Raw genomic sequence first — 57671 nt, forward strand, 5'->3', positions numbered from 1 at the left:
AGAATTATTAAAACTTGAGTGATGTGTTTTCTTTTTTAACATGATTCTATTCAGCGAGATCAGCTTGAAATGATTACTTTAGACCAACTGGTTCCAGCTTGTAAGTACACAACAACAAATAAAAAGGGCTATCGTGAGTACAAATCCTACAGTGTACAGAAAATAAAGACCACCAGATAGTGGTGACACGCCATATTCGGCAAGAATATATGGAATCATCTGCGTCATCAAGAAGCCAAATCCACTAAAAAATCAAAAAGGTTTCGGAATGGACTCATTCCGAAACCTTTTTGTCTACAAACTGAAACCGAGATCTTCATCTCGGTCGTCTTTCAATTATGCACGTGATACGTATGATCCTTCATTTGTATTGATCAATAGTTTGTCACCTTGGTTGATGAAGAATGGAACTTGAACCGAAAGGCCCGTCTCAAGTACGGCTGACTTCGTGCCGCCTGAAGATGTATCGCCTTTAATTCCCGGCTCCGTTTCCGCCACTTCAAGTTCCACTGTGTTTGGAAGCTCGACCCCAAGTGTTTCCGCTTGGAAAGTCATGATATGCACTTCCATATTTTCCTTAAGGAATTTAAGTTCACGTTCAATGCTTGATGCAGGCAGCTCGATTTGGTCATATGTTTCGTTATCCATGAATACATGGCTATCCCCACTTGCATAAAGGTACTGCATCTTGCGGTTTTCGATATGTGCTTTAGCAACTTTTTCACCAGCACGGAATGTTTTCTCTTGGATTGAACCCGTACGAAGGTTACGAAGTTTAGAACGTACAAAAGCTGCACCTTTACCAGGTTTAACGTGTTGGAACTCGATAACCTGCCAAATTCCATTATCTACTTCAATCGTAACACCCGTGCGAAAATCGTTTACAGAAATCATAAATTTGTCCTCCTACATGTACATGTTTACAGAATGATTAACTCTTTAGTTGAATGAGTAAGTGCTTCGTTACCATCATGTGTAACGATTGTATCATCTTCAATCCGCACTCCGCCTACCCCCGGTAAGTAAATGCCCGGTTCAACGGTTACGGCCATACCTGGTTCTAAAATGATATCAGACCTAAAGGATAATGCTGGACCTTCATGAACTTCAAGACCGATACCATGTCCAGTCGAATGTCCAAAATACTGCCCGTATCCCTTTTCTTCAATTAGATTTCGAGTTAGTGCATCCGCTTCCTTGCCAGTCATACCAGGTTTGATCCCAGCCATTCCTCGCAGTTGAGCTTCTAAAACAATGTCATAAATATTAATAAGTTCTTCACTTGGCTTGCCAACCGCTAATGTCCGAGTGATGTCAGACACATACCCATTATAGTATGCCCCGTAATCCAATGTGACGAAATCGCCTTTTTCAATGATTTTATCCGTAGCCACTCCATGCGGAAGTGCGGACCTTAAGCCGGATGCTACAATAATATCAAAGGAAGAAGAAGTTGCCCCTTGTTTCCTCATAAAGAACTCAAGTTCATTGGATACATCCAGTTCCGAGATCCCTGGACGCAGGAAATCGAGAATATGTGTAAACGCAGCATCAGCAATAGCAGCCGCTTCCTTTAATATCTTAATCTCTGAAGAAGTCTTTATCAAGCGTAAATTCTCAATAACCCCCGACACCGGCAAAAGTTGTCCATCAATGGCCGCTTCGTATGCCTTATATGTAGCATAAGTCAGGTGTTCTTGTTCAAAGCCCAGCTTGCCGATATTCATCGCTTTAGCCTGCTTGCCGACTTCTTCGATGATGGTTCCTTTATGTTGAACGACCTCATAGTCCGGGGCCTGCTTGCCCGCTTGTTCCACGTATCTGAAATCAGTGATGAATTTAGCTTCTTTTTGGGAAATAAGTACAACGCCTGCACTTCCCGTAAAGTTGGTCATGAATCGACGGTTATATGTACTGGTAATCAAAAAACCATCAATGCCCGCCTTTTCCATTGAGGCTCTTAAGCGCATTAGTTTATTCATTTAATTTCTCCCCTTTGCAATCTTTGTGATCGCCTGCAACGCCAATTCATATCCGTGTATCCCCAAGCCGACAATCTGTCCCGCCGTTACCGGTGCGGTCACTGATTCATGCCGAAAGCTTTCACGGGCATGTATGTTCGAAATATGCACTTCCACCACTGGAACATCAATTCCGGCTATTGCATCACGAATCGCATAGCTATAATGAGTAAAAGCTCCAGGATTAATGATAATCCCGTCGATCCCATGATCCTCTGACCAATGGAGCTTGTCGATAATCGCTCCTTCATGGTTCGTTTGAAAAGAAGTCAATTCCACTTCTAACCCTTGTGCTTGCTGCATTAATTGCGCTTCCACATCCGCAAGCGTCGAGGATCCATAATGCGCAGGTTCACGCTTCCCCAAGCGATTTAAATTCGGTCCATTGATTAGTAAGATTTTTGTCATCATCAAACACCTGCTCATGTTAAAAGAATGCCTTTCCATGAACATTCTATCATAATTACAAATTGTCTTACTACTTTTTTACAACCAAGAAGCAATCAGCTTTCCGATTGCTTCTCGGCTTTGTTTTTTTGACGGATATATTCCTGTTGATCGTATGAAATAGAAAATCCTACAAAAAGACCGTATATAATAAAAATGCATACACTAGTTATAACCGTATTTGCTGACATTTTAGAAAAGGTTGGCAAATCGACGAACATCGGTTTCAGGATAAATACCAGCAAAGCCCAGCAAACCACCCCCAAAATAATACCCGGAAAAATACTCTTCATCCTTTTAAAAAGACTATAGTATATAAAAGCGATCCCCACGGATAGAATTCCGAACAAAATTATGGTCATCACCGTACCGAGCCAATGATCGATCCAGGTCATATTGGACCACGAGGTAAGTATGAATTTTGGGCTAAAATCCATAAAGTTAATATAATGGGCTATGATTCCGATAAAACTGGCTAAAGCCCCCCCAACAAAACCGACAGCAAGTACATTGTAGATTAACATGCTTTGATATTCCTGTTGAATTTGTCCTTTTTCATTAGAAGACATATCAATCACCTCCGCTACGTAGTATGCCCTTTGTTAAATAGAACTATTTTTTTTTATTCTTAGGAAGGAGAATCACTAGAGGTTTTGGGATTTATTCTGTATGATTAAATCATAAATAATCTGCTTTTTTCAGAGGAAAATACCCATCCTCTGTTGAAGTTTATAATGTACACGGGATACTAGCTTCCTGTGATTCAACATTCATAAAGTAATTGCAGGGTTAAAGCTTCCATTCAATTTTGGAGGAGCGCCTTTACCCTTGTGATGCTTGATAATAAACATGTTAGCACCCTTGAGAGAGCTACGTGAATAACTATTAGGTTGGTGTAGAAATGTCTGAGGTTCAAAAACCCGTTTACGGAGGGCAGGCTGTTGTGGAAGGCGTCATGTTCGGCGGCAAACATCACACAGTCACTGCGGTACGCCGCAAAGATTCGTCGATTGTATATTATCATCTGCCTCGTGAATCGAAACCTGTTGTCAACAGCTTAAAAAGAGTACCGTTTCTACGGGGTATCGTATCACTGGTTCAGTCAAGTGCCACCGGCTCGAAACATCTGAACTTTTCAACTGAACAGTATGAAGAGGAAGATGGGGAAAAACAGGAAGAAAAGAAAAACGAAACGAAAGAATCTTCTAAAATGGGTGTATGGCTTGGAGTTGCCGTAATTGGCGTACTTTCCTTCCTATTCGGGAAGCTGCTTTTCACTTTGATTCCAGTCTTTCTTGCAGAGTTGACAAGACCAATCTTCAGCGGCCATATGGCCCAGGTTTTAATGGAAAGCTTGTTCAAGTTGATATTATTGCTGGTATACATTTACGTAGTATCCATGACGCCATTGATCAAGCGGGTCTTTCAGTATCACGGAGCAGAGCATAAAGTGATCAATTGCTTTGAAAGCGGAAAAGAATTGACCGTAGCGAATGTGCAGGCAAGTTCACGCCTTCATTATCGCTGTGGCAGCAGCTTTATTTTATTTACAGTCATAGTAGGCATGTTCGTCTATATGTTGGTTCCGACCGACCCATTATGGCTCCGTGTCGTGGATCGCGTTTTGCTTATCCCCGTCGTGCTTGGCATAGCCTTCGAGGTATTGCAGTTGACCAACAAAGTAAGGGATATTCCCATTCTGCGTTACCTTGGCTATCCCGGCCTTTGGCTTCAGTTATTGACAACCAAAGCCCCGACAGATGATCAAGTCGAAGTCGCATTAGCCTCATTTCAAGAACTGTTAAGGATGGAAAAAGAGACCAAAAAAGGTTTAGAATCGGATGTAATTGTGTAAAACATCTATACACATTTTGATTATGAAAAATCATATACTAAACTAAGGGAATGACCTTCATTTTTTTCAAATATTTTACATGAAGAATGTTTAAAATAAGCTAAAAATGCTTATGATGCTCTTAAGGAGGTGTCTTTGTTGAAACGTTTCATATCTTTCATGATATACGGAATCATCGCCCTCGGAGTCCTCGGACTATTGAGCCGACTATTTAATGACCCGATTGGCTTTTTTAGAAACATTCTCATAATAGCCATTGTCGCAGGGATTATTTATATGATTTATACCGGATTAACAAAGGGAAAACCAGTTAAGAAAGAGCAGCAAGCATTCCGAAAGGCTGCCCGCCAGTCGAAAAAAAGGCTAAAAAACCGAACTTCGAAAAAAGATAATGTGGCTAGCTTCTCTGCAGCAAAATCATCCAAGAAAATAAAATGGAGAAAGAAAACGGATAGTCACTTAACCGTTATCGAAGGGAAAAAGAATAAAAAGAAAAATCGGGCTTCTTTTTAAGAGCCCGATTTTTTTATTTATTATCAATAAGTCCATTTTTTAAGAAATTCTTTCGTGCACTGCCTGCCCCGTTTCATCAAATCACCCTTTTGTTCATCATTCAGATTGAAATCCATCGCAGAAACTCCCTTCATCGGAATAAATACAATATTATGGACGTGTTTCTTGGAGATATATCGTGCATCATGGGCATCTTTCATCGTTTTGAATAGTGCGGAGAACAATTCAACCGCATTATCCACCTCATGCGGTTTCCATATCTCATCGACACTCAGCCGCAAGCCTATGACCGGCCGTTCCTTCCTTACATGATCTGAATTGAATAACCACATAGGAAAATTGCTCAAAACACCTCCATCAACAAAAAGGAACTTGCTTTTTCCGACATCGAGTTTGACTGGTTCAAAGAAATAAGGAATGCTACAACTCATTCTTACTGCCTTTGCAACTGGAAAAGTGATTGGATCAATGCCATAGTTCGGCAGATCATCAGGCAGAACCACCAATTTCCCATTTGTGATGTCAGAGGTTATGATACGAAGGGATTTCGGTCGTACATCCTTAAAGGTGACTACATTCCTTTCGGCAAGTTTGCTGGCAATCCAACCTTCCAATGCGTCGCCTTTATAAAGGCCAAGTTTCCAGTATACAAGGAGCCATTTGGCAAGCGGGATAGGCAAAAGACCACGCCTTTTATCCAGCAGGCCGCTTAAATCTATATCAAGAAATAGCTTTTCCATTTCTTTTCCGGTGTACCCAGCTGCCACGAAAGCTGCAATTATGGATCCTGCACTTGTACCTGCTGTACGATGGAATACAAATCCCCGTTCTTCTAATTCCTGCAGGGCTCCCACTAAACCATAGCCTTTAATCCCGCCTCCGGAAAAAACGCCGTCAATAATCATAGCTGCCCTCCCCTAATCCGGTCTTTACATTTCTAAGCAGGATTAGAGGGATTTATGACAGTTTTAAATAGAAAATTACCTTCATCAGGTAAAATACTGAATTTCCGCTTTCGGGAAAAATTCCGCGATATACCCACGAATGGTCGTTTCCAGTTCTGCGGCTTCTTCGGTTTGGTAAACATATTTACCAATGCCATATCTGCCCCATTTATATTTACGCTTCGTTTCGTCCAGTTCCAATTTTGTTTTCGGGTAGTTTTTTTGAATCACTTTTTTTGCTGGACCAGTGAACCGATGCTGGATTAATTCAAAAGTCAAATCCGGTATATCCACCCCTTTTAACGCCTCGCTTAATCGTTCGAATAATTCGTGATAGCCATCCTTCCATGCTTCATGACGATATATGGGAGCTACGATAAAACCCAGAGGATATCCGGCACCTGCCACTTTTCGTGCCGCTTCCATCCTTTCCTCGAAGCTCGATGTGCCTGGCTCGAAATTCTTTATCACAAAACGCGAATTTATACTGAACCGAAATCTCGTTTTTCCATTATGTTCAGCATCCAACAGATGGTCGACATGATGAAATTTAGTTACGAACCTTAAAACCCCATATTCACTTTTGCCAAAATATTCTATGGCCCTTTTTAAAGAATGTGTCAAATGGTCAATTCCGACAATGTCCGATGTACAAGCTGCCTCAAAACGTGTGATTTCAGGCTTTCTCTCATTTATATATTTTTCGGCTGCCTCGAAAATCTCGTCAAGATTCACATATGTCCTAATATATGGTTTCGATCCGAGTGTCGTCTGTAAATAGCAATAGTGACAGTGCCCCATACACCCTGTAGCAAGAGGGATGGCATATTCAGCAGATGGTTTTGAGGAATCGAATTTCAATGTTTTTCTTATTCCTACCACAAGCGTCGATTTGGCGACGCGATATTTTTGCAAATCGTTTTCCCCAGGAAGGTCCCTAATTTGGTTATGGGATGTGGTCTCCCGGATTTCAATGTTCAAATCTTCGAATTTCTTCTTCAATTCCCGGCCAAGAGGGTATTCCAGTGCCCTGGGCTCTATATACACTAATTGTGGCATAAATGGTTTCATTCCGTTCTCCATTCTGTTCATACTTTTAATCGAACTACACAATCTAATTCATAAGGATAGTTTTTCTTAATTCTGTTATCATCATGATTGTTTTTACTTGGAAATTCAAAATGAAGGAGGTGCCATATGGCTAATAAAAAACGAGATTTCTTGACAAATGGAACGGGGAAACAAGCGATCACCGTCCAAACAGATAATAAATATCCAAATCCAAGGAATATACCTGGAGACTCAGTCGATGAATTTTCGGTATTGAAAGATGGAAACCAATATCTAGCCGAGAAGGAAATAGGGCAGCAAAATGAAAATGGTTGATTGAACGCAAAAAGAAGACCGAATTTACGATGATTCGGTCTTCTCTATTGGTTTGTAATTGAACAGACGGTAACTAACAAACATTTAAGACACTAAAAAAAGCCGTTAAGATAGGCTTTGCAGCATACTTAACGGCTTCCCTTACATCAGCTTATAGCCCGCATTTTAATTGTGCTCCGCAATTCGTGCAAGTATTGCATCCGCCCATTTCCTGGACTTCGCCTTTACGGCACACCGGACAAGTGTTGCCCACTTCCGACCCAATCGTAACGTTAGTCGAACGCAGTTCATTTATCGTATCGACCAATACGACTTTTTTCTTTACTTCCACATCTGTCAATTCATCCATTTCAAGCTGCTCGTCCATTTGGTTTTCTTCCGCTTTGAGCGTAAGAACCTGACTGTCACGGCTGCCATCCACATATACAGTACCGCCTTTTGCTCCGCCTTTGTATAGACGTTCATATACTTTTTCAACTTGTTCGACAGTATATCCTTTTGGAGCATTTACCGTTTTACTGATCGAGCTGTCAATCCAGCGTTGAATGATGCATTGAACATCAGCATGTGCTTCTGGAGCTAATTCCATAGCGGAAATGAACCATTTTGGAAGCTCTTCTGTATCGGCTTCTGGATGACGGTCCAAGTATTCCTGTACAATGTCAGCCTTAACTTCAATGAATTTACCAAGACGGCCGCTGCGGAAATACGTGAAGGAGAAATATGGTTCAAGACCTGTTGATACCCCGACCATAGTTCCTGTGCTTCCTGTAGGAGCAACTGTCAATAAATGAGAGTTACGGATGCCATGTGCAGCAACACTTTCCCTGATATCTTCAGGCATTTTTTCCATAAATCCGGTTTGTGTGAAACGTGTTCTAAGCTCATCGGTTTCTTTGTCCGTTGACCCGATCAGGAACGGGAAACTGCCTTTTTCTTTAGCAAGTTCCACGGAAGCCCTGTAAGCTGTCGTCGCAATCGTTTCAAACACCTTGTCAACCAGGATATTTCCTTCTTCAGAGCCATATTCCGTCTCACAGTAGATCAAAAGGTCATGCAGACCCATTACACCAAGTCCAACCCGTCGCTCGCCCAGTGCCTGTTTTTTGTTTTCTTCCAAGAAATAAGGAGTTGCGTCAATGACATTGTCCTGCATACGCACACCGACTTCGACAGTCTGCTTAAGTTTCTCGAAATTAACGGTTTTGCTTTCTTTATCAGCCATCTCAGCAAGATTGACTGCCGCAAGGTTACATACTGAATATGGGGCCAATGGCTGTTCTCCACAAGGGTTCGTCGCTACGACCTGTTGACCGTATGCTTTGGCATTCGTCATTTCATTAGCATTATCGATAAAGAAAATACCTGGTTCAGCAGAATACGTTGCACAAATATTTATTAAATTCCAAAGCTCTTTAGCGCGGATTTTACGGTAAACACGGACTTTGTGACCCATTTTCTCCCATTCGCGAACATCGCCGACATTATGCCATTCTTCATTGTAAATGGCCATTTCTTCGGCATTATAGCTTTCAACATCAGGAAAACGCAATTCGTATTCCGCATCTTGTTCCGCCGCTTCCATGAATTCCTTAGTCAGGCAAATCGAGATGTTGGCTCCAGTCAGAAAATCAGAATTATGGACACTGTATGTTCCCCCTGTACGGAGCTTTTCCTCTGCATCCCTAATGATTTTCTCGCTGAATCCACCTTGGCCAGGAATCTCCTTATAATTGATGATCCCTTGATACATAGCCGTTTCCTGTTCCGTGTGCGGCGTGAATTTCAATTTATCCGTCGCATATTTCTTGATCGCTTCGTCTTTAGTATTTTCCACTAGGTATCGCAGAATCCTTGGGTTTTGCATTTTAGAAATGATGAACTCTGCAATATCAGGATGCCAATCAGCAAGCATGATCATTTGCGCGCCGCGTCTGCTACCGCCCTGTTCAACAAGATGCGTCAGTTTCGCAATATCGTCAAGCCACGACACAGAACCCGAGGATTTTCCGTTTACGCCTTTTGCCAGAGTGTTTCTTGGACGCAGTGTCGACCCGTTCGTTCCCACTCCGCCGCCGCGGCTCATGATTTCCATCACTTGTTTCCTATGTTCTGAAATACCTTCACGTGAATCCGGTACGAATGGCATTACATAACAGTTGAAATAAGTAACATCCGTATTGGAACCTGCACCATATAATACTCGTCCTGCCGGGACGAAATTAAGGTTCTTTAATTCTTCATAGAATTTATTGAACCATTCCGTTCTTTTTTCTTCCGTGGTTTCCACTGATGCCAATCCCGTTGCATTACGTTTCGCAATTTGTTCATAGTATATTTCAAGCGGCTTTTCGATAATATCCAAAGGACGGTTTACAATTCCAGTCTCCATTTCTTCCGGATTATCCAGAACGCCACGGAACTCTTCATCCACCAAAACCTTCGCTTTTTTGGTTTCCCAATCTATTTCAACGATGTAACCGAGACCCCTTGCCGGGAATTTCGGATCTTCCTTAATCGTCAACACGACGAAATCGCCTGCCGAGAGTGTGATTTTTTCAGTATCCTTAAAAGAATAGCGGTCAAGCATGACTAGACGGGACACTCCCTTATGCGCCATTTTCATATCAGCAGTTACAGGGTGAACCTGGGGAAATAAAGAAATATCCTTATTCAACCTTTCTAGATCAACCTTTAAAGCTTCTTTTATTACAACCGACATAATTCCCTCTCCTTTATATGTTTCAAGATCCGTTCTTGCTGCCGCAAAAATCCTTATGTAACCTTACATGTCCGTTTCGCTTAACAAGTACCCTAAATTTATCATAGCGAAACTCAAAAATCAACATATAGTGTCGCATTAAATATTTCAACTACTATATATTGTGTTTCTTTTGAATAACTTTTAATTTTGTCAAACGATAAATCAATTAATATAGTTAGCAAAAGGGAGGAAAATGTCGATTTACAATAATTTTTCATCAGATTTCAATTAATTTGGACCTTGCTTTTTCCCCATCCCTTTTAGGGCTTATCCCTGCAAGGGATGCGTTATTTGGTCAAACAAATCTGAAAAAACTTTTTTATTATCCACTCTAATTATGCTTCCTCTATCTCATGAAATTCCAATCATCGCTTTCATATTTGCTTTCTGCAATGGACTTCACTTCCAGCAATTGCTTTTCGGTGAGGACGTATGGCTCTAAATCGACCGAAAGTCCTTCGGCAAAACCTTTTTCAAAAGCTTCTTTCGCTTCAGGGATGGTAATCTTTCTCCCTGCAATATCATTTATGGCCACAGCTTTGTTTTTTAGGTTTTTTTGCATTCTCTCTTTAACCCTGTCATTTGAGAATTTAAATACGCTAAAAAGCTTATCATCATCAAGTTCAAGCAAAATGGATCCGTGCTGAAGGATGACGCCTTTTTGCCTGGTTTGAGCGCTGCCAGCGACCTTCCTGCCCTCAACGACCAGTTCATACCAGCTTGGAGCATCAAAGCAAACCGAAGACCTGGGCGATTTTAAAGCCGCTTTTTCCTGATCGGTTCGAGGCACGGCAAAATAAGCTTCCAATCCCAGATTCCTGAATCCCATTAATATTCCTTCAGAAATGACACGATATGCTTCAGTAACGGTAGTCGGCATTCCCGGATAGGATTCTGGAACGATTACGCTATAAGTCAATTCATGCTCGTGCAGGACCGCTCGTCCTCCTGTTGGCCTGCGTACAAAACCAAGGCCCTGCCTTTTGACCTCTTCGATATCAATTTCCGCTTCCGCCTTTTGAAAATAACCGATCGACAATGTAGCTGGATCCCAGCCGTAAAAGCGTATGATTGGCGGAATTTCCCCTTTGCTTTGCCAGTTTAACAGAGCTTCGTCCAGTGCCATATTAAAAGCCGGTGAACAATACCCCGAATCTATAAAACCCCATTTATCTTTAGCCATCCTTACCCCTCGTTTCGATAGACTGTTTTTCAATACCCCACAAAAAACTCACATGTAGTAGTTTAACAGACTTTAACACTCTAAAAAAGAAAGTACCATCAAGTCCATGAAGAATTTGATGAAAATTCTTTTTGATTATTGGGTAAAGCAATTATATAATAAAGATTGTCTGTATTCGTTAAGGTAGAAGGGAGTTTTTATGTTTGGAAATATTATATACACTGCTCATCATCTTAGGAGTGGTTATTGCGTATTCACTTTTTAATTGGTACCGCCAGCGTAAAATCGTTAAAACACTAACACAGGACGAATTTATCGCTAACTACAGAAAAGTGCAGCTAATCGATGTGCGGGAACCGAATGATTTCGATAATGGCCATATCTTAGGCGCAAGAAACATCCCTATGACTCAAATGAAAACACGCTTGGTCGAAATTAGGCCGGACAAGCCTGTATATTTGTACGCTCAAAGCGAAATCATCAGCGGCAGAGCTGCAGCCATGCTATACAAAAAGGGCTACAGGGAACTTTTTCACCTAAAGGGCGGTTTCAAAATGTGGACTGGGAAAATCAAAGCAAAGAAATAAGACCCCATCTCCGCATGGGCTCTTTTTAATTCAATAGCTCAAGGAAAAGAAAGTTAACTGCTGGACTTTAATGAAATCTTACATAAACATGAAAAATCCCCGCCGGCAGGCAGGGATTTTTTTCGTATAAGCTATCAATCTAGGCTTGATAACGCAGAACAGGTTTTCTTGCAGCAAGAGTTTCATCAAGCCGCTTTATAACGGTTGTATGCGGAGCTTCCTGAACGATTTCCGGGGTTTCTTCCGCTTCCTTGGCAATCTGGATCATCGCATCGATGAACGCATCCAGCGTTTCTTTTGACTCGGTTTCAGTCGGTTCTATCATCATTCCTTCCTCCACGTTCAACGGGAAGTAAATGGTTGGAGGATGATACCCGAAATCCAGTAATCTTTTGGCTATATCAAGAGTCCTAACCCCCAATTTCTTTTGCCGGCGTCCGCTTAATACGAATTCGTGCTTACAATGACGATTATATGGTAAGTCAAAATAAGGTTCCAACTTGCGCATCATATAATTGGCATTGATGACCGCATTTTCGGTGACGGCTTTAAGGCCATCAGGCCCCATTGAACGAATGTACGTATATGCCCTCACGTTAATCCCGAAATTACCATAATAAGGTTTTACCCTGCCAATGGATTGCGGACGATCATAATCAAGAGCGAATTGCTCACCTTGTTTAATTATAAGTGGTTTAGGCAAGTAAGGAATCAAGTCCGACTTCACACCTACAGGACCAGAACCCGGACCGCCGCCGCCATGCGGACCCGTGAATGTTTTATGGAGATTTAAGTGAACCACATCAAAGCCCATGTCACCCGGGCGTGCTTTTGAAAGGACTGCATTCAGATTGGCTCCGTCATAATAAAGCTTCCCACCTGCATCATGGACAAGTTGTGCCATTTCCAAGATGTTTTCTTCAAATAATCCCAATGTATTGGGGTTCGTCAGCATCAAGGCCGCCGTATCAGGTCCGACAACACGCTTTAAATCTTCAAGGTCGACTAATCCATTTTCATCGGATTTCACTGTAATCGTTTCAAGTCCGGCAACAGTGGCAGAGGCAGGATTCGTACCGTGTGCAGAATCAGGTACAATCACTTTCGTCCGTTCTGTATCGCCATTCGCTTCGTGAAAAGCGCGAATCATCATCAACCCTGTCCACTCACCATGTGCACCTGCTGCAGGCTGTAATGTCACTTGGTCCATCCCGGTGATTTCAGTTAAGTGTTCCTGCAAATCAAATAAGAGTCCCAATGCTCCCTGAACGGTAGCCGGATCTTGATATGGATGGATATGGGCAAAGCCGTTGAAACGTGCCACGTTTTCATTTATTTTCGGATTATATTTCATCGTGCATGAACCCAGCGGATAAAAACCCGAATCCACCCCATGATTCCGTTTGGAGAGTGCTGTATAGTGACGCATGATATCCAGTTCGGACACCTCAGGCAGTTCTGCCTCTTCTTCACGGATGTAGTCGGCAGGAAGAATTTCTTCGAGCGGAATAGTTGCAACATCCATTTCTGGCAGACTGTACCCGATTCGACCGGAAGTACTGATTTCAAAAATGAGTGATTGATCTTGATTATTCATGTTGATCCCCCAATTCCTGCGCAAGTGCATCAATTTCTTCTTTTGTTCTAAGTTCAGTTACCGCAACCAGCATATGGTCTTTCAGCTCAGGATAAACCGTCCCTAAATCAAAGCCGCCGATCATCCCTTTTTCAAAAAGGCTTTTATTGATTTCTGAAAACGAAGCAGGCAGTTTAATGATAAATTCATTGAACGAAGGACCGTCGAATATCACTTCCACCCCTACTGCCATAATTGCTTTTTTCGCATAATGTGCTTTTTGAATATTTTGCACGGCCATTTCCTTGACACCCTTTTTCCCAAGGGCGGTCATTGCAACAGAAGCTGCCAACGCATTCAAAGCTTGATTGGAACAAATGTTGGATGTGGCTTTGTCACGGCGAATGTGCTGTTCACGAGCTTGTAGCGTTAGTACAAATCCCCTTTTACCATTTTCATCCACGGTTTGACCGACGAGTCGGCCCGGAACTTTCCGAACAAGTTTATTAGTAACCGCAAAATATCCACAATGAGGTCCACCGAATGCCGCTGGAATGCCGAATGGCTGAGCATCCCCCGTTACGATATCTGCACCGAGTGCACCAGGGGATGTCAAAGCTCCCAATGCAAGCGGATTACTGGAAACGATAAACATGGATTTGACGCCATGAATGATTTCTTCCATTTCCTTCAATGGCTCGATCCGGCCAAAAAAGTTCGGATATTGCACGATCACTCCTGCAATGTCCTCATTCGCCAATTCCTTTAAAGCAGCTAAGTCCGTCACACCGTCTTTATAAGGAATTTCGATCACTTCCACGCGTTGCCCTTTCGCATATGTCTTCACGACTTCTCTTGATTCAGGATGAACGGTTCCTGAAATGAGAATCTTCTTGCGGCGTGTCTGTCCTGAAGCAAGCATGGCTGCTTCAGCCAGCGCTGTCCCGCCGTCATACATGGAGGAGTTAGCCACATCCATGCCCGTCAATTCACATATCATCGTTTGATATTCAAAGATTGCTTGAAGCTCTCCCTGTGAAATTTCAGGCTGATAGGGTGTATAAGCCGTGTAAAATTCAGAACGGGATAGAACATGATCGACGATGACCGGTGCATAATGGTCATAGACACCCGCACCAAGGAAGGAGGCATAGTTTTTAAGATCCGCATTCTTGGCAGCAAGCCTTGATAATTCTTTCATTAATGCTGGTTCCGATTTAGCAGGCTTGATATCGTATTCTCCTTGAAAACGAACGCTCTCAGGGATATCATTGAAAAGTTCTTCAGCAGTGGATACCCCTATCGCTTTCAGCATTTCTTGTTTATCTTGCTCTGTCATGGGTAAATAACGATGTTTCATCTAATGACCATTCCCCTCTATTTACGTGGTTTTTTATAAAAAGGTGTTTGTATTATAACGGCTTTCAAACGTTTGGAACGGATCTCCACTTCGACTTCCGCATCCAGCACTGAAAATTCCTTATCGATAAGTACCAAACCCACGTTTTTCTTCAACGTTGGTGATTGGGTACCGGTCGTGACCTCGCCAATGACTTTATCACCGCTGTAGACCTTATACCCATGACGTGGAATGCCACGGTCTATCATTTCAATTCCCACAAGCTTGCGAGGAGCTCCTTTCTCCTTTTGCTCAGCAAGAACGGCTTTCCCGAAAAAATCAACTTCCTTATCGACTTTTACTGCAAAACCAATCCCGGCTTCTATCGGGGTGATGTCTGCTGAAAGCTCCTGCCCATACAACGGCAGTTTCGCTTCAAAACGCAGGGTATCACGAGCACCTAAACCAATCGGCTGAACTCCCTCTTCGTTTCCGGCATCCATAATCGCCTTCCAAAGGGCTGGACCATTTTCACTGTCACTATATATCTCAAAGCCATCCTCACCAGTGTATCCAGTACGGGATACCATCGTGGAGATACCGTTAATCATGACATTTTCCTTGAACTTGAAAAATCCAATTTCACTTAAAGCAGTATTTCCCGATAGTTTTTGTAAAATCTTCTCTGCAGCTGGCCCTTGAAGTGCCAGCTGTGTATAGTCACTAGATACATTCTTGATTTGGACATCTTCCGATAAATGAGCTTGCAGCCAATTGAAATCTTTTTCTGTGTTCGCTGCATTGACCACGAGCAGATAGTCATCCTCAGACCTTTTATACACGATTAGATCATCAACCGTGCCTCCGTTTTCATAACACATGGCGGAATATTGGGCACCGCCCTGTTTCAGCTTTGATATATCATTAGTCAGCATCTTTTGTAAAAAGGAAAGGCTCCCAGGACCCTTAACATCGACTTCACCCATATGGGAAACATCGAATAACCCCGCTTTTGTACGTACGGCTTCATGTTCGTCCTTTATACCCGAAAATTGGACAGGAAGTTCCCAGCCGCCAAAATCAATCGTTTTACCTCCGTATTCACGATAAACCTCAAATAGTGGTGTTCTTTTTAAATCGGTCAAAAAATGACCCCCTTCAGATTTTTTTAAATTAATTGGCTTCATTATCAAAAGCTTCTTGTCATTACGCATCAGATATATCCTGATTCATGATGTGAAAAAAGCACAAAAAAGGACAGAGAAAGCCCGTTTGAGCTTTTTCTCTGTCCTGAAACCTGAAAGTTTACCTATGTAATAGGTTTTCCCCTTTGGTGGCCGTCCCAAAACGGGCGGCGCTCTCCAGAGTTGCGTCCAATAAGAGTTCTTTTGCCTGAGAGATTCACTGCTAAGTTTGCTCCTTCGGCGCTACATCCGTAGTCTCTCCCCTTATCTTCACCCGCATATAAATGGTCTACCAATGAAAGGAAGCGAATAAGCCACCAAACATCGGTAAAACCCCTGAGCATCGTGGAATGCATTCTCTGCCAATTCTCCTGAAACCTCAGAAACCGTTTGATTGGTCTCCTTCAGTAATCTTGGATAAATTAGAAGTCTATAGCCCATACTAAGAAAACGCGAACTGCAAAATCGATGTACAAAGATTCTTTGTAGCGTTGGGAAATTGGAATTTTCTAAATATACTTATATCCTACCCTAAGAAACTTATCTCTGCAATATCTTTTGAAGAGAAATATTTTTCTTACTTCACATATGAAATGTTCGGGTTTTGACCTTTTATTAAGGAAAATATGATTTAAGAGGGAGTTATTTCTATGAAAATCAATATATCCTTTAATTCTGAATGGAATGACGAGTTTCTGCAAAAGATGGAAAATGACGGTCCATGGGGAAACTGGGAGCTTTATAAGCTCGCGGTTCAAATGGAGGAAAATCTTATCATCCCTGATTTTGAAGGTTTACAGGCGCCCAAGCACCTTCCGCAGTTAACCCCGCTTCCCCATCAATTGGAAGCAGCCAAGCAAGTGGTGGAAAAGATGAATGGAAAGGCCATTTTAGCTGATGAGGTAGGGCTCGGAAAAACAATTGAAGCTGGATTGATCCTAAAAGAGTATATGATTAGGGGCCTTGTAAAAAAAGTTTTGATCCTTGTTCCGGCTTCCCTTGTCACACAATGGGCTTTTGAATTGAATACCAAGTTTCATATACCGGCAGTCGTTCAGAGAAAAAGCTATGTTTGGGACTCCTGTGATGTGGTCATTTCATCCATTGATACAGCGAAACGAGCTCCACATCGAGATATCATTTTCAAGCAGGAATACGACTTCATCATTATTGATGAAGCTCATAAACTTAAAAATAATAAGACGAAGAACTATGAATTCGTCCAAAATCTGAAAAAGAAATTTTGTTTACTCCTGACAGCCACTCCGATTCAAAATAAAGTCGAGGAAATTTTCCACCTCGTTTCGTTATTGAAACCAGGCCACTTGGGAAATGCCTCACTTTTTTCAGAAAAGTATAAAGGGAAAGGCCGGAACATTATTGAAGATGAACACCTAAAGGAACTTGTCAACACTGTCATGATTCGAAACCGGCGGGCCGATACTGGCATTGAATGGACAAAACGGCATGTGGAGACCATCACCATTGAATTTTCTCCAACGGAACAAGCATTGTACGATGCTGTTTCCAAATTCAAACCTATTTCGGATGGTTCTAAAGGAAGCGCCTTTTCGGCTCTCACTCTCCAAAGGGAAGCATGCAGCAGCAGAGAGGCGGTCTTTTATACATTAAAGAATATGAAAAATAAATATGATCAGCCTTCCCCTGACTTTTTGGCAAAGCTTGATGATTTATTTTCTAAAGTGAATGAAACGGTTCAGAACTCAAAGGCTGAAAAAGCTTTGGAACTGATCAAGAAAATTGATGATAAAGTCATTATCTTTACCGAATACCGGGCGACTCAGCTATATCTACAATGGTACCTACAGCAGAATGGAATTTCTTCAGTTCCTTTCCGAGGCGGTTTTAAGCGCGGAAAGAAAGACTGGATGCGAGAATTATTCCAAAAAAATATACAGGTATTGATTGCAACAGAAGCTGGCGGGGAAGGGATAAACCTTCAGTTTTGCCATCACTTGATTAATTTTGACCTGCCATGGAACCCGATGAGGCTCGAACAGAGAATCGGACGGATACACCGCCTTGGTCAGGAAGAAGATGTGATGATTTATAACTTTGCCACGAAAAATACAGTGGAAGAACATATTCTAAAGTTACTATATGAAAAAATAAATTTATTCGAGAAAGTAATCGGCGAATTGGATGATATTCTAACCAAACTGGATATTAACAACATTGAAGAATATTTGATTGATGTAGTCGGCGAATCCAAAACAGAGGGCGAAATGAAAATCAAGATGGATAATTTTTCATCGTTAATCCAATTCGCCCAATCAATGAAGGAAGGTGAGGTTCATGCAGCAACGGGAAATTCATGATTTTTTAATAACTTACTTTAAAGCCAATGATTGTGAAATACTGGATAATGCACCAACCCACCTTACAGTCCAATTGACGATTGATATGGATAAAGAATTAATGAACAGACCCTTTTATTGGCATTATCTAGAAAAAACAGGCGGCGTTCCAAACCCAGCACAGATGACTTTCATTACCGATCCAGAACTAGCTCCATCCGATTTAAAGGGAGAAATGATTCATTTTGGCTCCCCTCGCCTTCACCAGATTATTCAATCTACCAAAAAGCTGGCAGGATATACTAGACTTTTTGAGGATACCCCTCCATCAAAAGGGGGAAATAATCCTTTGTTTCCTTGGCTGACCCTGAATGTGAAAATATCCTATCAATGCGATCGTAAAAAGGATACCTTCATGTCGATCGGTTTGAATTTAATCTCAGGTGAGATCATGGAAAGGTTTCACCATCGGGTTTTACCGATAAAGGTCACCCCCAAAATACCGGATTACTCCTTTACGCTTTCACCGCTCATAATGCCCAAGAGCGGATTGGCAAGACTGGATACATACATTAGGACCAGTTTCGAGGATGATGACCATTCCTGGGCAGAGGAAGCAATGCTTCGCTGGCAGAATGACTTGAATTTATTGGAGCATTTTTACAAGGATATGGAAGAAAAAAGTGAGAGCTATTTTACCGAAAAAGATGCCTTAAAAGCTCAATATGAACCCAACATCCGAATATCCATCATCAACGGAGGGTTATTTTACCTTTCTGATAGGGCATTGGGATAAGTAAGAACAATAAAAAAACAGATGCCCTAAATTCAGGACATCTGTTTTATTTTTTGATATTTTTCCTTACGAACATCGACAAAGCAAAAGGGACAATGCCAAACCAATGGGACATACCATGATTTTTATCCTCTTTTCTGTGACGGCGCTTTTCTTTTCGTTCTTTTTTCGTCAGATTAAAATACTCGACAAGCTGCTGAGTCAGATATTTAATATAAGCGTTTGTAGACATATAAAATAATCACCCTATGAAAAGTATGCCCCGTTTACGCAGCTTTTATTCCTTTGCTTGTTCCCTGAACACGTGTACCTGACTTAAAGGAATGTTGATTTTGCGTATTAAACAGCCTGCTTTTCCAACCATTCTTTCACTTTCCCAGCTTCTTTATCGTATTGAATGATGACCCTTCCCTCGCGGTCATTTTTAGTCGTGGAAGAGAACTCGATATAGACATAAGGACCTTCTTCTTTCATTACGGAATACCGCACCACACCATTAGGGTATGAAATTTCCCCCTGGATGATTTTTGGGATCTCTTCGCCCCACTCTGCCGTCACATCCTTGATCGCTAAATGGACAAGATGGTCGGCCACAAGCGATTCTTCCACTTCTTTATAAAATTTTTTATCAATGATAAACTGATCGATCATTAGTATTGTGAACATGATGAAAACACTCGCTACAATCATGACCATCGGGAAAACGACTCCTTTTTGATTATTCATCGACTTTCGTGACATTCCTAAAGAAAGGATGAAATCTTCGACTGAAAGTAGTCCCTGCTTTATCCGTTATATTTATAACAATGACACTGCCATCCTTCTCAACCCGGAATTTCGAAATGTTCTGTAAGATGACCTCATGCCCCATACCATTCACTCGTCTTCGGACCTTATCTTCATATTGTTCAAACGATGATAATTGTTCATCTGAAAGCATCAAATATAATTTATTTCCCATTACATCCTGAGCTTTGGAACTCCGGACCTCCTGCTTCATTTGCATGGTAAAGACCTCCCACTCTTTAGGATGCAATTTATCAACGGACCCCATCTGGGTGTGAATGATTGAAAAAAGCTGTAGAACAAAAAGGGACGTCGTCATTAATATCATTAAAGAAAAAAGCATTTCGATCATCGTAAAGCCATCATTTTTTCGCAGCATCACAAATGGATTCAAGATTACCCGATTCATCTTCATAACGTACACACCCTTCAATCATCCCCGGGAAATCCCCATTGTCCTTCCAAACCAATTCATAGGATCTTCTTTTGTAAATGATTTCCTGACCAATTGCTTGTATTTCCCCATCCATGAACGCCGTCAATCTTTCATATAATAAATGGTGGGCTTCTGTCCTTACGGCAATATCTTTCCGATGCGTCATTAACTCTTCAAGAATCGGTAAAATGGCAAGTACCAGGAAAATACAAATGGAAAATGCGGCCATCAGCTCAAGGTAAACGTAACCTTTACAATTTCTCAATCCTGAACCTCCCTTTACCGATATTGAGGACCAATTTGTACATTCCTTTTGACGTGTCAATCATAATCGTTCCGGCTTTTGAAGCATTTCCATACTGATTAAAATGGAAGCTAAACCCCAAAGTGCCACTTAAAAACTGAATATCCTTTGGTATGCTCCTCTCTAGAACGATTCCTTCCTTATAAGATGACACGGTATAAACCTTTTTGGCATTATTAATATGAAGGTAGATCAAGCTCTCATGACTGATGGCATACTGCTGTGCATAGAAGATATCTTCATGGAATTGAGAAAGAAATAGCCTATTTTCCATGCCTTTAGTGAAGCTAGGATATAGATTAGGACCGATGGAAATCAGTAGTACAAAAATAACGAGGACAATAAGGGTTTCAGATAATGTATACCCCCCATTGGACTGCCGTATATTCACTTCTCTCCTACTCAACGACCGTTATCTTTCCTTTACTATCCAAACTAATATCATCCCCATTAGGACAGGATGTCTGTTTGAGATAGCCTTGACTTTCCAATTCACCGATACTTCCGGGCAGTTTAGCATTATCAATCTCATAAGCCTGTACCTGTGCTTGGGCCATCTTCACGAATGCTTCACAACCTTTGGACTGAATCGTAGATTGGTTCTTTGTGATATTGGGGATTGTTATAATCAAAAGGATGGAAATTACCAGTAAAACAATAAGCATTTCAATTAGTGTAAACCCACGTTCATTCATCACGTTCTTCAACATATCCATCATGCTCCTGAACCACCTGAATACTAGATGGCTTCGAGCATTTTCACCTCCGGAATACAATAATAAAATCCTATATACTTTCGAGCAGTGAGAACATCGGCAGCAAAACCGCCAAATAAATGGACACGATCAACAGACCTATCAGTGAAAACATGAGAGGCTGAATGATTTTTAAGATTGCATTCATTCTCTCTTCAATTTTCTCCAGTATAAAACGACTGTAATGAAGTAGCTCCGCATCAAGTCTGCCATATTTTTGACCATTTGCAGCGACCACCGGCAAATTACCATCAAAATATGGAAGCTCCCGAAAAATCAATTCAAGTGATCTGCCCTCAATCAGATCATCCTTAATGATATTGCATAGTTTTTGGTAAAAGGGCTGCTGTTGGTTTATCGAGAATAATTTAATGCTATCGTTAATCGATAGCCCTCCGGAGAGTAAGCCACTTAATTGGCTTGCAAAAAAATAAGTTTCGTATAATTTGATGAAGTTCCCGAATATCGGAATTCTCATCAAAATCCTCCGCTGCCTTAATGGGCACAATCCGTTAAACCAAAATCGTTTGAGTACATACAAGAATAGGAGCAATCCGAGTAAAAAGAAGGGGAGTGCTGGAAGAATGAATGTGGAAGCTGATATTAATCTCAAGAGTGTATGCTGATCGACATCCATCGTGAAATAGATTGTCTGGAATTTAGGAAGGAGAACACTCTGAAGAATATAAAAAACAATACCTACAAAAAAGACTAAGAACACAGGATACACCATTAACTTTTTTACTTTATCCATATCCTCGGTTCTTTTCTTCCAATATCGCCCTCCTTCTATCAACGCCCGTTCCAGGTCGCCGTATTGTTCTCCATAAAATATATAACTTACAAGCTGCGGATGAAAATTCAGATGGGTCAGCACCAAGTGCAGCGGGAAACCGTTCCTTAAATCGGCTTTAGCCTGAGTGAAGTCTTCCGCTTTCTTCTTTGATTCCTGAAATTCAAGAAAATGCAGAGCCTCCGCCAAGGGATAACCATGCTTCAATAATTCACCTAGCTTCGAAATAAAAACCGCCTGCTCTTTTACCCTCCATTTACTTTTTGGTTTCATGGTATACCAGCCGTTCATATTCCTCTGAATCCACATAGCCCATCGCAACCGCTTTTCCAATTTCATCCTTCAATTGGCGGTAGCTGACCGTTGCCATTCCTTTTTCATCTCCCATTATCCTGAGAACCTCAGCCAGGCTTTTTCCATGGAGCAATTCATATACACTGGCCCTTTTATTCCTGGCAGTCATCTTGCAAGCAAAAGTACAGTCCCCTTTACATGGAAGACATCGCAATTCAACCAGCCGCTGTGCTGTCACGCCAATCAAGCTCTGTTCAACCTCAAGCAAGCTGACACCAAATTCCAGTAACCTGGAGATGGCGCCCTTGGCATCCCTTGTATGCATGGTTGTAAGTATCAAATGACCGGTTAATGCGGCACGCACTGCAATTTTGGCAGTTTCTGCATCCCTGACTTCCCCAACCATGATCACGTCGGGGTCATGCCTCAGGACGGCTTTTAGACCGACAGAATACGTAATACCCGCCTTTTCATTGATTTGGACTTGCAGTACCTTTTCGGATACATTTTCAATGGGATCTTCAAGTGTAATGATATTTCGATTGATCATTTCGTAGGCATGGTGAAGCAGGGAATATAATGTCGTGGTTTTTCCACTGCCAGTCGGACCGGTAAATATGAGCATGCCATGGGAATGCTTCAGGAGTGCAATCAATTTTTGGACGGTATTTGGAAATAAGGATAACTGTTCGAGAGGAAGGATATTCTGTTGGGGTATTAAGCGGATGACCAAACTTTCGAGATGGGCAGTGGGTAAAGTGGAAAGGCGGAGCCCGACAACCTGGTTAGCCAAATTAATGGTGAGGGCACCACTCTGGGGCCTCCTTTTCTCCCCTATATCCATCGAGGCAAGGAACTTCAAATGAGCGATCAGCCTTTCAGCTTCAAAGAATGATAATGTTTCCTGGGGTACAAGCTTATTGTCTATCCTGAATTGGATGAGAGGTCCCTCCCTCCGAAAAAAAATGTGGATATCCGATGCAGATTCCTGAATGGCACGGGTTAATATTTTTTCTGCGGTCTTTTCAATCGATATCAATTCATTCATCACCTCCTATATTTCTTGTTGTAAGGATTCGACAATCCACGACAAATTCCTGCTCCAGAATAAAAAAAATTCCCGAAAAGAACTTCGAGAATCATCTTACATGCTCACTTTCAATTCAAGCCTTTGGGAAACCAAATTTCTTAAAGCGTCTACATTATGACCTATCACCAGCTTTTCCCCGTCCATGAGGATGGGTCTTCTTAATAACTTCGGTTCTTTTGTTAATAATTGGATGACATCAGAAAGCATCATTTCGTCAATATTAACTTGTAAGTCTTTGTAAGCTTCACTTCTTGTTGCCAAGACTTCATCAAGTCCTTCCGTTGTCAATTCAAGTATTCTTTTTAACTCTGCTGCAGTTGGAGTTTCTCTGAATAAATGCCGTTCATCGAAGGAAACATGATTGGCCCTTAACCATTTTTTTGTTTTTCGGCAAGATGTACAACTTGGGTACGAAAAGAAAGTTAACTGTGCCATACTAATCACTCCCCGTTCACATTTTGTATACAATTATAATATATATAATGATTGTACAATATTTGTACAACCGATGTATATTTTTTTGCATTATAAAACAGTTTAAATTGTGAACTTTTTTTAAACTAAAGGGAGTTAGCGCTTTCTATTATTCCATTTTTTTCTGCCTGCATTATAATGAACATAGGTAAACTATGGAATACAGGAGGGTGTAATGGAACAAACGTTAAAAATAACAAACGTGTTAGCAGATCCCACCAGATATTATATATATCAGCATATTGTGAAAAACCATGGCGATGTTTCGGTACAGCAAATTGCCGATTCTTTTAACATCCATCCAAATGTTGCACGTTTACATTTGTCAAAACTTGAAGATATCGAAATGTTGACCTCGGATGCCCGAAGGACGGGTAAAGGTGGTCGCCCGAGCCGGCTTTATCGATTATCCGATAAAGTCATTCAGCTTCATTTTCCATATAGGAACTATCAGCTGCTTTCCAGGATTGCAATTCAGACGATGATGACATTAGGGGAACATGGAAAACAGGCTCTTTATGAAACGGGAAAAGGCTACGGGGAGGAACTGATAAAGCAGCAACTAGCCCTGAACTCGAAGTCGATCGATCGAATTGCTTTTGAGGAAAAAGTCAGCATGCTTAAAAATGCGGCTACCATCGCAGGGTTATCTCCTGAAATACAAGCAAGCGAAGAAGAAAATAAAATATACTTTCGTATCTTCAATTGCCCGTTTAAGGAAGTTACTGAAGTGGAGCCAGGGACAATCTGCTCCATGCACAATTCATTTTTAGAAGGTATGTTCGAAGCCTTGTTTGATAATGTCAATATTGTGGAATTAGAAAACATGATGTCCAATTGTACAGCATGCTCATACCAGGCTTCGGTTCTCACATAGAAACAAAAGGCATCCTTTACATTACCTTACAATTTCATTTATAATTATTTAGAATGTACACGACTAGACATAAGGAGGGATTCGGATGGAACGCATGTTCAGAGTATGTGGATTTTGGACAGGAATTATGGCAATTTTCTTTTATCTTGGCCATATGCATCAAACGTCTTTGCTTTTCTTTGCACAAACGATCTTTTTTGTTCTTTTAAGTTATTTGAAATTATCTGAGCGCATGTATATTTATGTTTTCGGCGCCTATCTTACCGTTTTCTTTGCAGGATTTTCCTACTGGAGCGTATTTATGATGACTCCTGGTACTGCGCATTAAGAACAAGCAATATTACATAACCCATGAATTTTGATTCATGGGTTTTTACTTGTCACCATTCAGGAAAGATCCTTACATCGTCTGCTAAATTCTTCGATTGAAGCAACACTTTGAAATGTTCACTAAATCCCCCTGGAACGATTAGCCCGCGAATTGCACGATTACGCTTCGCCGTTTTCGAGAATGGATCAGTTCCTTGATGGTCCCTCAATTCCTCTAATATTCCTGCCTTAAGCAAGAATTCATTTTGAAGAAAAAGCCCATGATTGGAAAGATCCTTTCTTTTTCCAATCTCGATTAATGTGTCAAAATGGATATGTGTCGTCAGATCCATATCACCAGGATACATAAGTGGATCTTTAATCATTTGGTGCTCATAATAGCCCCTCAAGCTCCCTTGAAGATGAGCTGGCTCCTTCCATTCCCTTTCGGTATAGCCATAATCAATTGTAAGGAGTATACCCGATTCGATACAGGAAACGATCTTCTCATATTCACGGACCATTTTTAACGGAACTTCATATCGTTGTCTTTCATTTAAGGTGATAGTTCGTTCTGTAAGGTAAGATAGAATGTCAGGGTTGTCCAAAGGTTCCCTCATCTCTACAAAATCTCCTTCCTTTTCAGTGACGAAAACCTCTACGAGGGCTCCCTTATACTTTTCGATCACATGTACAGGCAACGCGTCGAAAAGTTCATTTGAAAAGAGGATACCATTTACCTTCGTCCATTTTTCCAAACTGGCAGCGGAAACTGCCTGTTTGAACATCCCTATACGTTCTTGCTGAAGCCTTCTATGAAATGGACTTTCATCCACAAGGATATAAGTCAAAGAGTCCCATATCTGCGGTTCCAATTCCTTCATGGAAACGAGGATATCATAAGCGAGCTTACCATCACCTGCGCCGACCTCGATGATTTTTGGTGAAACTCCGCAGCTTTTTATTAAATAAACGAACCATCTGGCCAAAGATCTCCCAAATGCATCCCCAACATTGCCAGACGTATAAAAATCCCCTCTGGAGCCAATCTTCTTTTTTTCGCGTACATAGTAGCCTATATTTGGCGCATATAAAACAGCTTCCATATAGTCATGATAGGAAATTCTTTTTTGGGGGCTTCCTGCAATCAATTCCTTTAAGTGATTTTTCAACACAATGCCTCCGTCTCCATGATCTTCAAACATATGAAAATTAAATGGTCCTTTTCTTTACAAAACACATAAGTTCACAAAATGTTCAATTTTTTCATCTTACAGTCATAAGCGTGCCATCATTACATAATGAATGTTTTCGACAAATCTTAGTTCAGAGCTGAATCAAAGTCATGCACACAAGGCAAGGCCCCTGTTTTTATATTCAGTATAGTTCTGGAAATGACCCATTTCAATATTTTTACATAATTAAGAGCTAAAAAAAACAGGTGCCATACGGCACCTGCAAAGGTCATTATCTCAAAAAGGGATTAGTATTCTTTTCATCCAGAATGGTCGTGACAGGCCCATGACCAGGAAATACGATCGTATCATCAGAAAGTGACAGCAGCTTCGTTTCAATGCTATTTAACAGCACTGCCTCGCTTCCGCCTATTAAATCGGTTCTGCCTACGCTTCCTTGGAACAAGACGTCCCCTGAAAATAGGAGCCGTTGCTCCTTGGCATAATACGAAACGCTCCCTGGTGAGTGTCCGGGAGTTTCGAATACTTCGAAAGTGAATCCCCCAATAGTAAGTTCTTGCTCATTTGCCAGGAAGTGATCGGCAGGCTTCATGCGCATTGGATTTTCAGGGAACCAGTTTTGAGAACCATTCAATGCGGGATCAAGTAGCCACTTGGCCTCTTTTTCATGAATATATGCAGGTATCCCATAATGTTCCCGAATAGCATCAAGAGCACCGATATGGTCAAAATGTGCATGTGTCAATAAAATCGCCAAAGGCTTTAAATTTTTTGTTTGTATGTACTGTATGATTTTCTGCGGCTCTTCACCCGGATCGAAAATGATGCAATCCTGTCCATCGGAAACTACATAACAATTCGTTTGCAGCGGGCCTAGAGGTATTTGTGTCCATTTCATTTCCATCAGCTCCAATATGATTTTCTATCTTCATCTTACACTAATTAGGCTGCTAATGTTAATCCAGTTTACTCAAGTCATAGAAGTGTCACCTATTAAACCTCGACAAATAATTGAAAAAATATTAAGATATTAACAAATGCAATCTTTTCTACATATTTTTGGTAGTTGCTTTATTCTCTGGGTATATTATTAGGGATTAAGTATTCATTACGAAAAGGGGGTTTTGACATGATATTAATGGTAGTTTTCGGTCTTGTGGCTATATTAGGAGTAGTAGCTGTGTTTACCTCATTAAAAAAGAGAAACTTCTTAGGATTTATTTTTGCTGCCGGCAGTGCAGTCGTGTTTGGCTGGTTCACTGTCATGACTGTCATCAACAGCGGTTTTCCAGTTGCCCATTGAAGAAAAAAGCTCGCCATCCGGCGAGCTTTTGTTTTAGGTCATCATGTTTGTTTGAACAATCTTTGTATTTGATGGGTTTTCATATCAATGATTTTCTCAAATTGATATCCATATAAGCAGAAGTTGCCATCAAGCGAACAGCTTAATGGTTCATTTTCCATGTCCTTCATCAATTCTTCTTGTGTGCCTTTTTCCCAATTAAATTTAGTTAAGGTAAACCTTCCCTTATATTGGTCCGCATCTTTTGATTCATTAGGAATAAACGTTATCAATTCCTTGTCTTTTTCAATGAAATCATAGGATGGAATCACCCAATCTGAAAAGCTTTTCAATAGTGGTACGGAAAAAGAATGGATCGGCTTGTTTGATGGATCATAAAATGCATATGTACCCCGATCTTGATTTTCTGTCTCCACTTGAATCGTCATCAGCACTTGTTTCATTTTTTTAAAGTGAATGACATCGAGCATAAGGCTGTCCGTTCCATCCCCATTAAGCGCTTTTCTTTCTAGGGGTGCCGTCAAAGCAGGTTCTTCCCTGTCCCAATCGAGAAACATCAAATCTTTTTCACTTGCCCATTGAGCAAAGGGCTGTGGAAAGTCCAGAGTTTCCATTGTTTGTTCATCTGGATTCAACACATAACTGTTGTATGTCCAATCTTCATAAAAACTCGATAAAAACAACCGGCCATCTTTAAATGAATTCCACTCATAAGCTAATTCATAGGCTGGAATCGCCACGGAATACAGTGGATTTCCCGTTTTATCGAGTATTGTGATGGATGCTTTACCCGAAGAGGTGAAGGACGATAACAAAACATGCGTACCAGACGGACTGATCGATACTTCAGAAAACTCAAAAGCCGGCTGATAGAAAACGGAAGTATCATTCGTTTCCAAATTCCATGCCATCAGCTGGGATAATTCATTACCATCCCGCTTCACAGAATATAAAATGGTTTTGGAATCCAGCCATCCTACAATGGCTTCGATTTTATCCGTTTCTGCAGTCGGGACCTTTAAATTGCTTACTGAAGTTTCAAGGTTTGATTGGGAGTGTTCTTTTTCCGTATCATTTACGGGTTTACTAAGGTCCTTGGAAGGCTCACAAGCCGAGATAAGAAGGATAGTGGAGATAAATAATGGGATGATACACAACATCTTACAAATGGAAAGCCGCATACAAAATGCTGCTTTGGATACTTTAATCTCCACACACCTCCCTCTTCAAAACTAAAACGCCTGGCATATGTGAGCGAGACATTAGAAAGAGAGTAAGGATTAACCAATCGAATCCTTACGACTTTCATTATAAAGTAAAAAAGAGAAAATGTGGCGAATAATGATCTTATATTTTTTTGGAAGTATATCCCTTAGAGGGAAATGTATCACATATAAAGGCCTGCCACCAATATCTTGACGGTATCTTCATATATACCCGGCAAATGGGATAGCGGAAGCGGATTGATGCCCTTTCCCAATTCGATTGTGAAACCGCCGCGTTTGAATTCCTGAATGAACCAATCTTTATACCCGGCATGGCTGTCAACGTATTGTACGGACCGATATCCGCTGCGTTCCTCAAACTCCCTTGCAACATTCGCTGCCTCTTCAGGTTCATGTCCCTCATATCCCCAATAGAATTCTTTTCCCTGGGTGTGAAGTGCAAGCACTCTTTCGAAATTCCGCCTCATTGCCAGCTCCTTCATGGCCAATGCTTCTGGTTCTGATAACGCGGACTCTCCTGGAAAATCTCTTGGAGCAGGGGCTTTTGGAATCTTTCTACGCTTTTCAATCTCCCAATTGGCAGGATATTGATTATTCAGGTCTACACCGCGGATATTGGCTTTCCAAGCATAAAAGGCAGGGTTGCCATTGTTTATTTTTAAAACATCGACCTTCCCCTCTGCCGCCTCCTCCCCCTTCAGGACAAGCTCGACTCCATCCGGATTCACCATTGGAACAATCGAAATGGTCATATCCCGATAGAAGGGCATACAATCCATTCCGCAAAGTGTACAATCATTTGTTACTGCCAGCAGAAAATCATTCAGCCATTTCATCAAAACCGCCGAAGTGATCCATTCATTAGCATGGAATGAACCGTTATAATGTATGATCTTATCGCCTTGACCGATCCTTACCTCAAGGAGTTCTTTTCCCAACACACTCCTCCCGATCGATTCAACCTTAATAAAGGGGTAATGAAAAGATAGAGTATCCAGATCGTCAAGAAGTGATTGATAATCATAGGGCTTGTCGGTGACAATCATGGGATTCATGACCCGGACGGGCACGGAAAAAGGTTTTTGTCCACCTTGATTCAATAATGATACCCCATCGATGGGCAGGTGATATTGTAATGCGATTTCGGCAAAATCGATATCTAACCGGGACTCTTCCTGAACAATGTATCCAGGTATCTGTACTTCCATGCCATTTGGCAAAACCCCGCCAGTAATGGCGGGATTGGCATCCTCTATCAAAACCCGGGGAATTTGGAACAATTGACTGTAATATGCCAAATCATCCCCGCTTCTGCTCACGACTTTCATTCAGCCTCCGCCCCTTTCATTGTTTTATCTTTATGAAGCGAAAGACAGAAAGATGTTCAGGAAGTCTCACGTGTTCCAATAATTGTAATGGGTACTGATTTTCCTGAAGAAACAAAAAAAACCTGGATTGCGCCAGGTATCAGTAGACAAACTCGATGAAAATCACCTACAGTTTGTTTGTACAATTTGAACGTCGATTTCCTCTTCAGGCACTCGCTTTCCGCGTCCAAGGGAGCCGCGCACCTTACATTCCAATCAACTTTGTTTTAACTTTTAGATAGGACACTATTGTCTACAGTCTTTTTGTTTTAGTATTTAAACTGATGTAACTTGAGTCTATTCAGCGATATCGGCTTGAAATGATTACTTTAGATCAACTGATGCCATCGAACGATTTGTAGTCGGCACGATTGTAACACGAGATATGATAGGAATATCCTAAAAGTCTATAGCGGAAAAGTTGATTGGAAGAGTTGGAAAACCGAAAGCTGTTGTCGCACGTGCAGCTTATAAAACACCTGCAATTACCGAGTTACTTATTATCGTGAGTATCAATCACCGAAACATAATTGCGCAACGAGTTCTTTTTTTAGCACAAAGATCATCAAAAGTAGTGACACGTCATAATGGGCAAGAATAAGTGGAAGTATCACGAGAGGTCAACTGTTTCTCCATACCTGCTTCAATTCCAATAAAGAATCAAAAGGTCCCATCTCGGAACCCTTTTGTGTACAAATTGAAACCTGGATTGCGCCAGGTTTCTTTTTTCAACGTTGCTCATAAAATCGGAGCAAATCCCCGTAAATGATTTTGTCGGAGTAATCAAGCTCCTGTTTCGCCTTTTCCAAATACTTCTCACAGGAACCCTTTTCAGTCGCCCTCCCAGTCTTTTTATCATAGCAGGTATCCATCGTATAGAGATAATCCTTCGTGATGAAACTGCTATCGCGAAGAACGGTGAATTCTAATTTCTCTTCAGAAAATAGATCTTTGCCGAATTCGATATAATCATCATTTTCAATCCCCAATAAATGAAGAAGTGTCGGCCTTACATCAATTTGGCCGGAAACGGTGGAAATCGTTTTTCCCTTCTGACCGGGGATATGTATGATGAGCGGGACACGCTGAAGCTGGATGGATTCGAAAGGTGTGATTTCCTTCCCAAGGAACTGGCTCATGGCAGAGTTGTGATTTTCCGAAATTCCATAATGGTCCCCATATAGCACAATTATGGAATCCTCATATAATCCATCACGTTTCAAATCGCCGATAAATCGTTCCAAGGCTTCGTCCGTATAACGTACGGTCGGAAAATATTGATTCAATGTTTTGGAATTTGAATCGTACGGCTCCAATGTCCGGTCTTCCTCATTCAAAGTGAATGGAAAATGATTGGTTAACGTTATGAACTTGGCATAAAAAGGCTCAGGCATCCTCTTCAGGTGAGAGATTGATTGTTTGAAGAACGATTTATCATTCAAACCCCAATTGATGGAATTCCCTTCAGAGACTTTGTATTCATCACTGTCATAAAACCGCTGGTACCCTAGGGAATCGTACATTATGTCACGATTCCAAAAGCTTTTATTATTGGCATGCAAGGAAGCCGTATAGTAACCTTCTTCCGATAAGATTTCGGGGGTGGCTTTGTATTCATTTTGGGCATGAGTGAAAAATACTGCACCTCTGCCTAAAGGATATAGGGAATTCTCAATAATGAATTCTGAATCGGATGTTTTTCCCTGGCCAGTTTGGTGATAAAAGTTATTGAAATAATAGCTCTCTTTAATGAATTCGTTCAGAAAAGGAGTGATTTCTTCACCGTTGACAGTTTTATTGATGACAAAGCTTTGTGTGGATTCCAATGATACAAGGATCACATTTTTGCCTTTTGCCAGCCCATAAAGATCATCATTAACCTCTTTTTGATTGGCACGGACATAATTTTCAATTTCCGACAATTCACTGCCATCCGCAAGGGCACGTTGAGCTGATGATTTCGTCTGTAATATTGCATCATAGAGGTGATAATGGTACGTACCGATATTCTTAACGAGGATTTCGCGGTCAAACGTTCTTGTCAGTAGTTCAGGACGCGCCGCTTCAGCTAAAGCTAAGTTAAAAAATGTCACTCCTAAAGCGATTAACATGAAGAATTTACGATCCTTTGGATTATATCGACATTCATGGAATGTTTTTGGTTTGTATTTCAGCAGCAGCAGCAAGAAAAGGATATCGGCAAAATACAATAGGTCACTCGGATTGATCAATTCATGTACACTGCTTCCAAGATCGTTCATATTGCTCGTTTGAAAAAGAACGGGAATCGTTAAAAAGTCATTGAAAAAGCGAAAAAAAACAAGGTTGGCAAAGAGGATGAAGGTGATGGAAAAACTCATGATCAATAAATATGCTGTCCTTCTATTTTCTTTTAAAAATATGTGCACGCCAAGAGTAAGCAAAAGGAAACTGAAAGGATTGATGAATAGTATGAACTCCTGGAGCCAATTATCAATATCTATCTCAAAACTTGTCTTATAAGCAATATATGTTTTAAGCCAAAGTGAAATGAATACGACCCAAAACAATGAATATCCCTGTTTTTTGAAGACCCTTTTCAATCTTGGTCCCTCCTCATCGAAGAAGCGCTGGAGCCATGGTCCTGAGCGCCTCAATCATGGGTCATGGTTCTCCCCTCTATTTAAATGCAGGAACGATTGCCCCACCCATCAAAGCGGGGAAATTTTTTCAAAAATCCATCTTTTTTTCTTATACCCCTGTTAGCACAGGGCAGCAAGGCATCACGTATTCATTTGGCTTTTAATGAGCCAGGCTCCACCTATAACCCCTGCATCATTGCCTAGTGTGGCCAGGCTGATTTTCGTTGATTTACTAACCCGTTTGAATGCATACTTTTCGAAGGCAGCACGGACAGGATCAAGCAAAATGTCTCCCGCTTGTGAAACTCCCCCGCCAATGACGATTTTATCTGGATTCATGACATTCCCAACATGTGATAGTGCCAGCCCCAAGTAATTGCCCACCTTATCCACCACAGCTTTGGACATAGGATCACCTGCTGCAGCGCATTGGAATAACAGTTTGGAAGTAACCGTATTTCCCTCGTCGACTTTCTGCTGAAGCAATGACTTTTCATCGGCGGTATTCAAGGCTTCTAAAGCCATACGGACGATTCCCGTTGCCGAAGCAACCGTTTCCAGACAACCAGTCTTGCCACAATTGCATGGTGCCCCTCCGTCCGTTACGACCGTTATATGCCCTATTTCTCCAGCAGCCCCACTGGTACCATGGACGATTTGCCCATTATGGATGATCCCGCCGCCTACACCCGTTCCCAGAGTGACACAAACGAGGTCTTTGGCTCCATTACCGGCACCTTTCCACATTTCTCCCAAAGCTGCCATATTGGCATCATTATCGATCACAGCTGGAAGAGATGTCTCCACTTCCAGTAAATCTTTTAAGGGGTAGTCCTTCCAGCCTAAATTGACGGCTTCATATATGGAACCGTTAACAAATTTCACGGGGCCTGGAGCACCCATTCCTATCCCTACTATCTTACTCTTCGGTTCATTAAGTTCAACGAGCTTCGCATCAATTGCTTTTGCTATATTAATCGTAATGAATTTTCCCTTTTCGGAGATGTCCGTGCTGATTTCCCATTTATGAATGATCTCTCCGTATAAATTGATCAGAGCCAGTTTGGTAGTTGTACCGCCTAAATCCACACCCATCAGCCATTTTTCCATCATTCTCACCTTTTTTATCAATTTTTTTTCTGTTTTTCCCTTTCAAGAGACAATTGCTGTCTAATTAAAAGGATCGCCATTTGATAATCTTTCGTATCCATCATCTGCATACGGTGGATTTCCCTTATTTCGGCCTCCATCATTTCAAGCTCGGCTAAGCGATCACCAATATAGATAAATGTACCGAATCTTTTCAAGTATTGTTGAAGATCATAATATGTTTTCATAGTAAACCTCTTTACTCTTTTCTTTAGGAAAGTATATCGAATCAGCCTTTTGGTAACAAGCGACCAATTCCCCCTTTGATAATTTCCCCCATCCCCCTCATACATGTCCAACTGTATTCATATGATGAAATATCAAGAATGTGGACTCTTTCGATTTGGTTCAACAGCTTAATATTTTTAACCACTCATCACGCGCGAAAACGGAGGGGAAAAATGAAAGTACAATTGAAGTATACCGTCTTTTTGGTCTTGACCACCATTTTTGTCATCCTATATTTATCAAATCATAAAAGGGCAGAGGAAACCATCATTTTTTTTCCCATCGATTCCTCGCTTCATTTTGAACATGCTTCCACCAACCTGACACCGGAGGGCACCGGGGATTCAACCTATACCATCACTTGGAGGGTGGATTCTTCATTGGACCAGACAGCTTACTTGCGTCAAGACGTATCGCTTTTATACAAAAATGGAAAATTGGCAGGAGCCTTAAAAAATTGGCGCCAAAATAAACAAGAACTCTCTCAAAAAGCGAAAACTAAAGAAACCGAGAGTGGTCGTTATGAAGCGGTAACGTTTCATTATGCCGAGGTTCATCCGAGTGACACAATTTTCACCAGTGCCCAGCAGCTCAGTAAAGATAAACTCTATACAGTAACGACACCGGTTTTTCAATTTTTCCACCGTCCCCTTTCGGAAGAACAGGTTCAGTGGAAAAAAACGCTGGACGGCTTTACAGATCAAACGGTTCGAAATGGTTTGGAAAAAGCCGGTCAAGCATTTCAGGTTAATCTGGATCAGTACAAAATCATCTCTTTAACAGATTTGCCGTCAAAGAAAAATCAATGGCTTGCTGACTTCCCCCAATTCAAACGGGAAGAAATTGTGGGAAAACTGTGGGAAGGACTTTACAAAAATTACGTGTTGGGAATAAAAAAGGAGGATGGATCCACTGTGAGTCCACAAGGCAGCACCATCCCCCTATTGCTTATGGCTAAAAATCAAAGTGAAATACTTGTCTTGTTTACCCTGGAAGACGGTTCTCCAATCATGCTGCGTCAAAAGTTATAGTCGCTTTTCAATTTCTGCCAGCAGTTTTGTATATGATTTATTATCCGGGGCAAGCTCAATAGCCTGAACAGCTTGCTCCTTAGCTTGATCGAATGATTCGAGATTCATGTAGACTAAGGCAAGATTGTAATGGGCTTCATGCAAATCCGGATTGCTTTCAATCGCTTTTTCATAATAATCCCTGGCTTTATTTATGTCCTTATTATCAAAAGATAAATTTCCCAGCATAAAAAGCGATAGCGGTGCATCAGGATTTGCATCAACATAATTGTTTAACATCTCTTCCGCTTTATCCTCTTCATCATCATCAATATACTTTTGGGCCATCATGGCCATCGTATTATCATCCATAGCTGCACTTTCCTGGTGATTGAATCCAAAGTTAAGAAGGGCATAGGTCAGTATTGCCGACCCGATCAGAAAAGCCAGCTGCCGTAAGATATTCCTGGACTTTGGCAGATGCACCACTCCAGCAGCCAAGAACCCTCCGATCAAACCTCCGATATGCCCTGCATTATCAATTCCCGCTACGGTGAAACCATATATTAAGTTAATGATGATCAACACAATCACCGATGAGCCCATCGAGCGCATGAATAATTTCGGATAGACGATGCCGAAGTACAGAAGTGCCCCAAAGCAGCCAAAAATGGCTCCGCTCGCCCCTGCGGAAAGATTCGGGGTCATGATGAAGCTGCCTAGAGTTCCAGCGAAACCAGCGAATATATAGATGAAAAGGAACCTGGCATTACCGTAAATCCTTTCAACCTCTGCTCCGATCAAATACAATGAAAATGTATTCATCAATAAATGAATGAACCCAATATGGACGATCATCGGTGTAAAGAACCGCCACCATTCCCCTTGCATGATATAAGGGGAAAATTTAGCGCCAAACTCAATCAAAGTTTTGGAATTGGTGCTGCCCCCATTAAACTCCATCAAGATGAATATAGCTATTTGTAACGCCATGAATATATATGTAAAGAATGGCTTATTGGCATTTTGAAATACCTTCTGCTCAGCCTTAGCCTTTTTGACTGACTCAGAGATGGCGTCTTTCTTCACTGCAAGAATCTTTTCCTCATCTATTTCATTATCTTCAAGAACTTGAATTGACAGTGGTTTTTTCAAAACATGTTCAAGGTTTTGCAACGAATCATGAAAGTTTTCACAAGTTAGAAGAAACGTGTTAACATTCGTTTTTTTAAAGGAAGCCACTCGTGAGCTAAAGTCATGATCATCCACCGGGGCGAATTTACTAACATAGATACTTAATATGTCAATGGGCTTTTTGTATAATTTCCTTCTGATCCTTTCCCCATTCTGCAAAGTTCGGTCGATATCGCGTTTCAGCCAATTAGCCCAATCCAAATCATGTCGAATGAGTCTAATGACTGGAAATTCTTTATTCTTATCGCTCTCTAGCCAAATCTCCTGATGGTTTTCCGTGACAGTGATCATTCGATAATCATAATGGGCAGACAACTCCCTTATGGTTTCCCAAAACAAATAATCCTCTTTAAATCCCAATGCCTTCCCCACTTTCCAATGAAACTTATGCTTCTGAAATTCCTGTTTCTTAATTAAAACTATAGACGAAATCATGAAAAAAGTAAAAAAGGAGACTGCTTTCCCGCTCCTTAAAAATAAAAAAAGGAACCCCTGATCAGGTTCCTTTTTAAGATGCAGGCTTTCTCATTTGGTCTGACTGAACATGCTTTGCATCATTTTATCCCTGAACATTGGCATATCCAAGGATTTAGTCACTAGAAATCTTCTTAAAATGCCGTTGGACAGCGCAACATTTATCAGGCGGTACCGGTTTTTGTAACCTGCATAAACAGCTAAACCAACCAAGAAGATTTGAATAATTAATCGAAGCATAACAATCCCTCCTATCAATAGTGTGATACAGGACAGGATTTTTATGAGCTAAAAGTGATAATTAATAAACTTCTTCTAATGGGAGTACGTACGTATTACCCTGGATGGGGTAATGAGTTTGCCGACCGCTATATCATGAACCTCTATCGGGAGTTCATCCATTAATTGAAGCTCGTATGTAAGGGCCAATGTATCTCCTCGGTAATAAGATAGGAAACGGTCATAATAGCCGCCTCCAAAGCCTAGGCGATACCCTTCCTTGGTAAAAGCAAGACCGGGTACGATCAATGCATCCAATTCCTCTTTCCGAGCCTTGACTGTTTCAGCCACTGGTTCAAGCAACCCGTAATAAACAGACTCCAGCTGATTGAAGGACGAGATTTTCTTGAATTCCATTGTCCTTTTTTCAGGATCACATTTTGGTACTGCCACTTCTTTTCCTTCACTCCATGCTTGTTCGATGATACGTACCGTTGGAACTTCGGGCGGTATGGAGATGGTGATGCCAACGGTTTTTGCTTTTTTCCATTCCTCCAGTGAAAATAAGTTTTCAGCGATTCGGTTCGATAGTTCCTCATGTTCCTCTTTAGTCAGCTCCATTAAACGGGACCTAGCTTCTTGGCGGAGCTTTTTTTTATTTTCTTTCATCTCTTCCGACTCCTTTAGTCTACTTCTATCATTATCTCATAATATTTGTTCATATACGAAAAATACGGTGTCGGAAATTGCCGATCCATTAATGCAACCTGAAAATAACCACTAAAGGAAAGAGAGGAAGAAGGGATTAAAAAAATGCATAAAAAAAACAACAGGAAAAATCCTGTTGCTTACTTTGTTTCGCGGTGAGTCGTGCTGCGTTTTTCTCTTGAGCAGTATTTTTTAAGCTCAAGACGGTCTGGATTGTTACGTTTATTTTTTTTAGAAATATAGTTACGGTCTCCACATTCAGTGCAAGCTAATGTAATATTTACGCGCATTGTGTATTTCCCTCCAAACATATTGACTTTTTCACATAGGACTTTTCTATAATAGCATTATTCAATGCGAATTGCTAGTATGTTTTTTGGGAAATCCAACTTTAACTTTTTTGAATTCTTAATTGTTTACGTTTTGCATCGTCAGGAGGAGCTGATTATTTATGACTTTCGCCTCTTCTTTCGTTTCAGCATGAATGACCCAGGCCACAGCTTCCACACATTCCTTCGGCAAGATTTCAGTCTCTAGCGTAAACACACTGGTAACTTCCCCTTTGGCGAGCGGTGAATAAGCCAAGAGCCCCTCCTTCAATGATTTGAAGCATCCCTCTTGATATAGGCTTCCCTTACCTTGGATACAATATTGAGAGATGCTTTTTCCTTTCACCAATCCACCCAATAAAGCAATCGACTGAGGAGCTACATGTAAAATCGCCCGTTCATTAGGGCTGTAAAAAGCCACCGCCTGCCTTTCGAAAGCGTTTTCATAGTGAAAAAACACTTTTGGGCGCTTCGTCTCGAATGATGTATTTCTAATCGTGAACTTCGAAAAGGTCACCTGCCCTTGGGTATATGTTTGTGAAAGTGTCCGGATCTCTCCATTCGGATGACTCATCATATCTTCCTCAGGATACCAATCAAAACTCTCATCCATCCATAACCCAGCCTTTAACCCCTTACGAAATATATCCTGGTTATCCTGCGGCATATACGCGAATAGCGAATTCATATAATCATCCCTTCCCCTTCTTTATCCTTATATATAGCTTATCGTTAGGCGCTGACAGTGAATCTATCCACTTTGGAATCTGCACACCATTTTCTTATAGTCAACCGATTTTTAACTATTCAAAATATTTTGTTTTTTCGATTTATTCTATCTTTATGTTAGCACTGAATTGGCTGATGGACAATAAACACATTTTGTCGAATTTTATGTATGTTATCTCTTAAAGGTTTTTTTCCCATTTTAATGCCTGATTTTTTTTATTCAACGACGGTCATTAAGCTTTTCGACAATATTTGAAACAAAACAGACAATAAATGAAGTTTACGGCCCATTTCGGAAAATATAAAAATATGAAAATCTCCATTTTTTTAAAAATATGTGTAAAATATAAATATATTGTCGAAAATTAGCTTCTGAGGTGAAAACATGGAAACACTTATCATCCTTCTTTTTTCTTTAGCGATCGTCCTTCTCATCATTTCCTTTTTCGGTAAAGATAAAGTTGCCAAATTAGAGGAAGATTTGGAGCAGATGACACTAACGTATATGCAGGATATCTACCAATTAAAGAAGAAGGTGAAGATTCTTGAAGAGGAATTCGTTATCCAGGACGATCCTGCTCCCTCTGTAAAGGTTAAATCAATTGTCAATTCCAATGATAGCGAACCCATTCATGAAATTTTAAAAAGCCAGGTTCTATCTTTATATAGTCAAGGTCTTTCTTTGGACCAGATCGCCAAACAATCCTCATTAACGAAGGAAAAAACAATTTCAGTGATCGAGCAGCAAAGATTGCGGGGTGAATGAGAATGAACAAAGCAAGACTGCAAGGTCTTTCCGCCGGTATCATTTTTACAACAACAATCTTTGCTGGCTTTCATTATGGCACCGGATTATTCGAAGGCACCACTCCCACTGAGGAGGAAGCTAAGGAATTGCTCGTGAAGAAAGGATTCGTCGTTACACACCCTATGGAGGAAGCTAAAAAGACCGTCCAACCAAAGGATCCAGATAAGGATTCAATGGAGAAAGGGGCTTCAAAAAAAGATCCCTCCATCGTCACCTATACAATTAAAGTGAAAACGAATATGACCACAACCGAAATTGCAGATAGCCTTGCCAATGAAAAAATCATCGATGATGCTGCTGAATTTGAAGCATACATGAATGACCATGATTTCTCAAATAAAATACAAATCGGTGATTTTGTTGTTACGAATAATATGAAATATAGACAATTGGCCAATACTTTGACCCATTAATGAATAAGAGAGGCTTTTAAATGGACGATGTCCGAAAAAAGCCTCTCTTTTTTTCAATTAGGATCGGTTCATTCATTCCTGCTGATATATCTCCCTCTTACCAGGAAGTAAATATTCTCTGCGATATTCGTTGTATGGTCCGCTGTCCTTTCCAAATATCGAGCTATTAAGGAAAGCTGTGTAACCTGCTGAAGGTTTTTTTCATCTGAAAGGCGAAGGAGACTCCGAATCATATCTCCATAAAAGCTATCAACCTCGTCATCCATTTCAATGATCTCTCTTGAAAGAACAACATCTTCCTTCTCAAATGCTTCTATTGAAAGTTGAATCATCTTTAATGTAATATCATGCATCTGCTTTAATGGTGTTAAAGGCAGAATAAATGGCTGGTCACCGATTCGGATGGCTGATTTAGCGATATTCACACCAAAATCCGCCATCCTTTCAATATCAGAGGCGATTTTTATGGCAGCAATGATACGCCTTAAATCAATCGCAACCGGCTGCTGCTTAGCAATCAGCAAAATCGCAAAGTCATTAATTTCCTCTTCCAGTAAATCAGCGATTGTGTCATCATCAATAACTTCAAGAGCCTCTTCTACATTATTGTTTTCCAATGCGGCATATGATTTTGATATGGCATTTGAAGCTAAATTAGCCAACTTCACGATTTTCTCCTGTAACTCTTTCAATTGAAGCTCGAAATTTTCACGAACGATCATTATCGCATCTCCCTTTCTCTTTAACCGAAGCGTCCGGTAATGTAATCTTCTGTTCTTTTATCATTCGGATTAGAGAAGATGGTGTTTGTATCAGAATATTCGATGACTTCCCCATTTAAGAAGAAGGCTGTTCTATCAGAGATACGTGCTGCCTGCTGCATGTTATGGGTAACGATGATAATGCTGAAATCCTTTTTCAGTTCTTGGACCAATTCTTCTATTTTCAAAGTGGATATCGGATCAAGAGCAGAAGTCGGTTCATCCATTAATATGACATCAGGTTCGATGGCCAAACATCTGGCAATACAAAGGCGCTGTTGCTGTCCACCTGAAAGTCCATATGCATTTTCATGCAGTCGGTCTTTCACTTCATCCCAAATGGCTGCCCCTTTTAAACTCTTTTCAACGATCTCATCAAGAATTTTTTTATTTTTAATTCCATGGATTTTTGGTCCGTATACAACATTTTCATAAATTGATTTTGGAAAGGGATTAGGCTTTTGGAAAACCATTCCCACCTGTGTCCTTAAATCTTCCACCTTATAGGACTGATCGAGGATATTCCTGTTTCTATATTTAATCTGGCCTGTCGTTTTCACATCCGGGACTAGCTCTATCATTCGGTTCAATGTTTTGATGTAGGTCGATTTCCCACATCCTGAAGGCCCAATGATGGCGGTCACTTCATTTTGGTGCATATCCAGATTAATATTTTTCAAAGCATGGTTTTCTCCATACCATAAATTGAGATTGGATGTTTCATACACCTTTTCCGTCAAGGCAGCTGATTCGACATTTTCGATTCCGATTGCCGTTGACTCTTTTTCTCTCGTTAAGGTCATATTCATGCTTCCTTCCTCCTATCAGTATCTTTTCTGGAATTTATTTCGAATTATAACCGCTATTGAATTCATGAATATTAACAGGATGAGTAAAACGATGATTCCCGCGGCAGCAACCTGCTGGAATTCCTCCTGTGGACGGGATGTCCAATTATAGATTTGCATCGGCAGCACTGTGAATGTATCCATGACCGTTTGAGGTAAAAAGGCGATGAACATTGGTATGCCAACCACCACCAATGGAGCCGTTTCACCGATTGCACGTGATAAAGCAAGTATCCCCCCAGTTAAAATGCCAGGTATCGCAGCAGGCAGGACCACTTTCAATATCGTTTGCCACTTTGTTGCACCCATTCCAAATGAAGCTTCCCTTAAATCACGAGGTACGGCACGTATGGCCTCTTGGGCAGCCACTATGATGACAGGAAGAACAAGTAGGCTCATCGTCAAGCCTGCTGCCAATATGGACCGGTCCAAGGCTAGGGCACGAACGAAAACCGTTAAACCCAAAAGTCCAAATACTATTGACGGGACACCTGCCAGATTGGAAATATTCACTTTGATAAAAGTGGTAATCCAATTCTTCCGGGCATATTCCTCTAAATAAATGGCCGTTCCAACACCAAGCAGCAGGGAAACCGGGGCCACCACTACCATCAACCAAATTGAACCGATCAACGCTGCCTTTATACCAGCCTCTTCAGGTTTCCTGGAAGCGAAATTCTGAAGGAAATCCCCATTCAGACTGCCAATTCCTTGAGTGAATATCCGATAAAATAAGATGGCCAATACGAGGAGGCCAACCAATGTTGCCAAGAAGAATAATCCTTTACAAATCGTGTTAACAGCCAGCCTAACAGGCATTTTTTTTGCAACATGACTTTTGTTTATCAGTTTCATGTCTTAGTATTCCTCCCTGAACTTGCGAGAGATGAACTGCGCCAGTAAATTCATGATAAGCGTAAAGACGAACAGTGTCATTCCAACCGCATAAATGCTGTAGTAAATCGTTGTCCCATATCCTGCATCCCCCGAACTTACCTGTACAATATAAGCGGTCATCGTTTGAATCGATGAAGTGATATCCATGCTCATATTTGGGGTCGAGCCGCCGGCAACACTCACAATCATGGTTTCCCCGATCGCTCTGGATAGAGCAAGAACGATGGATGCCACAATTCCTGAAACGGCTGCTGGCAATACCACTTTAATTGTCGTTTCGAGTTTCGTTGCTCCTAAGGCATACGCACCTTCGCGAATCGACTTCGGTACTGATACAAGGGCATCTTCCGACAAAGAGGCTATCATCGGCATGATCATGATTCCTACAACGATCCCAGGACTTAGAGCATTGAACATGTCAAGGGAAGGAAATAAATCCCGCAAAACCGGTGTTACAAAAGTTAAGGCAAAGAAGCCGTAAACGATAGTAGGGATTCCAGCTAAAACTTCTAAAATCGGCTTAATGATTCTGCGTGTTTTCTCTGATGCATATTCACTCAAGAAAATGGCTGTTGCAAGCCCTACTGGAACTGCAACCACCGCTGCTATGACTGTTATCTTCAATGTTCCCACGATAAGCGGCATAATCCCATAGGACGGTGTAGATGCAAATGGCAGCCATTTAGCTTCTGTAAAAAATTCGACGATAGATACTTTGTCAAAAAAGATAAATGTTTCAAATATAAGCGTCAGGATGATCCCGATTGTAGTAAAAACGGAAATTGCCGCCGTAAGGAACAAAAGCTTAGGGATGACTTTTTCCATATTCATTTTTTTCTTACTTTTCTTTTCCAGGATCATTTGCTGTACAGAATAGGTATCTGTTTTTCTAAGTTCCAACTTGCATCCTCCATTTCAGACACACAATATTTGGATTTACAAGCTGTTACCCCCGCCTTAATCGAGTCAAGGCGGGATTTCAGTAGCCTGTAATATCGTTTATTTTTCCAGTTCTTTTAATTTATCAAGATCTTTCTGGTACTCTTCTTCCGGCAGGCTGATATAACCCACTTCTTCAGCAAGCTCTCCTGCATTTTCAATGACGAATTGAGTATAATCAGCAACTTGTTCTTTTTCAGCTACCGACTTATTAGCTACATATGTGTAAAGTGGACGTGACAATGGTGCATACTCCCCACTTTTAATCGTTTCATGTGTTGGCTCTACAGCACCTTTGCCGTTGTCGATGGAAATGATCTTTAACTTATCTTTATTTTCAGAGTAGTAGGCATAACCGAAGAAACCAATCGCATTTTTATCACCTTCAACACCTTGTACAAGGACATTATCATCTTCTGAAAGCGTAGCATTTTCCACCATCGGTTTTTCTTCAAGGATCACTTCATTGAAATAATCATATGTGCCTGAATCTGTTCCCGGAGAGTAGAATTTAATTTCTTCGTTCGGCCATTCAGGACGTATATCAGACCATTTCTTCACCTTTCCATTATCAATCCACAGTTTTTGAAGTTCTTCAACTGTTAGTGAATCGATGAATTCATTATCTTTATTGGCGACGATTGAAATACCGTCAAATGCCAGTTTCAACTCTGTATATTTAACTCCCTTTTCATCAAGTAAGGCAGTTTCTTCTTCTTTGACCGGGCGGGATGCATTGGCTAGGTCCGTATCACCAGCGATGAATTTCTTGAATCCCCCACCTGTTCCTGACGATCCCACTGAAACCTTCACATCAGGCTGTGTAGCCATATATTCTTCTGCAACTGCCTCCATGATCGGAAAGACCGTTGAAGAACCATCCGTAATTACTTCTCCCTGCAGTTGGCCAGATCCTTTTCCTTCACCGCTGCTTGTCTTAGTGTCATCGGATCCACAACCCGCCGCTACTGCAATTACTCCACCCATCATTACAGTCATTGCCATACCTTTGAAACGTCTCATTTGTAAATCCCCCTAAGAATTTTATATGAATATTTTGTCCTACTCTCACATCATACTTTTAGACTGTAAACTCCGTTTGAAGCAAATGTAAATATTCAGTAAATAATTGTGTGCTAATTGTAAAGACGAAAGAACTGTACTGATCTAGGTCTTAAAATGCAAAAAAACACGTTTCCGGTTTTACCCAAAAACGTGTTTTTAACCTTTTATTCATTTTCCTGGCTTTTTCTAACTTCAGCTTGGTCCTTTTGAACGTCTTTACCATTCTCCACTTTCAAATCAGTCGAGGTTTCGGTATTTTCTTTGTCCTTCTTAGCCCGTTCTTTTTTCAGTTCGAAATAAGTATCCATGATTTCTTCACCTATCTCTTTACTCATGCTGTGGCCTGAATGTCCTTGGTATGCCCACGGAACAACGACCGCAAAAGCGACCTCAGGATTTTTAGCTGGGGCATAGCCAACCAACGTGATATTCATCGTATCTTGAGGTTCGCTATAATCCGCTCGGTTCGGACCATCATAGAACGCTTGCGCCGTTCCGGTTTTAGCCGCTACCGTATATGACTTATTCCCAAAGTAAGTATAAGCTGTTCCGCCTTGTTCCATCGAAACTTTCTCGAAACCGCTCTGCACACGTTCTATCCATTCTTCCTTCATCTCAAGACGATTAAGGACAGTTGGTGAAACGTCTTCGGCAACAGGACCCAATTCCTCATTATTATCAACAGGATCACGGATTTCCTTAACCATATGCGGCTTCATGCGGTTACCGCCATTTGCAATGGCTGAAACATACTGCACAAGCTGCATCGGTGTGTACGTATCGTACTGTCCGATAGCGAGGTCAAGCAGCTTACCTGGTGACGTTTCCGAACCTTTGAATCCACTCATTTCATTCGGGAGATCAATCCCCGTGCGGACACCCAAGCCAAACTGGGCAAATGAATTCCGCATGGTCGAAAAGGCGCTAGAACTAATATTCAATGGCTCATTCGGCACATAATGCGCACCTGCAATATTAATTGCCGTTCTGAACATATAAACGTTCGAGGATACTTTTAAGGCAGTCAAATCATTAATGTTCCCGAAGTTACTATATGAGCCTTTTTCCTTTGTACCCTTAATCTTCAGCTTCGTATCATAAAAGTATGTACCTGGCTGAATGGCTCCTTGCTGATAACCAGTCAAAACAGTTGCGCCTTTTACTGAGGAGCCCATTGTATAGGAAGTCGTAATATTCCCTAATGCAAAGTCCTCTATGGAAGATTTCCCTGTTTTTGAATCCTTCTCATATTTCTTGCCCGCCATCGTTAAAATTTCCCCTGTATTAGGATCCATCATAACGACAAAAGCTCTATCCAAGAATTTGGTGTTGCCCATTTTTTTCTTGGCAATCAATTGCTTTTCAATGATTTCCTCTGTTGCAAGCTGTAAATCCATATCAACTGTCAATATAAGATCTTTTCCTCGCGAACCTTCAGTAATCACTTCGGAATCGACAACATTTCCTGATTTATCGGTCACATTCCTTACTTTCGCTTTCTGCCCTTGGAGGATATCTTCATATTGCGCCTCGATATAGCTCTTTCCTACTCGGTCATTCCGGCTGTAATCACGTGCAAGGTAGTAGTTCAGGCTTTCACTAGGTAACCCTTCTTCAGATGAGGAAACTTTACCCAATACAGATTTAAGTGTTTTATTATATGTATAAAAACGATCCCAATCTGTAGATACATCGACTCCTGGGAGCGAATCAAGGTTTTCACTCACCTTGGCGAACTCTTCTTTTGTTACTTTCTTGTTTTTCACAATTTGCGGGGTAAGGGCATATCCGCTTGCAAATTCCCTATAGATAGCAAGGACTTCCAAATCTTTATCCGAAAGCTTTGTTTCTTCTTCAGTAATTCGATCAAGCTGAAGCTTATACAAATCACTTTCTTCCATCTCGCCTTCTTCCACTTTTTTCCGCTCTTTATCGGTAATCTTTTTCTCGGCCAGCTTTGGATTCTTCAAAATCCAAAAATCCTTTTTATCGCGTTCAGTCACTTTGTCTGTTTCCTTTTCGATCAACTTCGCGAGTTCCCCAGCCGTTTCCAGCATTTCTGTTTGTTTCGTACCTTGCTTTCGTGTATATGTAATTGCATCCAGTGGTTGGTTATCGACCATCAATTTTAAATTCCGGTCATACATTTTCCCACGGGGCACCGAATTATTCACGGTCACTTCCTCTGTTCTTTCAATCTCACGCCGGTAATCATCACCATAAACAATCTGTACAACACCCAAGCGTAAAATTAAAGCGGAAAACAAAACAAACACTAAAAAGAAAAGAATATTCAATCTGAAAGGCACATGCGTCTTTTTCTTTTTCTTTTTATTCACACTAAGCCACACATCCTTTTTACATAGTCATAATAGGTCCTATACCATTCTATAGAACATTTATATTTTTTTCTACCTTAGTGTTCTAGAAATATTAAACATCTAACGAACTTTACATAAAAAGTGACTTACGGCTCATAGATCCTAAAACGGTAAGTCCTGATATTGGAAAAGAGGCCTCTAAGGCCTCTTTTTCAATCTTGGTCAATGATATCGATTTTCCGTATAAACCAATATATCACGGTATGCCCTGCCCCGACGATTAACAGATAGATCGGCAGTACTTCCTTTAGGTCGAATAACATGACGGAAAGTATGAATCCTGATATCGATACGATCCTTCCAAGATGAACGAACAGTTCCCGGACAACGATATATTCAATCCTCATTTCCGCTGCCTTCCAAGCACGGCCTATAATGTCATACGTCAACGATATATAAGGGACCAAAAGAATAGGATAAGCGGTAGCTACAATTGCCCCATAAATGAGAAGCTTCCCGAATGTGATATCAAATGCAATCAATAAGACCCCTGCATACAACAGGATTCCTCCAATAAGAATGGCCTTTTTTCGCATCGGCTGTTTTATATATCGTGAAGCAAAAAAATACGCAACGAATGAAATGGCCGAATTTAACAGACCATAGCTCCCTAAGGCAAGTTCACTATCCGTCTGAATGAAAACGTTAATCGAAATGATGAACATGAAGGTGCCCTCTCGTATCCCTTGAAAAAAGTGAGCACGTGTGATCAATAGCCAATTCCGATTATTTTTACGTTCCTGCAATATCCGAAGGAAACAGTATCTGCCATGTGCTGGACGTCTTTTTAACGAAAAGCTAAGAAACACCGCAACGGAAAACAATAGCAAAGACAATCCGAATACAATGGAATATCCCGTGAATTTTTCAAGCCTCGAAATGATGAACCCTGAAAGAATCGGACCGACCATTCCCCCAAGGGATGATAAAATCCCTAAAAAACCATTGAAGAAATCTCTTGTTTCCGGTTCAGTTATCTCAAAAGTCAAGACATTATAGGCAAGCCAATAAAACCCATAACCAATTCCTAACAGTCCACCAAGCAACCAAAGGAAATCCGTTGCCCGTGTGCCGACCAATAGGACTGATAAATAAAATAGGGCCAAAAAGATAACACCCAGACGCAAAACAATGATTCGATCCACTTTTTTCGCCAACCTGCCAGCAAAGACAAAGGTAAGCGGTTGAAAAAGCACCACGGTTAGATTATATACGGCAATATCAACAATTTGACCGGATTGTTTCCACAAGTACACATTAACGAATGTATTGGATAAAGCAATACTTAGGCTGTACAGCCCGCCAATAAACAAAAGGAGGTGCAGATCCTTCTTTCCCCCCGCTTCACCCAACCATCTCTCTAAAATACCCATTGTTTTAACTCTCCTTTAAATTCCACTCTAGTGTTTGAAAAAACAAAAGAATTTATGTAAAAAAAGGTAAAGAAAACTCTTTGATTGGCGAGCCAGGATGGCGATGACAGAGAAGTAGTTGCACTTATACTGTTTTCCTTAATAGCTTTTCCCTTTAAGTCAAGAACAGTGTAAAGAAAACTCTTTGATTGGCGAGCCAGGATGGCGATGACAGAGAAGTAGTTGCACTTATACTGTTTTCCTTAATAGCTTTTCCCTTTAAGTCAAGAACAGTGTAAAGAAAACTCTTTGATTGGCGAGCCAGGATGGCGATGACAGAGAAGTAGTTGCCCTTATACTGTTTTCCATAATAGCTCTCTCTCTCAAGTAAAATTAATAATAGTGTAAAGAAAACTCTTCGATTGGCGAGCCAGGATGGCGATGACAGAGAAGTAGTTGCCCTTATACTGTTTTCCTTAAAAGTTCTCTCCCGAATAAATCAAAAACAGTGTAAAGAAAACTCTTTGATTGGCGAGCCAGGATGGCGATGACAGAGAAGTAGTTGCACTTATACTGTTTTCCTTAAAAGTTCTCTCCCGAATAAATCAAAAACAGTGTAAAGAAAACTCTTTGATTGGCGAGCCAGGATGGCGATGACAGAGAAGTAGTTGCCCTTTTACTGTTTTCCTTAATATCTTTTCCCTTTATATCAAAAACAGTATAAAGAAAACTCTTCGATTGGCGAAGACGAAGGGGATGATCATGAATTTGGAGTGTTTACTCGTGAGTTTCGAGATTTCACTCAGGAATTGGAGAGTTTACTCGTGAACTTTTGCGTTTTACTCGTGAATTTCGGGCTTTTACTCGTGAGTTTTGAGCTTTTACTCGTGAGTTTCGAGATTTTACTCGTGAATTTGTGCGTTTCTCGTAAATTTCCATCTTTATTCGCAGCTTTTTCTCGTGAATTTCTTTCACTTCTTTTGGCGAAACAGCATACGGGTTGCCTTTATATAGTTTTTCTTCAATGTTCCCGTTCGGATTAGAGAAACAAAAAAAAGACAGGATTCCTTTTCAGAAAAGGAACCCTGTCTTTTTTAATTACAAATTATTTTGCAGCGCTGTAACGTTTTGCAACCTCATCCCAGTTTACAACATTCCAGAAAGAATTGATGTATTCAGGACGACGGTTTTGGTAGTTTAGGTAGTATGCATGTTCCCAAACGTCCAATCCAAGAAGCGGTGTTTTACCTTCTGATAATGGATTGTCTTGGTTTGGTGTACTTGTTACTTCCAACTCGCCATTGTTGACTGCAAGCCAAGCCCAGCCAGATCCAAAACGAGTAGTAGCCGCTTTAGCGAACTCTTCTTTAAAGCTGTCAAAGCTTCCGAATTTTGAAGTGATAGCATCCGCTAATTCACCAGTCGGTTGTCCGCCGCCGTTAGGTGAAAGGATTTCCCAGAATAAAGTGTGGTTAGCATGTCCGCCACCATTGTTGCGTACAGCTGTACGAACAGCTTCAGGTACTGCGTCAAGGTTAGCGACGATTTCTTCAACGCTTTTGCTTAGAAGTTCTTGGTTACCTTCTAGGGCATTGTTCAGGTTTGTCACATATGTGTTGTGATGTTTAGTGTGGTGAATGTTCATTGTTTCTTTGTCGATGTGTGGTTCTAATGCATCATATGCATACGGTAATTGTGGAAGTTCAAAAGCCATAATAAAATTCCTCCCTATGTAAGCTTTTATTTTTTGAGGGCTTCAGTTCTCGAAAGATACATAAAGCTCGCTAGAAATAGAGTATCAAATTTTTGTAACCGTTTCAAACCTTATGCCTCAATTTTTCATTTTTCGATTATATTTCCTATGAGAATACCACGAATAAAAAATATCCAATCATCAAAACTTGGATGATTCCTTTTGTGATGACGCTGCTTATAAAGCCTACAACGGAACCAAGGCCGATTTTCGAAGCAGTGACCGGGTCTTTTTTATGTACTAGGATTTCTGCCAGGAATGCCCCGATGAATGGTCCTATTAGTATTCCGAGGAACGGGATCACGAATGGCCCGACCAGAAGCCCAATCGTACTGCCCCAAATTCCCGCTTTCGTGCCTCCATACTTTTTGACCCCGACCATGTTCGCAATGTAATCAGCTGCGAATAAAAGGATGACGAATAAAATTTGGACCGTCCAGAAAAACCAGCCAAATGGTTCAAAAGAATAAAATAGTCCATATAGCAATATTCCGCCGAAAATGAATAAAACACTTGGGATGATTGGAAAAATCAGACCGACAAACCCCATTATGAACATGAGGGTAATTATTATCCAAAATAGTGTATCCATCATTAACACACCCCTTTCTCATTTTATATAATTTGACTTTATCTCTCCATAATTACCTCATTACTGATGGTTGAAACCAATGAAGCAGAATACAGGTTGTTTTATTTTTCCCATATAGTTAAAATTGGTTAGGAATCTTATATAGTTAGGTGCTGAAAACATTGAACATATTCAAACAACTATGGGTAAGCTTGTATTCTCCTAAAGATATCGCTTCCTTTCAAAACCAAGGTATCGGGAAAACGATATTATTCGTTTTCTTTATAAGTCTCATCGCCTTTCTCCCTTCAGCTTTTTATTTCGGGACAATGATAGTTAACGGGATAGATGCGATGCACGAAACAGTATCCGAAGACTTACCGGCATTTGAAATCAAAAATGGCACGTTGACAACTGAACAAGATGAGCCGTTTAGCCTGAATAAAAACGGATATCAAATTTTTGTAGATGGCACGGGAGCTTTGACCCCGGAAGATGTAGCCACTAAAGCTGATGAAGCTGTCGCGCTTTTAAAGTCTGATCTGGTTTTCGTATCCGGAGGCAATGTGCAATCCTCTCCATATTCAGTTCTGGAGGGAGATAATAAGGAAATATCCACTTGGCTTGATTCAGTTGAATCTGTGCTGCCTATTATCCTTCCATTGCTTCTACTTATATTATACCTGTTTACTGCTAGCGGTATCTTCATTAAAGTGACAATCCTTGCCGCTTTCGGTCTTTTTTTCAAAAATGCTCTTGGCCGTCCTCTTTCCTATAGGCATCTATGGAGAATCGGTGCTTACAGCATAACGCTTGCCACGGTATTCTTCGCCATCATGGATGCTTTTCAAGCAATGGTACCGTTCGCTTCCATCATTAGCTGGTTTGTGACATTGATGATGTTATTCTTATCGATTAAAGAAACATCAGCCAATAAGATCGGAAATTGACATTAATAAGATTGGACTCAGACTGTAGGGAAGCTCGATGAGAATCGAGCTTCCCTACAGTCTTTTAAGGCTTTGTAAAATTTGAACGTTGATTGGAACCAGGGCGGTCTTTGCGCCTGCGGGGTCTCCCTAATACACGCTTTCCCGCAGGAGTCTCGCAAACCTGTTCCAATCAACTTTTTTAAAATTCAGATAGAACCCCATTTAATTCGACCACCGGGTCCGGCTCTTTTTGCTTAAATAAAATCGGGTAATCCATGCCTTTGCAGCATATGACTACAGTCATCATTTTTTTAATCTACTTAATTCGACAAAATACTCACTAAGTTATTCCTATACTTATGGTTGAAATAGTAATTAAGAGGTGATAGATGTGAAGGAGAGTCATATTGATGTACAGTGGTTGCTACTCATAATAGAGGCAAAAAAGAGTGGTCTGACCCCAAAGGAAATTCGCTCCTTTCTTAACACTCATTCAAATAATAAGGATGATACTCAAATGAAATAGAAAAATTTGAATGGCCACTCTCATATTCCATTTGAAGAATTGCCCATTTTTAGGCATATTTTTTGCCCCCTCCAAGTATAGATGAATTAAAGACAAGCTTGGGAGGATGGAAAATTGAAACGGCTACTGCTTTTTATCTCATTCTGTTTCACTTTATTTATTATTTATTTTGATATGACTACGGGTACCCTGCCGGCTTCCCATCCACCGGCCTCTACAGGCGAACAGGCCGTCCCGGCCAGCAAGCCTGCATCCGCACCATCTGCCGCCTATAAAGAAATTACCATGAAACCGGGTGATACCTTACTTTCCATCGTCGAAACGGAAAAAGGCGGATCCAATCAGCCAATCGAAACGATCATCACTGACTTTCAAAGTTTGAATGAAGGATTGAAGCCCGAGGATATGCAGATTGGCAAAACATATAAGATTCCCGTTTACAAATAACCCCCATAATAGGAATCTCCCCCTTCACAAGAACCATTAAGGGGATTTCCCAGCATCGATTGTATCCAGAAATTAGGGGATGTCTCGTGATGAAAAAACATTATGCGTCCTATTTCCTTGTCAAGCGGTATGTACATTGATACAATATTTCAGAGAAACAAATTAAAAATCAAAACTGATTTTTTCCTAAAGGAGAGAATTCCACTTGAGTGAAATCATACATCGCACCAAGACGCGGCCAATTAAAGTCGGAAACTTAACGATTGGCGGCAATAATGAAGTTATCGTACAAAGCATGACAACGACAAAAACACATGATGTTGAAGCAACGGTTGCAGAGATTCTTCGCCTTGAAGAAGCTGGATGTCAAATCGTACGTGTCGCCTGTCCGGATGAAAGGGCAGCTGATGCAATCTCTGAGATAAAAAAACGGATAAACATCCCTCTTGTAGTCGATATTCATTTCGATTATAAACTTGCTCTGAAGGCAATCGAGGGCGGAGCTGATAAAATCAGGATTAATCCTGGTAACATCGGTCGCCGTGAAAAGGTTGAAGCAGTAGTGAAAGCTGCGAAGGCTAAAGGAATACCAATTCGCATCGGGGTCAATGCTGGTTCTCTAGAGAAGAAAATCATCGAGAAATATGGCTTCCCGACTGCTGATGGAATGGTAGAAAGTGCTTTACACCATATTAAGATCCTGGAAGATCTGGACTTTCATGACATTATCGTTTCCATGAAGGCTTCCGATGTGAATTTAGCCATCGAGGCATATGAAAAAGCTTCGAAAGCATTCGATTATCCTTTACATCTTGGGATCACGGAATCAGGTACGCTATTTTCAGGAACCGTAAAAAGCGCTGCCGGACTAGGTGCCATCCTAAGTCAGGGCATCGGAAGCACGATGCGTGTTTCCTTAAGTGCCGATCCTGTCGAAGAGGTGAAGGTGGCAAGGGAGCTTCTAAAAGTATTTGGCCTTGCTTCCAACATGGCCACTTTAATTTCCTGCCCTACTTGCGGACGAATCGAGATTGATTTGATTTCCATCGCCAATGAAGTTGAAGAGTACATCCAGACGGTCAAAGCGCCAATCAAGGTATCAGTGCTTGGTTGTGCGGTAAACGGCCCTGGAGAAGCCCGTGAGGCTGATATCGGCATTGCCGGGGCCCGAGGTGAAGGTTTACTGTTTAGAAAAGGTCAAATTGTTCGTAAAGTGCCTGAAGAGACGATGGTCGAGGAACTTAAAAAAGAAATTGACAAAATCGCTGAAGAGTACTATGAAAAACAAAGAGCCGAAGCTGCTGCTGCAGCTTTACTAAATAAATAAAACAAAGAATCCCGATGTTTCATTATCGGGATTTTTTGTTTTATACCATTTGAAAAAACCCTTTGATGCATTTCGGAAAATGACATCAAAGGGTTTTAATGGTGTTTAAAAGAATGGCAGGATGAATATGCCAACGATGATGGAGATTGCACCAATGACGATGGCCCAAGTACCTAAGTTCGATCCCCGGCTTCTGGCCACTATCCCTACAATGATACCCACAATCCCTAAAATGAAGGGCATCGTGAATAAAGATATAATGGAGATGATCAAAGCTATGACACCAATCGCTTTCCCTCTTGATGCCACATCCCCAGAACCATTATCCTCTGCACGTCCATCATTTTTATATGACCTGATTCTCTGAGGCGGTGTTGAAATTTCGGCAGACGTTTCTTCCTGATACCGGTTATCCATATTGGTTATGGTCCCACGACTTTCATATCGTCTGTCATCTTCAGGTGTATCTTCATTATAATACCGCTCATGATGCTGATCATCCACAACGGTTGGTTCACTGCCCTCTTTCGCCAATTGCATTTCGTCGTCAATACTGGAGTATTGATCTTTTTCCATTCGTGCATCCCTCACTTTCATTTGTGAAGCATTTATAGTGTATGTAAAAATCGCGGATCCCATCGTGAAAATGGTTTCATATCTTGGAAATAAATACGGGTATTTACCAAAGCTATGATGGGATATGTTACACTATTACAAGTATTGCAAATGAGGGAGAGATTCATCATGAAAAAACGTTTTGGCATCGATATAGACGGGACTGTTACAAGACCTGATTCCATGGTCCCCTTTTTAAATAAAGCTTTCCAGCTGAATTTAGCTTATGAGGACATTACCGAATATGACTTATTCCCTTTCGTGAATGTTCCAAGAGAGGATTTCACTAAATGGTTCATTGAGAGCGAGCCACTCATCTATTCGGAATCATTATTGGCTGAAGGTGCGAAAGATGTATTGGAAAAATGGACTGAACACGCTAACCTTTATTTCATAAGTGCCAGAAGTAACCGTTTATTTGATGTAACCAAAAATTGGTTCACGTCGAATGAAGTCCTATATGATCATATTGAGCTTGTAGGCTCACACGATAAAGTGGCTGCAGCCAAAAAATTCGAAGTCGATCTCTTTTTAGAGGACAAGCACGATAATGCAGTGGCGATTTCGGAAGAGTGTAAAATACCCGTGATTTTATTTAATACTCCTTACAACCAAGATCCCGTGCCTGAAAGGGTGATTCGGGTCAACAATTGGCAAGAAGCATCTGCATGGGTGAATAATTGGATGTCAGGGCAACCGGTAACTATAAAATGAGACAAGAAAAAACCATTGACTGGAGGTCAATGGTTTTTATGCATCCAAAGATACGCTACATGCGGGACAGCGTCCGTAAATTTCAAATTTATGACCCGAAACATCGTAGTCCTTCAAGCTTTCCTGGAGTTCCTGCATCGGGCACAGTTCGATTTCTTTCGTTTTTCCACAATTTAAACAGATGAAGTGGTGATGGTGGGAAGAATGACCGCATGTAAAACGAAAACGCTTTTCCCCTTCCAACTCGGTCGCTTCAAAGATGCCCAGTTCTACAAATAAGGAAAGATTTCTGTAAATCGTATCGAAGCTTAAACCTGGATAATCCTGTTTCATATTCTCCAATACATCTTTGGCCGTTAAATATTTATCGCTGGAAGAGAAAAGCTGCAGCATTTCTTCCCTCTTTCCTGTATGCTTAAAACCTTTATCTTTTAATAGTTGCATGGCAGTAGTTACGTTCATTACATCACCCCATCTATCGATTTTTCCACTTATCAAACAAAATTGACAAGATGAGAATTAGTACAGCTATTATTACAATGGTCCCGCCAGGAGCAAGGTCAAGGTTATATGATAAGAATAATCCGCCTATGACAGACACTTCACCGAATAAGACCGAATATCCAATCATCTGCTTAAAACCCTTTGCAAAGCGGAGACTAGCAGCTACCGGGAGCGTCATAAGTGAAGAAACAAGTAATATGCCAATGATTTTCATGGAAGCGGCAATGACCAATGCGACCATTACAATAAAAATAAAATGAATCGCTTTATAAGGTATTCCGGACGCTTTCGCATGCTCTTCATCAAAAGATAACAGAAATAGTTCTTTATATAATAGGGTGAGCATCAAGGCTACGACTATCCCCACTGCCAAAATGACATATAAGTCCGCCCGGCTGACGGCACTGACACTGCCGAATAAATAACCGTATAAATCCGTATTGAAACCATCTGCAATGGATATGAAAATGACACTGAGACCCATGCCGCCTGACATTATGATCGGGATTGCAAGCTCTTGATAATGCTTGTACACCCCTCTTAATTTTTCAATGAATAATGAACCACCTACAGAAAAGGCCATTCCTATATAAAGTGGATTCAATCCTGCTAAAGATAGAAAGCTCTTCTGCAGCAATAAACTAAACGCTATCCCAGCAAGCGCTACATGACTTAGCGCATCGGAAATCATCGACATCCGCCTTACCACGACAAAAACGCCCACTAATGGCGCAATCGCTCCGATGATGATTCCGGTCAAAAATGCGTTCTGCAAAAATTCAAATTGCAATATCCCCGATATCATTGGGCTATCCTCCAAAACATATTAATGATCATGATTTAAAAATTGGACCCCATGTCCATAAATGGACGAGAGCTCACCTTCATCCAGCTCATTATATTCACAGGCATCCCCGTGAAAATGAAGCTTTTTATTTAAACAGGCGACATGTGTGACTTTATCGGTCACAGTACCAACATCATGAGTTACTAAAATCAGGGTTATACCTAATTTTTCATTCAACATCTCAAGCATTTCATAAAATTGGTGGACGTTTTTTGAATCAACGCCAACCGTAGGCTCATCCAATATCATCAATTCCGGTTCGCTGACCAGTGACCGGGCAATGAACACCCGCTGCTGCTGGCCTCCGGACAATTCCCCGATATTGCGGTTCTGATATTCAAGCATATCCACGGATTCCAGAGCCTTCTTCACCTTTTGCTTATCCTCTTTGCCTGCAAACTTAAACAAGCCGATTTTTTTGGTCAAACCACTCTGAACCACTTCAAAAACTGTGGCAGGAAACCCAGAGTTGAAAGAGTTGGCCTTTTGGGAAACGAAACCGACCTTTTGCCAATCTTTAAAGCGTCGTATGTCTTCCCCGAAAATTTCAATCTTTCCCTTTTGGAGCTTGAACAGACCAAGCAGCAACTTCAAAAGCGTTGACTTACCGGATCCATTAGGCCCAACGATTGCTAAGAAGGCCCCTCTAGGGATTTCAAGAGAAACATGTTCCAGCACTAGATCTTTTGTATATTTGTAAGATATATCTTCAAATTTAACTATGGGGTTTACTACATTATCCAAAGAGATCACCTATTTTTTTAAGAATCATTACGATTAACAATCGTTAGTATAAATCAAAGAAGCCAAGATGTAAAGAAACCGGTCCTCTGAACAAGTGCCGGTACGCCCTGAACCACAAAAAAGTGTGAGCTGAACCAAACTTACCGTAATCAAACAAAGTTTCATGTTCACATACGTCTTCCTCCTTCATATGTTTTAACAAAGGAGGAGATCGTTTGAAATTATTTGAAATGATGGTCAATCATAAAATCAACAGTATTCGCCCCGATGAACTGCTTTCCCTTGCTAAACAGCATAAGGTTGCACTCACTCAAAAACAAGCACAGGATATCACTGCACTTCTAGCAGGTAAAAATATTAACATTTTTGATATACGTCAAAGACAGAACGTGCTTGGTCAAATTACAAAAGTTGCCGGAGCAAGCACAGCCAGGGAAATAGAA

General features: G+C 41.0%; 63 protein-coding genes and 1 riboswitch (1 of these 64 only partly in view). Of the genes, 18 read left to right on the forward strand and 45 right to left on the reverse strand.

Annotated features, from left to right (window positions below):
• Positions 1 to 336 precede the first annotated feature (336 nt).
• The 4 genes from efp to LQ188_RS12965 all read right to left on the reverse strand — a co-directional run bounded on the left by efp (position 337) and on the right by LQ188_RS12965 (position 3037).
• Entirely contained in the window at positions 337 to 894 is a 558-nt protein-coding gene (gene efp / locus LQ188_RS12950) for an elongation factor P (RefSeq protein WP_034308328.1), read from the reverse strand.
• A 26-nt stretch (positions 895 to 920) separates the two neighbouring features.
• Positions 921 to 1982, reverse strand: coding sequence for a Xaa-Pro peptidase family protein (locus LQ188_RS12955; RefSeq protein WP_101222538.1), 1062 nt, complete (start codon positions 1980 to 1982; stop codon positions 921 to 923).
• Positions 1983 to 2429, reverse strand: coding sequence for a type II 3-dehydroquinate dehydratase (gene aroQ / locus LQ188_RS12960; RefSeq protein ID WP_101222539.1), 447 nt, complete (start codon positions 2427 to 2429; stop codon positions 1983 to 1985).
• A 95-nt stretch (positions 2430 to 2524) separates the two neighbouring features.
• A complete protein-coding gene (locus LQ188_RS12965) occupies positions 2525 to 3037 on the reverse strand; it encodes a YqhR family membrane protein (RefSeq protein ID WP_101222540.1) in 513 nt (170 codons plus the stop codon).
• A 332-nt stretch (positions 3038 to 3369) separates the two neighbouring features.
• Between LQ188_RS12965 and LQ188_RS12970 the strand changes: the two genes are divergently transcribed.
• Positions 3370 to 4323: a DUF1385 domain-containing protein gene (locus LQ188_RS12970; protein ID WP_230177004.1), complete on the forward strand. Its 954-nt coding sequence runs from the start codon at positions 3370 to 3372 to the stop codon at positions 4321 to 4323.
• A gap of 138 nt (positions 4324 to 4461) precedes the next feature.
• Positions 4462 to 4836 carry an SA1362 family protein gene (locus tag LQ188_RS12975; protein ID WP_048677789.1) on the forward strand — a complete coding sequence of 125 codons (375 nt, stop codon included), beginning with the start codon at positions 4462 to 4464 and terminating at the stop codon, positions 4834 to 4836.
• Between the two features lie 23 nt (positions 4837 to 4859).
• Here LQ188_RS12975 and LQ188_RS12980 read toward each other — a convergent pair whose 3' ends face one another.
• The gene (locus LQ188_RS12980; RefSeq protein ID WP_101222542.1) at positions 4860 to 5741 is read right to left on the reverse strand and encodes a patatin-like phospholipase family protein; all 882 of its coding nucleotides are present in this window, start codon (positions 5739 to 5741) and stop codon (positions 4860 to 4862) included.
• Between the two features lie 84 nt (positions 5742 to 5825).
• Positions 5826 to 6851, reverse strand: coding sequence for a spore photoproduct lyase (gene splB, locus LQ188_RS12985; RefSeq protein WP_101222543.1), 1026 nt, complete (start codon positions 6849 to 6851; stop codon positions 5826 to 5828).
• A gap of 126 nt (positions 6852 to 6977) precedes the next feature.
• Between splB and LQ188_RS12990 the strand changes: the two genes are divergently transcribed.
• Entirely contained in the window at positions 6978 to 7166 is a 189-nt protein-coding gene (locus tag LQ188_RS12990; protein WP_101222544.1) for a hypothetical protein, read from the forward strand.
• A 151-nt stretch (positions 7167 to 7317) separates the two neighbouring features.
• Here LQ188_RS12990 and LQ188_RS12995 read toward each other — a convergent pair whose 3' ends face one another.
• Both LQ188_RS12995 and LQ188_RS13000 read right to left on the reverse strand, forming a co-directional pair.
• The gene (locus LQ188_RS12995) at positions 7318 to 9888 is read right to left on the reverse strand and encodes a vitamin B12-dependent ribonucleotide reductase (protein ID WP_101222545.1); all 2571 of its coding nucleotides are present in this window, start codon (positions 9886 to 9888) and stop codon (positions 7318 to 7320) included.
• A 388-nt stretch (positions 9889 to 10276) separates the two neighbouring features.
• Positions 10277 to 11113, reverse strand: a complete 837-nt coding sequence (locus tag LQ188_RS13000; RefSeq protein WP_230177005.1) for a biotin/lipoate A/B protein ligase family protein — start codon at positions 11111 to 11113, stop codon at positions 10277 to 10279.
• Positions 11114 to 11316: 203 nt separating this feature from the next.
• On the opposite strand from LQ188_RS13000, the gene LQ188_RS13005 reads away from it, so the two are divergent.
• Positions 11317 to 11700: a rhodanese-like domain-containing protein gene (locus tag LQ188_RS13005; RefSeq protein ID WP_076365383.1), complete on the forward strand. Its 384-nt coding sequence runs from the start codon at positions 11317 to 11319 to the stop codon at positions 11698 to 11700.
• A gap of 139 nt (positions 11701 to 11839) precedes the next feature.
• Here the strand turns inward: LQ188_RS13005 and gcvPB are convergent, their stop codons facing one another.
• The 3 genes from gcvPB to gcvT are packed head-to-tail and all read right to left on the reverse strand — an operon-like array spanning position 11840 to position 15760.
• Positions 11840 to 13297 (reverse strand): aminomethyl-transferring glycine dehydrogenase subunit GcvPB, encoded by a 1458-nt coding sequence (gene gcvPB / locus LQ188_RS13010; protein WP_101222547.1) that lies wholly within the window; start codon positions 13295 to 13297, stop codon positions 11840 to 11842.
• The gene (gene gcvPA, locus LQ188_RS13015; protein ID WP_230177006.1) at positions 13290 to 14636 is read right to left on the reverse strand and encodes an aminomethyl-transferring glycine dehydrogenase subunit GcvPA; all 1347 of its coding nucleotides are present in this window, start codon (positions 14634 to 14636) and stop codon (positions 13290 to 13292) included. The genes gcvPB and gcvPA overlap by 8 nt, the downstream gene beginning before the upstream one ends.
• A 17-nt stretch (positions 14637 to 14653) precedes the next feature.
• A complete protein-coding gene (gcvT, locus tag LQ188_RS13020) occupies positions 14654 to 15760 on the reverse strand; it encodes a glycine cleavage system aminomethyltransferase GcvT (RefSeq protein ID WP_230177007.1) in 1107 nt (368 codons plus the stop codon).
• A 225-nt stretch (positions 15761 to 15985) separates the two neighbouring features.
• A riboswitch (glycine riboswitch) is annotated at positions 15986 to 16073 on the reverse strand.
• Between the two features lie 376 nt (positions 16074 to 16449).
• On the opposite strand from gcvT, the gene LQ188_RS13025 reads away from it, so the two are divergent.
• Together LQ188_RS13025 and LQ188_RS13030 are read left to right on the forward strand one after the other, a co-directional pair.
• On the forward strand, positions 16450 to 18138 hold the full coding sequence (locus tag LQ188_RS13025) for an SNF2-related protein (protein WP_101222549.1): 1689 nt from the start codon (positions 16450 to 16452) through the stop codon (positions 18136 to 18138).
• Entirely contained in the window at positions 18116 to 18913 is a 798-nt protein-coding gene (locus tag LQ188_RS13030; protein WP_230177008.1) for a YqhG family protein, read from the forward strand. The genes LQ188_RS13025 and LQ188_RS13030 overlap by 23 nt, the downstream gene beginning before the upstream one ends.
• Positions 18914 to 18959: 46 nt before the next feature.
• On the opposite strand, the gene LQ188_RS13035 is transcribed toward LQ188_RS13030, so the two are convergent.
• The 9 genes from LQ188_RS13035 to LQ188_RS13075 form a co-directional block, all read right to left on the reverse strand.
• Entirely contained in the window at positions 18960 to 19145 is a 186-nt protein-coding gene (locus tag LQ188_RS13035) for a YqzE family protein (protein WP_063233067.1), read from the reverse strand.
• Positions 19146 to 19252: 107 nt separating this feature from the next.
• Positions 19253 to 19639: a competence type IV pilus minor pilin ComGG gene (gene comGG / locus LQ188_RS13040; RefSeq protein ID WP_230177009.1), complete on the reverse strand. Its 387-nt coding sequence runs from the start codon at positions 19637 to 19639 to the stop codon at positions 19253 to 19255.
• Complete coding sequence (gene comGF / locus LQ188_RS13045; protein ID WP_101222552.1) at positions 19632 to 20114, reverse strand: competence type IV pilus minor pilin ComGF; 483 nt, start codon at positions 20112 to 20114, stop codon at positions 19632 to 19634. The genes comGG and comGF overlap by 8 nt, the downstream gene beginning before the upstream one ends.
• Positions 20062 to 20400: a hypothetical protein gene (locus LQ188_RS13050; protein WP_101222553.1), complete on the reverse strand. Its 339-nt coding sequence runs from the start codon at positions 20398 to 20400 to the stop codon at positions 20062 to 20064. Before LQ188_RS13050 ends, comGF begins: the two co-directional genes overlap by 53 nt.
• Positions 20387 to 20830 carry a competence type IV pilus minor pilin ComGD gene (gene comGD / locus LQ188_RS13055; protein ID WP_101222554.1) on the reverse strand — a complete coding sequence of 148 codons (444 nt, stop codon included), beginning with the start codon at positions 20828 to 20830 and terminating at the stop codon, positions 20387 to 20389. The genes LQ188_RS13050 and comGD overlap by 14 nt, the downstream gene beginning before the upstream one ends.
• A gap of 7 nt (positions 20831 to 20837) precedes the next feature.
• Positions 20838 to 21149 (reverse strand): competence type IV pilus major pilin ComGC, encoded by a 312-nt coding sequence (comGC, locus tag LQ188_RS13060; protein ID WP_290370120.1) that lies wholly within the window; start codon positions 21147 to 21149, stop codon positions 20838 to 20840.
• A gap of 76 nt (positions 21150 to 21225) precedes the next feature.
• Positions 21226 to 22260 carry a competence type IV pilus assembly protein ComGB gene (gene comGB, locus LQ188_RS13065; RefSeq protein ID WP_230177010.1) on the reverse strand — a complete coding sequence of 345 codons (1035 nt, stop codon included), beginning with the start codon at positions 22258 to 22260 and terminating at the stop codon, positions 21226 to 21228.
• Positions 22244 to 23320, reverse strand: coding sequence for a competence type IV pilus ATPase ComGA (comGA, locus tag LQ188_RS13070; protein WP_230177097.1), 1077 nt, complete (start codon positions 23318 to 23320; stop codon positions 22244 to 22246). Before comGA ends, comGB begins: the two co-directional genes overlap by 17 nt.
• Positions 23321 to 23425: 105 nt before the next feature.
• The gene (locus tag LQ188_RS13075; RefSeq protein ID WP_101222556.1) at positions 23426 to 23806 is read right to left on the reverse strand and encodes a Spx/MgsR family RNA polymerase-binding regulatory protein; all 381 of its coding nucleotides are present in this window, start codon (positions 23804 to 23806) and stop codon (positions 23426 to 23428) included.
• 214 nt (positions 23807 to 24020) lie between these two features.
• Here LQ188_RS13075 and LQ188_RS13080 point away from each other — a divergent pair, with 214 nt between their 5' ends.
• Both LQ188_RS13080 and LQ188_RS13085 read left to right on the forward strand, forming a co-directional pair.
• A complete protein-coding gene (locus tag LQ188_RS13080; RefSeq protein WP_101222557.1) occupies positions 24021 to 24722 on the forward strand; it encodes a helix-turn-helix domain-containing protein in 702 nt (233 codons plus the stop codon).
• A gap of 85 nt (positions 24723 to 24807) precedes the next feature.
• Positions 24808 to 25050: a DUF2626 domain-containing protein gene (locus LQ188_RS13085; RefSeq protein ID WP_076365317.1), complete on the forward strand. Its 243-nt coding sequence runs from the start codon at positions 24808 to 24810 to the stop codon at positions 25048 to 25050.
• Positions 25051 to 25102: 52 nt separating this feature from the next.
• Here LQ188_RS13085 and LQ188_RS13090 read toward each other — a convergent pair whose 3' ends face one another.
• A complete protein-coding gene (locus LQ188_RS13090; protein ID WP_230177011.1) occupies positions 25103 to 26203 on the reverse strand; it encodes an SAM-dependent methyltransferase in 1101 nt (366 codons plus the stop codon).
• 295 nt (positions 26204 to 26498) lie between these two features.
• The gene (locus LQ188_RS13095) at positions 26499 to 27125 is read right to left on the reverse strand and encodes an MBL fold metallo-hydrolase (RefSeq protein WP_101222559.1); all 627 of its coding nucleotides are present in this window, start codon (positions 27123 to 27125) and stop codon (positions 26499 to 26501) included.
• Positions 27126 to 27356: 231 nt separating this feature from the next.
• On the opposite strand from LQ188_RS13095, the gene LQ188_RS13100 reads away from it, so the two are divergent.
• Entirely contained in the window at positions 27357 to 27530 is a 174-nt protein-coding gene (locus LQ188_RS13100; RefSeq protein WP_101222560.1) for a DUF2759 domain-containing protein, read from the forward strand.
• A gap of 41 nt (positions 27531 to 27571) precedes the next feature.
• Here LQ188_RS13100 and LQ188_RS13105 read toward each other — a convergent pair whose 3' ends face one another.
• The 5 genes from LQ188_RS13105 to LQ188_RS13125 all read right to left on the reverse strand — a co-directional run bounded on the left by LQ188_RS13105 (position 27572) and on the right by LQ188_RS13125 (position 34081).
• Positions 27572 to 28744 carry a hypothetical protein gene (locus LQ188_RS13105; RefSeq protein WP_230177012.1) on the reverse strand — a complete coding sequence of 391 codons (1173 nt, stop codon included), beginning with the start codon at positions 28742 to 28744 and terminating at the stop codon, positions 27572 to 27574.
• Positions 28745 to 28917: 173 nt separating this feature from the next.
• Positions 28918 to 30084, reverse strand: coding sequence for a M14 family metallocarboxypeptidase (locus tag LQ188_RS13110; protein ID WP_230177013.1), 1167 nt, complete (start codon positions 30082 to 30084; stop codon positions 28918 to 28920).
• 767 nt (positions 30085 to 30851) lie between these two features.
• Positions 30852 to 32705 (reverse strand): LTA synthase family protein, encoded by a 1854-nt coding sequence (locus tag LQ188_RS13115; protein WP_101222563.1) that lies wholly within the window; start codon positions 32703 to 32705, stop codon positions 30852 to 30854.
• A gap of 180 nt (positions 32706 to 32885) precedes the next feature.
• Positions 32886 to 33857 (reverse strand): ROK family glucokinase, encoded by a 972-nt coding sequence (locus tag LQ188_RS13120; protein WP_101222564.1) that lies wholly within the window; start codon positions 33855 to 33857, stop codon positions 32886 to 32888.
• Positions 33858 to 33871: 14 nt separating this feature from the next.
• A complete protein-coding gene (locus tag LQ188_RS13125; RefSeq protein ID WP_101222565.1) occupies positions 33872 to 34081 on the reverse strand; it encodes a YqgQ family protein in 210 nt (69 codons plus the stop codon).
• A 213-nt stretch (positions 34082 to 34294) separates the two neighbouring features.
• On the opposite strand from LQ188_RS13125, the gene LQ188_RS13130 reads away from it, so the two are divergent.
• A complete protein-coding gene (locus LQ188_RS13130; protein WP_230177014.1) occupies positions 34295 to 35152 on the forward strand; it encodes a hypothetical protein in 858 nt (285 codons plus the stop codon).
• On the opposite strand, the gene LQ188_RS13135 is transcribed toward LQ188_RS13130, so the two are convergent.
• From LQ188_RS13135 to LQ188_RS13155, 5 genes are all read right to left on the reverse strand, one after another.
• Positions 35147 to 36685 carry a rhomboid family intramembrane serine protease gene (locus tag LQ188_RS13135; protein ID WP_202190572.1) on the reverse strand — a complete coding sequence of 513 codons (1539 nt, stop codon included), beginning with the start codon at positions 36683 to 36685 and terminating at the stop codon, positions 35147 to 35149. The two genes, LQ188_RS13130 and LQ188_RS13135, sit on opposite strands and share 6 nt — an antisense overlap.
• Before the next feature lie 165 nt (positions 36686 to 36850).
• Complete coding sequence (locus tag LQ188_RS13140) at positions 36851 to 37039, reverse strand: hypothetical protein (RefSeq protein WP_101222568.1); 189 nt, start codon at positions 37037 to 37039, stop codon at positions 36851 to 36853.
• 75 nt (positions 37040 to 37114) lie between these two features.
• On the reverse strand, positions 37115 to 37687 hold the full coding sequence (locus LQ188_RS13145) for a 5-formyltetrahydrofolate cyclo-ligase (RefSeq protein ID WP_101222569.1): 573 nt from the start codon (positions 37685 to 37687) through the stop codon (positions 37115 to 37117).
• Positions 37688 to 37866: 179 nt separating this feature from the next.
• Positions 37867 to 38016 carry a 50S ribosomal protein L33 gene (gene rpmG, locus LQ188_RS13150; protein WP_028391797.1) on the reverse strand — a complete coding sequence of 50 codons (150 nt, stop codon included), beginning with the start codon at positions 38014 to 38016 and terminating at the stop codon, positions 37867 to 37869.
• A gap of 118 nt (positions 38017 to 38134) precedes the next feature.
• Positions 38135 to 38743 (reverse strand): hypothetical protein, encoded by a 609-nt coding sequence (locus LQ188_RS13155; protein ID WP_101222570.1) that lies wholly within the window; start codon positions 38741 to 38743, stop codon positions 38135 to 38137.
• Between the two features lie 426 nt (positions 38744 to 39169).
• On the opposite strand from LQ188_RS13155, the gene LQ188_RS13160 reads away from it, so the two are divergent.
• Entirely contained in the window at positions 39170 to 39550 is a 381-nt protein-coding gene (locus LQ188_RS13160; RefSeq protein WP_230177015.1) for a hypothetical protein, read from the forward strand.
• A gap of 2 nt (positions 39551 to 39552) precedes the next feature.
• On the forward strand, positions 39553 to 40005 hold the full coding sequence (locus LQ188_RS13165) for a hypothetical protein (RefSeq protein ID WP_230177016.1): 453 nt from the start codon (positions 39553 to 39555) through the stop codon (positions 40003 to 40005).
• A gap of 68 nt (positions 40006 to 40073) precedes the next feature.
• On the opposite strand, the gene phoU is transcribed toward LQ188_RS13165, so the two are convergent.
• From phoU to LQ188_RS13210, 9 genes are all read right to left on the reverse strand, one after another.
• Entirely contained in the window at positions 40074 to 40727 is a 654-nt protein-coding gene (gene phoU, locus LQ188_RS13170; RefSeq protein ID WP_230177017.1) for a phosphate signaling complex protein PhoU, read from the reverse strand.
• A 20-nt stretch (positions 40728 to 40747) separates the two neighbouring features.
• A complete protein-coding gene (gene pstB, locus LQ188_RS13175) occupies positions 40748 to 41575 on the reverse strand; it encodes a phosphate ABC transporter ATP-binding protein PstB (protein WP_101222574.1) in 828 nt (275 codons plus the stop codon).
• 15 nt (positions 41576 to 41590) lie between these two features.
• Entirely contained in the window at positions 41591 to 42469 is an 879-nt protein-coding gene (gene pstA / locus LQ188_RS13180) for a phosphate ABC transporter permease PstA (protein WP_101222575.1), read from the reverse strand.
• 3 nt (positions 42470 to 42472) lie between these two features.
• On the reverse strand, positions 42473 to 43372 hold the full coding sequence (gene pstC / locus LQ188_RS13185) for a phosphate ABC transporter permease subunit PstC (protein ID WP_101223464.1): 900 nt from the start codon (positions 43370 to 43372) through the stop codon (positions 42473 to 42475).
• 138 nt (positions 43373 to 43510) lie between these two features.
• Positions 43511 to 44473: a PstS family phosphate ABC transporter substrate-binding protein gene (locus LQ188_RS13190; RefSeq protein WP_101222576.1), complete on the reverse strand. Its 963-nt coding sequence runs from the start codon at positions 44471 to 44473 to the stop codon at positions 43511 to 43513.
• 206 nt (positions 44474 to 44679) lie between these two features.
• Positions 44680 to 46854, reverse strand: coding sequence for a penicillin-binding protein 2 (locus LQ188_RS13195; RefSeq protein ID WP_230177018.1), 2175 nt, complete (start codon positions 46852 to 46854; stop codon positions 44680 to 44682).
• A gap of 194 nt (positions 46855 to 47048) precedes the next feature.
• Positions 47049 to 48269, reverse strand: a complete 1221-nt coding sequence (locus LQ188_RS13200; protein WP_101222578.1) for an MFS transporter — start codon at positions 48267 to 48269, stop codon at positions 47049 to 47051.
• Between the two features lie 1084 nt (positions 48270 to 49353).
• Positions 49354 to 49962, reverse strand: coding sequence for a superoxide dismutase SodA (gene sodA, locus LQ188_RS13205; protein WP_034308436.1), 609 nt, complete (start codon positions 49960 to 49962; stop codon positions 49354 to 49356).
• 145 nt (positions 49963 to 50107) lie between these two features.
• The gene (locus tag LQ188_RS13210; RefSeq protein WP_101222580.1) at positions 50108 to 50593 is read right to left on the reverse strand and encodes a DUF456 domain-containing protein; all 486 of its coding nucleotides are present in this window, start codon (positions 50591 to 50593) and stop codon (positions 50108 to 50110) included.
• 161 nt (positions 50594 to 50754) lie between these two features.
• Here LQ188_RS13210 and LQ188_RS13215 point away from each other — a divergent pair, with 161 nt between their 5' ends.
• The 4 genes from LQ188_RS13215 to ispG all read left to right on the forward strand — a co-directional run bounded on the left by LQ188_RS13215 (position 50755) and on the right by ispG (position 53804).
• Positions 50755 to 51522, forward strand: coding sequence for a DUF1189 domain-containing protein (locus tag LQ188_RS13215; RefSeq protein WP_157831004.1), 768 nt, complete (start codon positions 50755 to 50757; stop codon positions 51520 to 51522).
• A gap of 373 nt (positions 51523 to 51895) precedes the next feature.
• Positions 51896 to 52030 carry an anti-repressor SinI family protein gene (locus LQ188_RS13220; protein WP_230177019.1) on the forward strand — a complete coding sequence of 45 codons (135 nt, stop codon included), beginning with the start codon at positions 51896 to 51898 and terminating at the stop codon, positions 52028 to 52030.
• A 114-nt stretch (positions 52031 to 52144) separates the two neighbouring features.
• A complete protein-coding gene (locus LQ188_RS13225; RefSeq protein ID WP_230177020.1) occupies positions 52145 to 52477 on the forward strand; it encodes a hypothetical protein in 333 nt (110 codons plus the stop codon).
• Positions 52478 to 52691: 214 nt separating this feature from the next.
• Positions 52692 to 53804 (forward strand): flavodoxin-dependent (E)-4-hydroxy-3-methylbut-2-enyl-diphosphate synthase, encoded by a 1113-nt coding sequence (gene ispG / locus LQ188_RS13230; protein WP_185116202.1) that lies wholly within the window; start codon positions 52692 to 52694, stop codon positions 53802 to 53804.
• A 105-nt stretch (positions 53805 to 53909) separates the two neighbouring features.
• On the opposite strand, the gene LQ188_RS13235 is transcribed toward ispG, so the two are convergent.
• On the reverse strand, positions 53910 to 54380 hold the full coding sequence (locus LQ188_RS13235; protein ID WP_230177021.1) for a DUF4190 domain-containing protein: 471 nt from the start codon (positions 54378 to 54380) through the stop codon (positions 53910 to 53912).
• 168 nt (positions 54381 to 54548) lie between these two features.
• On the opposite strand from LQ188_RS13235, the gene LQ188_RS13240 reads away from it, so the two are divergent.
• Complete coding sequence (locus LQ188_RS13240) at positions 54549 to 55133, forward strand: hypothetical protein (protein WP_230177022.1); 585 nt, start codon at positions 54549 to 54551, stop codon at positions 55131 to 55133.
• 36 nt (positions 55134 to 55169) lie between these two features.
• On the opposite strand, the gene LQ188_RS13245 is transcribed toward LQ188_RS13240, so the two are convergent.
• The 3 genes from LQ188_RS13245 to LQ188_RS13255 are packed head-to-tail and all read right to left on the reverse strand — an operon-like array spanning position 55170 to position 57228.
• The gene (locus LQ188_RS13245; RefSeq protein WP_101222584.1) at positions 55170 to 55595 is read right to left on the reverse strand and encodes a Fur family transcriptional regulator; all 426 of its coding nucleotides are present in this window, start codon (positions 55593 to 55595) and stop codon (positions 55170 to 55172) included.
• A gap of 13 nt (positions 55596 to 55608) precedes the next feature.
• Positions 55609 to 56442 carry a metal ABC transporter permease gene (locus tag LQ188_RS13250; protein WP_063233033.1) on the reverse strand — a complete coding sequence of 278 codons (834 nt, stop codon included), beginning with the start codon at positions 56440 to 56442 and terminating at the stop codon, positions 55609 to 55611.
• Between the two features lie 21 nt (positions 56443 to 56463).
• Positions 56464 to 57228, reverse strand: coding sequence for a metal ABC transporter ATP-binding protein (locus LQ188_RS13255; protein ID WP_101222585.1), 765 nt, complete (start codon positions 57226 to 57228; stop codon positions 56464 to 56466).
• 215 nt (positions 57229 to 57443) lie between these two features.
• Between LQ188_RS13255 and LQ188_RS13260 the strand changes: the two genes are divergently transcribed.
• Positions 57444 to 57671 carry the 5' portion of a DUF2624 family protein gene (locus tag LQ188_RS13260; protein WP_063233031.1) on the forward strand. Its footprint extends 33 nt past the window's final position, so the window shows 228 of its 261 coding nt (coding positions 1-228); the start codon lies at positions 57444 to 57446; the stop codon falls past the right edge of the window.

Origin of the sequence: Peribacillus sp. Bi134, from assembly GCF_918698065.1 — a bacterium.
Taxonomy (GTDB): domain Bacteria; phylum Bacillota; class Bacilli; order Bacillales; family DSM-1321; genus Peribacillus.

What these genes read in the sequence shown, in the direction of transcription:
- LQ188_RS13200 (WP_101222578.1), bottom strand. Translation starts at nt 48,269, where the DNA reads ATGGGTATTTTAGAGAGATGGTTGGGTGAAGCGGGGGGAAAGAAGGAT.
- sodA (WP_034308436.1), bottom strand. Translation starts at nt 49,962, where the DNA reads ATGGCTTTTGAACTTCCACAATTACCGTATGCATATGATGCATTAGAA.
- LQ188_RS13140 (WP_101222568.1), bottom strand. Translation starts at nt 37,039, where the DNA reads ATGCTTCGATTAATTATTCAAATCTTCTTGGTTGGTTTAGCTGTTTAT.
- LQ188_RS13100 (WP_101222560.1), top strand. Translation starts at nt 27,357, where the DNA reads ATGATATTAATGGTAGTTTTCGGTCTTGTGGCTATATTAGGAGTAGTA.
- LQ188_RS12995 (WP_101222545.1), bottom strand. Translation starts at nt 9,888, where the DNA reads ATGTCGGTTGTAATAAAAGAAGCTTTAAAGGTTGATCTAGAAAGGTTG.
- LQ188_RS13075 (WP_101222556.1), bottom strand. Translation starts at nt 23,806, where the DNA reads ATGGCACAGTTAACTTTCTTTTCGTACCCAAGTTGTACATCTTGCCGA.
- phoU (WP_230177017.1), bottom strand. Translation starts at nt 40,727, where the DNA reads ATGATCGTTCGTGAAAATTTCGAGCTTCAATTGAAAGAGTTACAGGAG.
- LQ188_RS13095 (WP_101222559.1), bottom strand. Translation starts at nt 27,125, where the DNA reads ATGAAATGGACACAAATACCTCTAGGCCCGCTGCAAACGAATTGTTAT.
- aroQ (WP_101222539.1), bottom strand. Translation starts at nt 2,429, where the DNA reads ATGACAAAAATCTTACTAATCAATGGACCGAATTTAAATCGCTTGGGG.
- LQ188_RS13160 (WP_230177015.1), top strand. Translation starts at nt 39,170, where the DNA reads ATGGAAACACTTATCATCCTTCTTTTTTCTTTAGCGATCGTCCTTCTC.
- LQ188_RS13030 (WP_230177008.1), top strand. Translation starts at nt 18,116, where the DNA reads ATGCAGCAACGGGAAATTCATGATTTTTTAATAACTTACTTTAAAGCC.
- LQ188_RS13125 (WP_101222565.1), bottom strand. Translation starts at nt 34,081, where the DNA reads ATGAAAACATATTATGATCTTCAACAATACTTGAAAAGATTCGGTACA.
- splB (WP_101222543.1), bottom strand. Translation starts at nt 6,851, where the DNA reads ATGAAACCATTTATGCCACAATTAGTGTATATAGAGCCCAGGGCACTG.
- pstA (WP_101222575.1), bottom strand. Translation starts at nt 42,469, where the DNA reads ATGAAACTGATAAACAAAAGTCATGTTGCAAAAAAAATGCCTGTTAGG.
- LQ188_RS12990 (WP_101222544.1), top strand. Translation starts at nt 6,978, where the DNA reads ATGGCTAATAAAAAACGAGATTTCTTGACAAATGGAACGGGGAAACAA.
- LQ188_RS13130 (WP_230177014.1), top strand. Translation starts at nt 34,295, where the DNA reads ATGAAAGTACAATTGAAGTATACCGTCTTTTTGGTCTTGACCACCATT.
- LQ188_RS13080 (WP_101222557.1), top strand. Translation starts at nt 24,021, where the DNA reads ATGGAACAAACGTTAAAAATAACAAACGTGTTAGCAGATCCCACCAGA.
- pstB (WP_101222574.1), bottom strand. Translation starts at nt 41,575, where the DNA reads ATGAATATGACCTTAACGAGAGAAAAAGAGTCAACGGCAATCGGAATC.
- pstC (WP_101223464.1), bottom strand. Translation starts at nt 43,372, where the DNA reads ATGATCCTGGAAAAGAAAAGTAAGAAAAAAATGAATATGGAAAAAGTC.
- LQ188_RS13085 (WP_076365317.1), top strand. Translation starts at nt 24,808, where the DNA reads ATGGAACGCATGTTCAGAGTATGTGGATTTTGGACAGGAATTATGGCA.
- gcvPA (WP_230177006.1), bottom strand. Translation starts at nt 14,636, where the DNA reads ATGAAACATCGTTATTTACCCATGACAGAGCAAGATAAACAAGAAATG.
- LQ188_RS13245 (WP_101222584.1), bottom strand. Translation starts at nt 55,595, where the DNA reads ATGAACGTAACTACTGCCATGCAACTATTAAAAGATAAAGGTTTTAAG.
- LQ188_RS13000 (WP_230177005.1), bottom strand. Translation starts at nt 11,113, where the DNA reads ATGGCTAAAGATAAATGGGGTTTTATAGATTCGGGGTATTGTTCACCG.
- LQ188_RS13110 (WP_230177013.1), bottom strand. Translation starts at nt 30,084, where the DNA reads ATGAAAGTCGTGAGCAGAAGCGGGGATGATTTGGCATATTACAGTCAA.
- rpmG (WP_028391797.1), bottom strand. Translation starts at nt 38,016, where the DNA reads ATGCGCGTAAATATTACATTAGCTTGCACTGAATGTGGAGACCGTAAC.
- efp (WP_034308328.1), bottom strand. Translation starts at nt 894, where the DNA reads ATGATTTCTGTAAACGATTTTCGCACGGGTGTTACGATTGAAGTAGAT.
- LQ188_RS13120 (WP_101222564.1), bottom strand. Translation starts at nt 33,857, where the DNA reads ATGATGGAAAAATGGCTGATGGGTGTGGATTTAGGCGGTACAACTACC.
- LQ188_RS12980 (WP_101222542.1), bottom strand. Translation starts at nt 5,741, where the DNA reads ATGATTATTGACGGCGTTTTTTCCGGAGGCGGGATTAAAGGCTATGGT.
- LQ188_RS13235 (WP_230177021.1), bottom strand. Translation starts at nt 54,380, where the DNA reads ATGGAAAAAGATCAATACTCCAGTATTGACGACGAAATGCAATTGGCG.
- LQ188_RS12955 (WP_101222538.1), bottom strand. Translation starts at nt 1,982, where the DNA reads ATGAATAAACTAATGCGCTTAAGAGCCTCAATGGAAAAGGCGGGCATT.
- comGF (WP_101222552.1), bottom strand. Translation starts at nt 20,114, where the DNA reads ATGAAGATGAATCGGGTAATCTTGAATCCATTTGTGATGCTGCGAAAA.
- LQ188_RS12965 (WP_101222540.1), bottom strand. Translation starts at nt 3,037, where the DNA reads ATGTCTTCTAATGAAAAAGGACAAATTCAACAGGAATATCAAAGCATG.
- LQ188_RS13025 (WP_101222549.1), top strand. Translation starts at nt 16,450, where the DNA reads ATGAAAATCAATATATCCTTTAATTCTGAATGGAATGACGAGTTTCTG.
- comGB (WP_230177010.1), bottom strand. Translation starts at nt 22,260, where the DNA reads ATGAAACCAAAAAGTAAATGGAGGGTAAAAGAGCAGGCGGTTTTTATT.
- comGC (WP_290370120.1), bottom strand. Translation starts at nt 21,149, where the DNA reads ATGTTGAAGAACGTGATGAATGAACGTGGGTTTACACTAATTGAAATG.
- LQ188_RS12970 (WP_230177004.1), top strand. Translation starts at nt 3,370, where the DNA reads ATGTCTGAGGTTCAAAAACCCGTTTACGGAGGGCAGGCTGTTGTGGAA.
- LQ188_RS13145 (WP_101222569.1), bottom strand. Translation starts at nt 37,687, where the DNA reads ATGAAAGAAAATAAAAAAAAGCTCCGCCAAGAAGCTAGGTCCCGTTTA.
- comGG (WP_230177009.1), bottom strand. Translation starts at nt 19,639, where the DNA reads ATGAATAATCAAAAAGGAGTCGTTTTCCCGATGGTCATGATTGTAGCG.
- LQ188_RS13155 (WP_101222570.1), bottom strand. Translation starts at nt 38,743, where the DNA reads ATGAATTCGCTATTCGCGTATATGCCGCAGGATAACCAGGATATATTT.
- LQ188_RS13240 (WP_230177022.1), top strand. Translation starts at nt 54,549, where the DNA reads ATGAAAAAACGTTTTGGCATCGATATAGACGGGACTGTTACAAGACCT.
- LQ188_RS13250 (WP_063233033.1), bottom strand. Translation starts at nt 56,442, where the DNA reads ATGATATCGGGGATATTGCAATTTGAATTTTTGCAGAACGCATTTTTG.
- LQ188_RS13165 (WP_230177016.1), top strand. Translation starts at nt 39,553, where the DNA reads ATGAACAAAGCAAGACTGCAAGGTCTTTCCGCCGGTATCATTTTTACA.
- gcvPB (WP_101222547.1), bottom strand. Translation starts at nt 13,297, where the DNA reads ATGAATAATCAAGATCAATCACTCATTTTTGAAATCAGTACTTCCGGT.
- LQ188_RS13190 (WP_101222576.1), bottom strand. Translation starts at nt 44,473, where the DNA reads ATGAGACGTTTCAAAGGTATGGCAATGACTGTAATGATGGGTGGAGTA.
- LQ188_RS13035 (WP_063233067.1), bottom strand. Translation starts at nt 19,145, where the DNA reads ATGTCTACAAACGCTTATATTAAATATCTGACTCAGCAGCTTGTCGAG.
- LQ188_RS13210 (WP_101222580.1), bottom strand. Translation starts at nt 50,593, where the DNA reads ATGGATACACTATTTTGGATAATAATTACCCTCATGTTCATAATGGGG.